The 57,352-nt window shown below is 56.2% G+C and carries 52 protein-coding genes and 2 pseudogenes (2 of these 54 running past the window's edge); 17 read left to right on the top strand and 37 right to left on the bottom strand.

Going from position 1 to position 57,352, the window contains the following annotated elements:
- A protein-coding gene (locus ACWKWE_RS01365; protein ID WP_483849376.1) for an ABC transporter permease crosses the window boundary here: on the top strand, nt 1-1,289 show its 3' portion. It extends 1,222 nt beyond the left edge of the window; only the last 1,289 of its 2,511 coding nucleotides appear in the window; the start codon falls outside the window, past its left edge; the stop codon is at nt 1,287-1,289.
- Nucleotides 1,290-1,353: 64 nt separating this feature from the next.
- Here ACWKWE_RS01365 and ACWKWE_RS01360 read toward each other — a convergent pair whose 3' ends face one another.
- The 4 genes from ACWKWE_RS01360 to ACWKWE_RS01345 are packed head-to-tail and all read right to left on the bottom strand — an operon-like array spanning nt 1,354 to nt 4,603.
- Nucleotides 1,354-1,698 (bottom strand): RidA family protein, encoded by a 345-nt coding sequence (locus tag ACWKWE_RS01360; RefSeq protein ID WP_483849375.1) that lies wholly within the window; start codon nt 1,696-1,698, stop codon nt 1,354-1,356.
- On the bottom strand, nt 1,688-3,205 hold the full coding sequence (locus ACWKWE_RS01355) for an FAD-dependent oxidoreductase (protein ID WP_483849374.1): 1,518 nt from the start codon (nt 3,203-3,205) through the stop codon (nt 1,688-1,690). Before ACWKWE_RS01355 ends, ACWKWE_RS01360 begins: the two co-directional genes overlap by 11 nt.
- Nucleotides 3,202-3,507, bottom strand: a complete 306-nt coding sequence (locus tag ACWKWE_RS01350) for a (2Fe-2S)-binding protein (RefSeq protein ID WP_483849373.1) — start codon at nt 3,505-3,507, stop codon at nt 3,202-3,204. Before ACWKWE_RS01350 ends, ACWKWE_RS01355 begins: the two co-directional genes overlap by 4 nt.
- Nucleotides 3,497-4,603: an NAD(P)/FAD-dependent oxidoreductase gene (locus ACWKWE_RS01345; RefSeq protein ID WP_483849372.1), complete on the bottom strand. Its 1,107-nt coding sequence runs from the start codon at nt 4,601-4,603 to the stop codon at nt 3,497-3,499. The genes ACWKWE_RS01350 and ACWKWE_RS01345 overlap by 11 nt, the downstream gene beginning before the upstream one ends.
- Nucleotides 4,604-4,725: 122 nt before the next feature.
- On the opposite strand from ACWKWE_RS01345, the gene ACWKWE_RS01340 reads away from it, so the two are divergent.
- Nucleotides 4,726-5,637: a LysR family transcriptional regulator gene (locus ACWKWE_RS01340; RefSeq protein ID WP_483849371.1), complete on the top strand. Its 912-nt coding sequence runs from the start codon at nt 4,726-4,728 to the stop codon at nt 5,635-5,637.
- Here ACWKWE_RS01340 and ACWKWE_RS01335 read toward each other — a convergent pair.
- From ACWKWE_RS01335 to ACWKWE_RS01300, 8 genes are all read right to left on the bottom strand, one after another.
- Nucleotides 5,631-6,557: a 2-hydroxyacid dehydrogenase gene (locus tag ACWKWE_RS01335; RefSeq protein ID WP_483849370.1), complete on the bottom strand. Its 927-nt coding sequence runs from the start codon at nt 6,555-6,557 to the stop codon at nt 5,631-5,633. The two genes, ACWKWE_RS01340 and ACWKWE_RS01335, sit on opposite strands and share 7 nt — an antisense overlap.
- A 5-nt stretch (nt 6,558-6,562) precedes the next feature.
- The gene (locus ACWKWE_RS01330; RefSeq protein WP_166595458.1) at nt 6,563-6,916 is read right to left on the bottom strand and encodes a cupin domain-containing protein; all 354 of its coding nucleotides are present in this window, start codon (nt 6,914-6,916) and stop codon (nt 6,563-6,565) included.
- A 52-nt stretch (nt 6,917-6,968) separates the two neighbouring features.
- Nucleotides 6,969-8,069 carry an NAD(P)/FAD-dependent oxidoreductase gene (locus tag ACWKWE_RS01325; RefSeq protein WP_483849369.1) on the bottom strand — a complete coding sequence of 367 codons (1,101 nt, stop codon included), beginning with the start codon at nt 8,067-8,069 and terminating at the stop codon, nt 6,969-6,971.
- A gap of 66 nt (nt 8,070-8,135) precedes the next feature.
- The gene (locus tag ACWKWE_RS01320; protein WP_483849368.1) at nt 8,136-8,840 is read right to left on the bottom strand and encodes an ABC transporter permease; all 705 of its coding nucleotides are present in this window, start codon (nt 8,838-8,840) and stop codon (nt 8,136-8,138) included.
- Nucleotides 8,840-9,553 carry an ABC transporter permease subunit gene (locus tag ACWKWE_RS01315; RefSeq protein ID WP_166595455.1) on the bottom strand — a complete coding sequence of 238 codons (714 nt, stop codon included), beginning with the start codon at nt 9,551-9,553 and terminating at the stop codon, nt 8,840-8,842. The genes ACWKWE_RS01320 and ACWKWE_RS01315 overlap by 1 nt, the downstream gene beginning before the upstream one ends.
- A gap of 74 nt (nt 9,554-9,627) precedes the next feature.
- Nucleotides 9,628-10,437: a transporter substrate-binding domain-containing protein gene (locus ACWKWE_RS01310; protein WP_166595454.1), complete on the bottom strand. Its 810-nt coding sequence runs from the start codon at nt 10,435-10,437 to the stop codon at nt 9,628-9,630.
- Between the two features lie 41 nt (nt 10,438-10,478).
- Nucleotides 10,479-11,255, bottom strand: a complete 777-nt coding sequence (locus ACWKWE_RS01305; protein ID WP_483849367.1) for an amino acid ABC transporter ATP-binding protein — start codon at nt 11,253-11,255, stop codon at nt 10,479-10,481.
- 151 nt (nt 11,256-11,406) lie between these two features.
- A complete protein-coding gene (locus ACWKWE_RS01300; protein ID WP_483849366.1) occupies nt 11,407-11,934 on the bottom strand; it encodes a hypothetical protein in 528 nt (175 codons plus the stop codon).
- A 132-nt stretch (nt 11,935-12,066) separates the two neighbouring features.
- Here ACWKWE_RS01300 and ACWKWE_RS01295 point away from each other — a divergent pair, with 132 nt between their 5' ends.
- A complete protein-coding gene (locus ACWKWE_RS01295; RefSeq protein WP_483849365.1) occupies nt 12,067-12,966 on the top strand; it encodes an AraC family transcriptional regulator in 900 nt (299 codons plus the stop codon).
- 17 nt (nt 12,967-12,983) lie between these two features.
- Here the strand turns inward: ACWKWE_RS01295 and ACWKWE_RS01290 are convergent, their stop codons facing one another.
- The gene (locus ACWKWE_RS01290) at nt 12,984-13,949 is read right to left on the bottom strand and encodes an oxidoreductase (RefSeq protein WP_483849364.1); all 966 of its coding nucleotides are present in this window, start codon (nt 13,947-13,949) and stop codon (nt 12,984-12,986) included.
- 85 nt (nt 13,950-14,034) lie between these two features.
- Here ACWKWE_RS01290 and ACWKWE_RS01285 point away from each other — a divergent pair, with 85 nt between their 5' ends.
- A complete protein-coding gene (locus ACWKWE_RS01285) occupies nt 14,035-14,970 on the top strand; it encodes an AraC family transcriptional regulator (RefSeq protein ID WP_483849363.1) in 936 nt (311 codons plus the stop codon).
- A gap of 410 nt (nt 14,971-15,380) precedes the next feature.
- Here the strand turns inward: ACWKWE_RS01285 and greB are convergent.
- From greB to ACWKWE_RS01220, 13 genes and pseudogenes are all read right to left on the bottom strand, one after another.
- Nucleotides 15,381-15,719 (bottom strand): annotated as a pseudogene (greB, locus tag ACWKWE_RS01280) (transcription elongation factor GreB); the annotation flags it as partial.
- Between the two features lie 376 nt (nt 15,720-16,095).
- A complete protein-coding gene (gene fliD / locus ACWKWE_RS01275) occupies nt 16,096-17,523 on the bottom strand; it encodes a flagellar filament capping protein FliD (protein WP_483849362.1) in 1,428 nt (475 codons plus the stop codon).
- A 271-nt stretch (nt 17,524-17,794) separates the two neighbouring features.
- Complete coding sequence (locus ACWKWE_RS01270) at nt 17,795-18,658, bottom strand: methyl-accepting chemotaxis protein (RefSeq protein WP_483849964.1); 864 nt, start codon at nt 18,656-18,658, stop codon at nt 17,795-17,797.
- Nucleotides 18,653-19,405: pseudogene (locus ACWKWE_RS01265) on the bottom strand (MCP four helix bundle domain-containing protein); the annotation flags it as partial. The pseudogene ACWKWE_RS01265 and the gene ACWKWE_RS01270, both read right to left, overlap by 6 nt.
- A gap of 123 nt (nt 19,406-19,528) precedes the next feature.
- Nucleotides 19,529-20,722, bottom strand: a complete 1,194-nt coding sequence (locus ACWKWE_RS01260) for a styrene monooxygenase/indole monooxygenase family protein (protein WP_483849361.1) — start codon at nt 20,720-20,722, stop codon at nt 19,529-19,531.
- A 210-nt stretch (nt 20,723-20,932) separates the two neighbouring features.
- Nucleotides 20,933-21,565, bottom strand: coding sequence for a LysE family translocator (locus ACWKWE_RS01255; RefSeq protein WP_483849360.1), 633 nt, complete (start codon nt 21,563-21,565; stop codon nt 20,933-20,935).
- 72 nt (nt 21,566-21,637) lie between these two features.
- On the bottom strand, nt 21,638-22,693 hold the full coding sequence (locus tag ACWKWE_RS01250; RefSeq protein ID WP_483849359.1) for a 2-dehydropantoate 2-reductase N-terminal domain-containing protein: 1,056 nt from the start codon (nt 22,691-22,693) through the stop codon (nt 21,638-21,640).
- Between the two features lie 80 nt (nt 22,694-22,773).
- Nucleotides 22,774-23,784 carry a zinc-dependent alcohol dehydrogenase family protein gene (locus ACWKWE_RS01245; RefSeq protein WP_483849358.1) on the bottom strand — a complete coding sequence of 337 codons (1,011 nt, stop codon included), beginning with the start codon at nt 23,782-23,784 and terminating at the stop codon, nt 22,774-22,776.
- A 74-nt stretch (nt 23,785-23,858) separates the two neighbouring features.
- The gene (locus tag ACWKWE_RS01240; protein ID WP_483849357.1) at nt 23,859-24,875 is read right to left on the bottom strand and encodes a zinc-dependent alcohol dehydrogenase family protein; all 1,017 of its coding nucleotides are present in this window, start codon (nt 24,873-24,875) and stop codon (nt 23,859-23,861) included.
- A gap of 108 nt (nt 24,876-24,983) precedes the next feature.
- The gene (locus ACWKWE_RS01235; RefSeq protein ID WP_483849356.1) at nt 24,984-25,883 is read right to left on the bottom strand and encodes a LysR family transcriptional regulator; all 900 of its coding nucleotides are present in this window, start codon (nt 25,881-25,883) and stop codon (nt 24,984-24,986) included.
- A 117-nt stretch (nt 25,884-26,000) separates the two neighbouring features.
- Nucleotides 26,001-26,921, bottom strand: a complete 921-nt coding sequence (locus ACWKWE_RS01230; protein ID WP_483849355.1) for an AraC family transcriptional regulator — start codon at nt 26,919-26,921, stop codon at nt 26,001-26,003.
- Nucleotides 26,922-27,121: 200 nt separating this feature from the next.
- Nucleotides 27,122-27,586 carry a GlcG/HbpS family heme-binding protein gene (locus ACWKWE_RS01225; protein ID WP_483849354.1) on the bottom strand — a complete coding sequence of 155 codons (465 nt, stop codon included), beginning with the start codon at nt 27,584-27,586 and terminating at the stop codon, nt 27,122-27,124.
- Nucleotides 27,587-27,665: 79 nt separating this feature from the next.
- Nucleotides 27,666-28,433, bottom strand: a complete 768-nt coding sequence (locus ACWKWE_RS01220; RefSeq protein WP_483849353.1) for an SDR family NAD(P)-dependent oxidoreductase — start codon at nt 28,431-28,433, stop codon at nt 27,666-27,668.
- A 466-nt stretch (nt 28,434-28,899) separates the two neighbouring features.
- On the opposite strand from ACWKWE_RS01220, the gene ACWKWE_RS01215 reads away from it, so the two are divergent.
- Nucleotides 28,900-29,742, top strand: a complete 843-nt coding sequence (locus ACWKWE_RS01215; protein WP_483849352.1) for an alpha/beta fold hydrolase — start codon at nt 28,900-28,902, stop codon at nt 29,740-29,742.
- An 85-nt stretch (nt 29,743-29,827) separates the two neighbouring features.
- Here ACWKWE_RS01215 and ACWKWE_RS01210 read toward each other — a convergent pair whose 3' ends face one another.
- The 4 genes from ACWKWE_RS01210 to ACWKWE_RS01195 form a co-directional block, all read right to left on the bottom strand.
- The gene (locus tag ACWKWE_RS01210) at nt 29,828-30,586 is read right to left on the bottom strand and encodes an SDR family oxidoreductase (RefSeq protein ID WP_483849351.1); all 759 of its coding nucleotides are present in this window, start codon (nt 30,584-30,586) and stop codon (nt 29,828-29,830) included.
- Between the two features lie 173 nt (nt 30,587-30,759).
- A complete protein-coding gene (locus ACWKWE_RS01205; RefSeq protein ID WP_483849350.1) occupies nt 30,760-31,932 on the bottom strand; it encodes an acyl-CoA dehydrogenase family protein in 1,173 nt (390 codons plus the stop codon).
- Between the two features lie 140 nt (nt 31,933-32,072).
- Entirely contained in the window at nt 32,073-32,819 is a 747-nt protein-coding gene (locus ACWKWE_RS01200; protein ID WP_483849349.1) for an SDR family NAD(P)-dependent oxidoreductase, read from the bottom strand.
- A gap of 220 nt (nt 32,820-33,039) precedes the next feature.
- Entirely contained in the window at nt 33,040-33,987 is a 948-nt protein-coding gene (locus ACWKWE_RS01195; RefSeq protein ID WP_483849348.1) for an AraC family transcriptional regulator, read from the bottom strand.
- A 264-nt stretch (nt 33,988-34,251) separates the two neighbouring features.
- Between ACWKWE_RS01195 and ACWKWE_RS01190 the strand changes: the two genes are divergently transcribed.
- Nucleotides 34,252-34,890, top strand: a complete 639-nt coding sequence (locus ACWKWE_RS01190) for a hypothetical protein (RefSeq protein ID WP_483849347.1) — start codon at nt 34,252-34,254, stop codon at nt 34,888-34,890.
- Between the two features lie 371 nt (nt 34,891-35,261).
- Nucleotides 35,262-36,296, top strand: coding sequence for an aldo/keto reductase (locus ACWKWE_RS01185; RefSeq protein ID WP_483849346.1), 1,035 nt, complete (start codon nt 35,262-35,264; stop codon nt 36,294-36,296).
- An 860-nt stretch (nt 36,297-37,156) separates the two neighbouring features.
- On the opposite strand, the gene ACWKWE_RS01180 is transcribed toward ACWKWE_RS01185, so the two are convergent.
- The 5 genes from ACWKWE_RS01180 to ACWKWE_RS01160 all read right to left on the bottom strand — a co-directional run bounded on the left by ACWKWE_RS01180 (nt 37,157) and on the right by ACWKWE_RS01160 (nt 42,072).
- Complete coding sequence (locus ACWKWE_RS01180; protein ID WP_483849345.1) at nt 37,157-37,993, bottom strand: SDR family oxidoreductase; 837 nt, start codon at nt 37,991-37,993, stop codon at nt 37,157-37,159.
- 209 nt (nt 37,994-38,202) lie between these two features.
- Nucleotides 38,203-39,066, bottom strand: a complete 864-nt coding sequence (locus ACWKWE_RS01175) for an NAD(P)H-binding protein (protein WP_483849344.1) — start codon at nt 39,064-39,066, stop codon at nt 38,203-38,205.
- Nucleotides 39,067-39,115: 49 nt separating this feature from the next.
- Nucleotides 39,116-39,718, bottom strand: a complete 603-nt coding sequence (locus tag ACWKWE_RS01170; protein WP_483849343.1) for a hypothetical protein — start codon at nt 39,716-39,718, stop codon at nt 39,116-39,118.
- 39 nt (nt 39,719-39,757) lie between these two features.
- Nucleotides 39,758-41,299 carry an MFS transporter gene (locus ACWKWE_RS01165; protein ID WP_483849342.1) on the bottom strand — a complete coding sequence of 514 codons (1,542 nt, stop codon included), beginning with the start codon at nt 41,297-41,299 and terminating at the stop codon, nt 39,758-39,760.
- 53 nt (nt 41,300-41,352) lie between these two features.
- Nucleotides 41,353-42,072, bottom strand: coding sequence for a PH domain-containing protein (locus ACWKWE_RS01160; protein ID WP_483849341.1), 720 nt, complete (start codon nt 42,070-42,072; stop codon nt 41,353-41,355).
- A 378-nt stretch (nt 42,073-42,450) separates the two neighbouring features.
- On the opposite strand from ACWKWE_RS01160, the gene ACWKWE_RS01155 reads away from it, so the two are divergent.
- The 4 genes from ACWKWE_RS01155 to ACWKWE_RS01140 all read left to right on the top strand — a co-directional run bounded on the left by ACWKWE_RS01155 (nt 42,451) and on the right by ACWKWE_RS01140 (nt 45,995).
- A complete protein-coding gene (locus ACWKWE_RS01155) occupies nt 42,451-43,368 on the top strand; it encodes an NmrA family NAD(P)-binding protein (RefSeq protein ID WP_483849340.1) in 918 nt (305 codons plus the stop codon).
- 75 nt (nt 43,369-43,443) lie between these two features.
- Nucleotides 43,444-44,211 carry an SDR family NAD(P)-dependent oxidoreductase gene (locus ACWKWE_RS01150; protein ID WP_483849339.1) on the top strand — a complete coding sequence of 256 codons (768 nt, stop codon included), beginning with the start codon at nt 43,444-43,446 and terminating at the stop codon, nt 44,209-44,211.
- Between the two features lie 67 nt (nt 44,212-44,278).
- Nucleotides 44,279-45,046: an enoyl-CoA hydratase/isomerase family protein gene (locus ACWKWE_RS01145; protein ID WP_483849338.1), complete on the top strand. Its 768-nt coding sequence runs from the start codon at nt 44,279-44,281 to the stop codon at nt 45,044-45,046.
- Between the two features lie 46 nt (nt 45,047-45,092).
- Nucleotides 45,093-45,995: an alpha/beta hydrolase gene (locus ACWKWE_RS01140; RefSeq protein ID WP_483849337.1), complete on the top strand. Its 903-nt coding sequence runs from the start codon at nt 45,093-45,095 to the stop codon at nt 45,993-45,995.
- 152 nt (nt 45,996-46,147) lie between these two features.
- On the opposite strand, the gene ACWKWE_RS01135 is transcribed toward ACWKWE_RS01140, so the two are convergent.
- Both ACWKWE_RS01135 and ACWKWE_RS01130 read right to left on the bottom strand, forming a co-directional pair.
- Complete coding sequence (locus ACWKWE_RS01135) at nt 46,148-46,738, bottom strand: DUF4145 domain-containing protein (protein WP_483849336.1); 591 nt, start codon at nt 46,736-46,738, stop codon at nt 46,148-46,150.
- Between the two features lie 156 nt (nt 46,739-46,894).
- A complete protein-coding gene (locus tag ACWKWE_RS01130) occupies nt 46,895-47,806 on the bottom strand; it encodes a LysR family transcriptional regulator (protein WP_483849963.1) in 912 nt (303 codons plus the stop codon).
- A gap of 194 nt (nt 47,807-48,000) precedes the next feature.
- On the opposite strand from ACWKWE_RS01130, the gene ACWKWE_RS01125 reads away from it, so the two are divergent.
- From ACWKWE_RS01125 to gmtX, 6 genes are all read left to right on the top strand, one after another.
- The gene (locus ACWKWE_RS01125; RefSeq protein WP_483849335.1) at nt 48,001-49,542 is read left to right on the top strand and encodes an MFS transporter; all 1,542 of its coding nucleotides are present in this window, start codon (nt 48,001-48,003) and stop codon (nt 49,540-49,542) included.
- A 14-nt stretch (nt 49,543-49,556) separates the two neighbouring features.
- Nucleotides 49,557-50,828, top strand: a complete 1,272-nt coding sequence (locus ACWKWE_RS01120) for an efflux RND transporter periplasmic adaptor subunit (protein ID WP_483849334.1) — start codon at nt 49,557-49,559, stop codon at nt 50,826-50,828.
- 16 nt (nt 50,829-50,844) lie between these two features.
- Entirely contained in the window at nt 50,845-54,024 is a 3,180-nt protein-coding gene (locus tag ACWKWE_RS01115) for an efflux RND transporter permease subunit (RefSeq protein WP_483849333.1), read from the top strand.
- Nucleotides 54,025-54,032: 8 nt separating this feature from the next.
- Nucleotides 54,033-55,421: an efflux transporter outer membrane subunit gene (locus ACWKWE_RS01110; protein ID WP_483849332.1), complete on the top strand. Its 1,389-nt coding sequence runs from the start codon at nt 54,033-54,035 to the stop codon at nt 55,419-55,421.
- Nucleotides 55,422-55,491: 70 nt separating this feature from the next.
- Nucleotides 55,492-57,099, top strand: coding sequence for a LysR family transcriptional regulator (locus ACWKWE_RS01105; protein ID WP_483849331.1), 1,608 nt, complete (start codon nt 55,492-55,494; stop codon nt 57,097-57,099).
- Nucleotides 57,056-57,352: the 5' portion of a gamma-mobile-trio protein GmtX gene (gene gmtX, locus ACWKWE_RS01100; protein ID WP_483849330.1), read on the top strand. Its footprint extends 177 nt past the window's final position; the window shows 297 of its 474 coding nt (coding positions 1-297); the start codon lies at nt 57,056-57,058; its stop codon lies off the right edge, out of view. The genes ACWKWE_RS01105 and gmtX overlap by 44 nt, the downstream gene beginning before the upstream one ends.

Raw genomic sequence — 57,352 nt, 5'->3', positions numbered from 1 at the left:
TGGGCCTGATCATGTGGCGCCTGAGCCTCGATCTGGTACTGACTTTCGCCCTGCTCGGCGGTGGGCTGATCGCCGCGGCGATCCTCGGCGGTGTGCTGTTGCTGGCGCTGCAAAGCCTGCGTCGCTTGCTGGCCAATGCCTCGCTGCCGTGGCGGCTGGGATTGGGCCAGCTGCTGCGTCACCCGATGGCGGCGGCCGGTCAATCCCTCGCGTTCGGTCTGATCCTGCTGTCGATGGGGCTGATTGCGCTGCTGCGCGGCGAATTGCTCGACACGTGGCAAAACCAATTGCCCAAGGACGCGCCGAACTATTTCGCGCTGAACATCCTGCCCACCGAGCGCGACAACTTCGCCCAGCGCATGAGCCAGCTCTCGACCCACAGCGCGCCGCTGTACCCGATGATTCCGGGGCGACTGATGAGCATAAACGGCGAGCCGGTGAGCAAGTTCGTGACCAAAGACTCGCGCGGCGAAAATGCCACCCAGCGCGACCTCAACCTGACGTGGTCGGCGCATTTGCCGGAAGGCAACAGCATCACCGAAGGCCAGTGGTGGGGCGATCAGCTCCCTGCTGCCGACGTCGTTCCCGGCGTGTCGGTGGAGGCGAAACTGGCCAAGAGCCTGAACATGAAACTCGGCGACACCCTGAGTTTCGTCATCGGTGGGGCCACCCACGAGGTGAAAGTCACCAGCCTGCGGGACATCAACTGGGACACCTTCCAGCCGAATTTCTTCGTGATCTTCCAGCCCGGCACGTTGGAGGACGTCCCGACCACCTACCTGACCAGCTTCTACCTCGCCCCTGGCCACGACCAGCAGATTGTCGAGCTGTCCCGCGCCTTTCCGGCGGTGACGATCCTGCAAGTGGAAGCGTTGCTGGAGCAACTGCGCAGCATCCTCGATCAGGTCACGCTGGCGGTGCAGTACGTGCTGCTGTTCGTGTTGGCGGCGGGTCTGTCGGTGCTGTTCTCGGGGTTGCAGGCCACGCTGGACGAGCGCATTCGCCAAGGCGCGCTGCTGAGGGCGCTGGGCGCCAATCGCGCGTTGCTGATCAAGGCGCGGCGCATCGAGTTCGGACTGTTGGGTGCAGTCAGCGGAGTATTGGCCGCCTTGGGGTGTGAACTGGTGAGTTTCGTGCTGTATCGCTACGCGTTCAGCCTTGAATGGTCGCCGCATCCGTGGCTGCTGCTGTTGCCGCTGATTGGCGCCCTGCTGGTCGGCGGCGCGGGCGTGTTCGGCACCCGGCGTGCGCTGAATGCCAGCCCGTTGACGGTGTTGCGCGAGGGTTAAATCCCCCTCGTGGATCGCAGGCTGATGAGGGTCAATCATGTCCCGCTTCGGTCTGCTTCCACCCTCAGATCGCCGCCGTGATCACCACTTCGATCAAGGCATTTCCGCCCAGATCAGCGACCCCGACCGTCGCCCGTGCGGGCAAATCCTGCCCCTCGACCCAGCCCTTCCATACCGTGTCCATGGCCGGTTTCTGCGTGAGGTCCGTGACGAAGATCGTCGCGCTGAGCAAACGTGTGTTGTCTGTGCCCGCCTGCGCCAGGTAACCATCGATCTTGCTCAGCACCTGACGGGCCTGGCCTTCCATGTCGAGGCTTTCGTCATCGGCGGTCACGCCTCCAAGGTAGACGACGCCGTTGTGTTCGACAACGCGGTGCATGATCGGGGTTTGCAGGTGTCTAGTGGTCATTCAGGGTTTCTCGTTCGAGGTAGGAAGGTGTGTCGGATTTTTCCGGCCAGAGGCCAGTGACCGCGTGGGTGTCGTTCTCGGTATGAGACAGCGCGGCGATTTCCCCCAGCCGCAGGGGTTTGATCGGCGGGCGCAGGCGGTAAGTGCCGACATCAGCGGGCCCGGCGCTCCACTCGTCGGCGAGCAGCTCGACCACCGTTGGCCCACACAGACGCCCCTGACACGGCCCCATGCCGCAGCGGGTGAAAACTTTCAGTTGATTGGGGCCAGTGAGTCCACGACGGGCGGCATCACGAATGGCGCCCGCCGTGACTTCTTCGCAGCGACAGACCAGGGTCGAATCGTCCTGTGGCACTAAAAACGAGCGCATCGGCAGGTAAGCGGCGTCGATGAAATGCCGACCGCGTTGCCAGCGTCCGCAAAGGTCCAGGCTGTGTTGGCGTCGTTGTTCGAGAGACCGAGCATCAACCCGTGTCGAATCGAGCAACACCGCCAACGCCACTGCACGCCCCGCTTCCGCCGACGCCAGCGCGCCCGCGATTCCAGCGCCGTCCCCCGCAATGAAAATATCGGGTAGCGAGCTGCAACCCTGTGCATCGATCCGCGGCTGGAACGCCCGAATCGCCCCGTTCCACATCAGCGCACACCCGGCCGAATTCGCCAGCGCCGTGTCGGGTATCACGCCTTGATGCAGCAACACCACGTCAGCCGCCAGCGTATCTGCTGTCTTCGCGGTCTGGTAACGAATGCCCGTGGCGCGGTCTTCTCCAATGATGTCCAACCGCGTCACGCCACCGATCACCCGCAGATGACGCCGCGCCCGAGCCAGCAACGCCAAGCCCTTCAAGGCATAGGGAGAAAACACGAACTCGGGCAAGTAGCGCCATGCCGAACGCAGCCCAGCCCCGGTGTCGAGCAACGCGACGACGTTCGCCCCGGCGTCATGCAGCTGCACCGCCAGTTGATAGAGCAGCGGTCCGCACCCCGCCAGCACCACCCGCCCCGCGGGCACCAACCCCGACGTTTTCAACGCGATTTGCGCGGCGCCAGCCGTCATGACACCCGGCAACGTCCAGCCCGGCAGGGGCATCGGGCGCTCCAATGCGCCAGTGGCCAGGATCACTTTTCTCGCCTGTATGTGCCGGGCCACGCCACCCAATGACACTCCCACCCGCGCATACGGTTCATCGGCTTCCGGGTTGGCGCTGTCGAGGCTCCAGACACGGCAGCGCGCCGCGTAGGTTAAAGGGCTGCGCAGGAACCCCTCGGCGATCGGCTGGCCCGCCCAGTACGCCTCCCCCAGATACCCCCGACGGGCGGGCGTGTTGCGGGTGATGGCTCGATAGATCTGTCCACCGGGCGCCGGGTTTTCGTCCAGCACCAGCACCGACACACCCTCGGCGGCGAGCAGCGTGGCAGCGCTCATGCCCGCCGGACCCGCCCCCACGACGATCACGTCATAAAACCCGGCAAGGTCCTTCGCGTGTTCCACCGACACCGCACTCATGAACGCACCGCTCCCGTCACAGGTCGAGCGCCACGTTGTCGGGCGACCACCATGCCTTCTCGCACCTCGACTTGACAGCCCTGACGACTGGGCACCCCATCGATCACCACCAGGCATTCGAAGCACGCGCCCATCAGGCAATACGGCGCACGGGGCTTGCCGCGGACGACGCTGTCGCGGCAGCTTTCGATACCGGAGGCGAGCAATGCCAGCGCGACGCTTTCGCCCTGTTCAGCGGTGAGGGTTCGGCCTTCGAATTCAAAGGACAGGGCCTGCGTAATCGGCACGAGTCTACGAAACATGGAACCTCCGCGAATGAAAAGGCAGCAAGGTGTCGTCCAGCGCTCCCGCTGCAATCTGCGGGGCGATCTGCAGCGCATGCAGCGCGGTCAGGGTCACACCGGAATGGCACAGCATCAGGAACGCGCCGGGATAGGCAGATGACTGTTCGTAAAGCGGCATGCCGTCCGGCGTCTTGACCCGAAACCCGGTCCAGATGCGGACGACGTTCAGGTCGCGGATGATCGGGAAAATCTGTGCAGCCCGTTCGGCGAGCACCGCGCTGATGCCGTGATTCAACGCCATCGCGCCGGTGTGGGTTTCCTGGCTCTCGCCGATCAACACACTGCCCTCGCCGGTCTGGCGCAACGAGCCCGCGACCGAATCGAAAAACCGCTGACACTTTTCAGTGACGATGACTTGCCCCTTGGAGCGCACCAGCGGCGCCGACATCCCCAGCATCGGCGCAAGACGCGCGTTGTCCAGCCCCGCCGCCAGCACAACCTTGCGCGCCCGAATCACTCCCCAGGTGCCGATCATGTTGAAGCCTTGGCTCAACGGTTCCACGCGCTCGACTGGATGATGCGCGCGGTATTCGGCACCACGCTGGGTCATGCCCACGTGCAAGGCGTTGAACAGCCGAAGCGAATTGACGTGACCGTCGTATCGGCAAAACGACGCGCCGACGACCTCCGGGCCGAGGTGTGGCAAGCGGGCGTGCAGCTCGTCGCGATCCAGCATCTCGTAGTCCCCAAGACCGCCTTGGGTCTGGGCTGCGATGGTCGCCATGTTCGCGCTCAGCTGTGCCAACTCCCGCTCGGACAAGGCGAAGTTGTAGCCGCCCGGCTGCTGCAATTGCAGGTCAATGCCGGTTTCCTGTCGCAGCGTTTTGGCGAGGGCCGGCCACTGCAACGCCGCGTCCCGGGACCACAGCGCATAAGCCGGTTGGTCCAGGCCCTTGTCGCTGACCCACACCAGACCGAGGTTGGCCCGCGAGGCACGGGGATCGAGGTCGCCGCCGTCCAGTACGAGCACGTCATGGCCCAGCCCCGCCAGCCCCCAGGCGAGCGCGGCGCCCATGAGGCCGCCGCCGATGATGACTATTTCGCGTTCTTCCACACCGCTTCCCGTTTGAATTCACTGCACCGAACGTGCGGTTGCGCTTAATGTGCGATTCGCCGAGCATGCGGTCAAATGCCGAAAAACGCCTCGTGCATAAGCCAATATGATGGAGCCGTTGGATGAATTTCAGACAGGTCGAAGCCTTTCGGGCGGTGATGACCACGGGCAGCATGACTGCTGCCGCCGAACTGATGTCGGTGACGCAACCGGCGGTCAGCCGGCTGATCCGCGATTTCGAGGCCGCCACTCGCTTGCTGCTGTTCGAACGCCACGGCAACCAGATCATTCCGACCCAGGCGGCGTTCACCTTGATCAAGGAAGTCACCCGCTCGTTTGTCGGGCTGGACCGGCTGACCCAAGTGGCCGCCGACATTGGCCGTCACTCCGCAGGCTCGCTGCGCATCTCGGCCATGCCTGCGTTAGCCAGTGGCATCCTGCCGCGTTTCGTCGCGCAATTTGTGCTCGACAAGCCGAACCTGTACGTCGCGGTCACGGGCCTCGGTTCGCCGCAAGTCATCGAAACCGTCGCGTCCGGGCAGGCGGATCTGGGTTACGCCGACGGCCCCATCGACCGCTCCGGCTTTGACGTGGCGATGCAGCCGATTGCCGCCGTCGTGGCATTGCCCGACGGGCATCCGCTGGCGCAGAAACGGGTGATCTACCCTGCTGATCTCGCCGGGGAAAAGATGATTGCGCTGGAGCCGGGCAGCCTGTTCGCCATGCGCGTCGAAGTGGCGCTGGCGGGCGTGCCGCGCACCGTCACGCTCGAAGCGTTGCTGTCTCACACCGCGCTGATCATGGTCGCGGCGGGGGCCGGGATCACTATTCTGGACCCCACCGCCACCCTCGATTTTCTCGACAAAGGCATCACCATCCGCCCATTCGGCGTCTTCATCGACGCCAGTTTTGCCGAGCTTCGTCAGTCGGGGCGCAACCGTTCGGCCATCGTTGACCTGTTCCGCAAACAGTTCATGGACTGGCACAACGACCTGATCGCACAGACCGGGCTGGACCTGTCGCCGCCTCAGTAACCTTTGCGTCGGTCAACCAGGCCGGTCAGTGGCAGACCGGCCCGGTGCTGGCCGATCACCTCCAGCACGGTGGCCACGGCGGTTTCGGGCCGGGTCATGCTGGCGACGTGGGGCGTGATGACGATGCGCGGGTCGTGCCAGAACGGGTGGTCTTCAGGCAGCGGCTCGGGGTCGCAAACGTCCAGCACGGCAGCACGCAACTGCCCTTCCTCCAGCGCCGTCAGCAGGTCGTCGTTGACCAACTGCGCGCCTCGGCCCACGTTCACCAGCGCGGCGCCTTCGGGCAATTGCGCGAACAGCTGACGATTGAGCAAGCCTCGCGTCTGATCGGTCAGCGGCAGCAGGCACACAAGAATGTCGGTGCGCGCCAGAAATGCCGACAACTGCGCTTCCCCGGCGAACACCTCGACGCCCTCGATCTCGCCTCCAGAGCGACTCCAGCCTGCAAGCGGAAAGCCGAACGGCTGCAACTGTCGCAACGCCTGACGCCCCAGCATGCCCAACCCCAGCACCCCGACACGGCGCCGGAACGCGGGCACATTGCGCTGGTCCTGCCAGACCTTCTGCCGCTGTCGCTCAAGGTACACAGGCCAGTCCCGATGCAATGCCAGGACCGCCAGCGTGACGTATTCGGCCATGTCCTGAGCGATGCCCGGCTCGGTCATGCGCACCACCGGCACATGCTCGGGGATGCCCGTGCCTTCCAGTTGATCGACCCCGGCGCCCACCGAAACCAACAGTTCCAGGTTGGGAAAGCGTTCCATCAGCCGGTCAGGCGGCTCCCACACCGCGAGGTAGCGCACCTCGTGGGCAGGGCCGGTTTCAGGCCAGACATAAAACGGCATGTCCGGCGCGAGCTGTCGAAACAGCGCGCGCCATTCTTCGCCGCGTTCCGGCTCGGCCTTGTAGACAAAACTCATGGTCGTCAATCCAGTTGGACCCAGACTTTGCGGGTGGTTTCGAGCACACGCCAGATGCCTTTGAAGCCCGGGCGCATGATAAAGGTGTCTCCGGCCTGAATGCGTTTGACCGGCTGGCCTTCTTCCACCAGTTCGGAGACGCCCGACAGGATCGCACAATATTCCCAGCTCTCGCCCTTGATCGACCAGTAGGCACCGGGGGTCACTTCCCACACGCCTGTCCGGACCCGGCCGTCCGCGCTTTTTTCGATGTCCCACGTGGTGAATATCGGGTTGCCCTCGACCAGTCGGTCCGGCAATGGCTCGCCTTTGCGGCCTTCGCCGAGGTCGGAAAAATTGAAATGGGTCAGATAGCTCATGGTCGGTGCCCTGTCGGTTGAATGGATTGAAATTCGGGTATTGAAAACGCCATCACAGCTCACCGGCGGCCCAGCGGGTCAGCGCATCGGCAGGCAGCTCTCCGTCGATGCAGGCCAGCACGCGCTCGCCCATCAACGAAGAAAACTTGAACATCTGGCCGTCGCAATTGGTCACCACCACGGCCTGGCCATCCTGTTGCACGCGAAATTTGGCGGTGGCGTCCTTGACGTAATACCCCACCGCCATGCGCAGGGGGCGGTACTCGGCGGCGTCGCGCAGGTAAGGGGCGAAATGGGCGATGACGTCGTAGCCTTCGCTCACGTCGGCCTTGAACCCGGTCAGCTCCGGCGAGCCCGCGCGGCGATGCAGGCCCGAACCGAACTTCAGGCCGGTCCCGCCTGCGGGGGCCAGCGCGTAGTTGTCGCCGACGCCCAGATCCGTGAGGCAAGGACCGCTGGCCCAATGAACCTGTTGCTCCGGTGGGGCCTGGACGTAACAGACCGCCTGGCGCCAGATCGGCAGGTCGTCGATCTGCGGCATCAGGCCCGGCAACCAGGCACCGGCCGCCACGATTACCGCATCGCCCTGCACGACTTCGCCGTCGTCAAGGGTCACGCGGCTGGCGACAGTGTTGACGTGCATGACTTTGCAGTGGGATTGAAGCGTTGCGCCGTGGGTTCGCACCCAGGCCAACAGGCTGTCCACGATGCGATCGGCGAACAGCACGCCGCCGTCGGCCTGATACAAGCCTTGCGCCGAGGCCGGGAGCATCAGTTGCGGGCAGAGCCGCTCGGCCGCGTCGCTGCTCATCACTTCATGGGGGATGCCCAGACGCCGGAAGGTCGGCAGCGTCAGTTGAATCTCGTCATTCGCTTCCATCGACACGCCGAAGGTGCCGGTGGCCACGAAGTGCCGTTCACCGATGTCTTGCCAGAGCCGCTCCCAGGCACCGAACGCCTCGCCCACCATCCGCGTGTAGCCCTCGGCGTCGCCGTATTGGTAGCGGATCATCCGGTGCTGGTCGTAGGAGGCCGCTTGCGGATTGGGCAAGGCTCCCTGCTCCAGAACCGTGACGCGATGCCCGCGTTTCAGTGCGGCACGCGCGCAGGAAAGCCCGACGGCGCCAGCGCCGACGACAATGATGTGTTTCATGAACCGACCCTTGAGCAGAGCGCGACAGGCGTCGCGCGCACTAATGACATCCCGCGGACGCGGGAATCAGATCCGAATTTTGCGGGTGGCTTTCACGCCGCCCGACAGGTACTGCTCGAACTGGCGCACCAGCAGCATCGCCACCAGGTTGATCACCAGGTAAAACACCGAGGCGATGACGAAGATCTCGATGATGGCGAAGGTTTCGCTCATCAGCCGTTTCGCATAGCCTGTGATTTCCAGCACCGTGATGGTCGAGGCCAGGCTCGACTCCTTCACGATGATCGCAATCTCGTTGCCGTATGCGGGGAGTGCCTGACGCAAGGCCAGCGGAAAGCGCACTCGCAGGAAGGTCACCCACTTCGACATGCCACACGCCTGCGCCGCTTCCACCAGACCGTGGGGAACTGACTGAAACCCTCCGCGAAAGATTTCCGAGGTGTAGGCCACCGTGTTGAGCACCACGGTCAGCACCGCGCAGTTGAGGCTGCTGCCGACCACCCACCACAGCACGGGGGTGTGCCGCACGAACTCCAGTTGCCCGAACCCGTAATAGAGAATGAACAACTGTACGAGCAGCGGCGTGCCGCGAAAAAAACCGCTGAACGCCGAACAACACGCCACGACCCAAGGGCGGCCCGACAGGCGCAACAGCGCCAGCAACACCCCGAACGGCAACCCCACCAGCACCCCGAAGAGGCCGATGAGCAACGTCACCTGCGCCCCTTTGAGCAGAAAGGGAATGGCCTCTTGCAGCAAGTCCATGTCCATCAACGCGCCCCCCGAAATCCGCGGTTCAGGTGCACTTCACACACCCGAAACAGTCGCTGGCTGAGCCAGGTGATCAACAGAAACACCAGCCCGGCGATGAGGTAGAACGCCAGCGGACTGCGGGATATACCCGCCGCCAGCGCGGCCGTGCGCATCAATTCCCCCAAGCCCACCACCGACACCAGCGAGGTGTCCTTGATGGTCATCTGCCAGACGTTGTTGAGGCCCGACAACGCACTCCTGAGCATCAACGGCAGGACGATCCGCAAGTAGATCGCCTTGCGCGGCATGGCCAATGACTTCGACGCTTCAATCAGCCCTTCCGGAATCGTCGCCAGCGCCCCGCGCAACACTTCCACCGAATACGCGCTGGAAATGATGCTGATCGCCAACACCCCCATCAGAAACGGATAGGCGTTGCGCAACGCCGACTGAAAACCGAAGAACGCGCCGATCTGATCCACCACCTGCACCGAGCCGAAGAAGATCAGGTAAATGATCAACAACCCCGGAATGCTGCGCACCAGCATCGTGTAGGCCTCGACCAGACGGCCCAACAGGTACACCTCACGCCAGCGGACGATGGCCAGCGGCAGTGCGACGATCAGGCCCACACACATGCCCAGCAGGCCCAACCCCAGTGTCACGGCACTGCCCTTGAGCAGGGAAACCGCCCAGCCCTGCTCGAATAAAAACCGCCATACGTCCGTCATTGACCACCCGACTCATTCAATACTGCGCGAACGCTGCCCATGCCTCAGACGCGTGAAGCGTCGCCCTTGGCGTTCTACTGTTTGCAGGGGATGGCGTAGTCTTCGTCGAACCATTTTTTGCTGATCGCGGTGAGCTGGCCTTTCTTCGACAGGTCGCACAATGCGCTGTCGACCTTGGCTTGCAAGGCGCTGTTGCCCTTGCGGATGCCGACGCCCATGCCATAACCGAGCACCGTCGGATCATCCGCCTGGCGCACGGCCACTTTCACCCGCGTGAACTTCGCGCCGCCGGGGGTTTTGAAGAAGTCAGTCCAGGTCGGCGAATCGCTGTAGGCGGAATCGATCCGGCCCGCTTCCAGGTCGGCCAGCATCTGCGTCGTGGCGTCGTAGGTTTTCACCTCGGACTTGGGCAGGTGCTTCTGCACGTATTTGGCGTAGGTGGTGCCGTTGACCACGCCCACGGTCTTGCCGTCGAGCTGCTTCTCGATCTCGGTGATCGACCCCAGCGAGGCAATCGGCGAGTCCTTGGCGATCACGTAGTACTGCGGCACGCCACCGTAGGGAATCGAGTAATCGATCTGTTTCTTGCGCGCTTCGGTGATGCCCAGGCCCGAGACGATCACGTCGAAACGGTCGGTGCTCAGGGAGGGAATCAGCGTGCTGAACGACTGCACGACAAAACGGCATTTGACCTTCATTTCACTGCACACGGCATTGGCGATGTCGGCGTCATAGCCGGTCACGTTGCCGTTGACGTCGGCCATGCTGTACGGCGGGGCATCGCCCTCGGTGCCGACCGTCAAGGTATCTTCCGCTGCGTTGACACCGGAGGTGAGGCCGATCAACGCAGAGCCACAAACGAACGCGAGCAAAGTCTTCTTCATCGAGAGATACCTAAGATCATTTCAGTGGCGGCAGCAGCGATTCAAGGGTGTGACAGGAAAGCCCTGACACGTTCGGACGTGGAGTGATTGAAGACCTCTTCGGGGGTGCCGTCGTCCTCGATGCCCCCTTTGTGCAAAAAAACGATCCGCCTGGACACTTCGCGGGCGAACCGCATCTCGTGGGTGACCAGCAAGATTGTGTTGCCCTCTTCCGCCAACTCGCGGATGACCCTCAGCACTTCGCCCACCAGTTCGGGGTCGAGTGCAGACGTCGGTTCATCGAACAGCATGATGCGCGGCTGCATGGCCAACACCCGCGCAATGGCGACCCGTTGCTGCTGGCCGCCGGACAAGGCCGAAGGAAACGCCGCAGCTTTCTCGGCCATGCCGACGCGGGTCAGCACCTGCATCGCACGGTCGCGGGCTTCGTCGCGGCGCAGCTTCTTCACCCAGATCAGCGCTTCGGTGACGTTCTCCAGCACCGTGCGGTGCGGCCAGAGGTTGAAGCTCTGAAACACCATGCCCAGTTCGGCGCGAAAATCGTCCACCAGACGCGGGTTGCTGAGGTGCACGCTGCCGTTGCTGCGGGTCTCGATGTGCAGCCCGCGGCCGTTAACTTCGATGGCGCCCGAGGTGGGCATTTCCAGAAAGTTGAGGCAGCGCAGAAACGTGCTTTTGCCGGAGCCCGAGGAGCCAATCAGGGAAATGACTTCGCCTTGGCGGACCTTCAGGTCGATGCCCTTGAGCACCGCCACGTCGGCAAATTGCTTGTGCAGGGCATCGACTCTGAGCACTACGGGTGATGGCTGCGCGTTCAAATCGAGGCTCCAGTGTCAGCCGAAGTGGCCGGTGGTCGTGGCCTCAATTTGGAACGTGGCGACCATACTGTCAAATGAGAGAAATATCGCCGTGCATAACCAAATGTTATTCACCGGGCGCAGGGGGTACGCCCGGTGTGTCGCGATGCGATCAGAGCACCTTGGTGGCGCCCGCTGGGGTGGCCTGAGCAGCCTGGGCATTACGCTTGCCTTCCCGGCGCAGATGAATCATCTGCCCGACGACGCCCACTACCAGCGCGAGGGCGATAAACCCCAGCGCGCCTTTCAGCAGCGGCGACTCGGGGTCGGTGACGATCGGATGGCCGTCCGGCACACGGCGCAAGGTTTCGGAGACGCTGGGGACCATGAGGAAAAACGCGGTCAGACTCAGCAGGACCGTTTCCAGGTACACCCGCGCCCGGCCCAGTGCGCTGACGAAGCCGACGCCGTACCCCGCGAACAGCAACACCAGCGTGATTGCGCCAATCACCGGACTGACGGGTTGTTTCGCCACGAGGAACACCGTGCTGCCGCCGAGCAACATGAAGAGGAAGTACGCCAGGCCTGGTCCTGACCTCGGCACGATGCGCCCGTGCTTGATGAACATGTACGCCGCCAACGGAATGGCGGGCAGGCTGCCGAGGGTGTGTACCCAGCCGAGGGGAGAAATGCCGAACATGGGGTGCGTCCTGTTTTATTGGATGATGTGCACAACGGCTCGACACCGAAAGACGACGAGAGCGTTTCGGTTTGTCGGCGCTGAAGCGTTATGATTCGGCGTTCAGGTTATTGAAGGCGTGGTCGAACGAACATGACGGATTTACTGGGAAATTTGATCATTCTTCCGGAAATGCAACTGGAGGGGTTGGCGGCGGGTGACTTGCTGTCTCAGGTATTGGCGCAGATTCGCCTCACCGGGGATCGGGTCTATTCGTCCAGCGTGGCGCAGGGAGAGCATCTGGATCTGGATGAAAAAAGTGCCCACGTCTGCGTGCTGCAAACCGGGCAGTTGCACATCGAGGGGACGGATCGACAGGCCATCGTCGTCGAACAGGGCGACATTCTGCTGCTGCCCCATGATCCGTCGCCGTTGACCATCACGGCAACGAACGGCCCCGCGACGCTGGTCATTTGCCGGTTCTGGTTCGACGCGGGCAGCTTTCAGGCGATGCTGTTCGCCATGCCCTGGCTGATTCACATCCGCCACGCTGACGCCGCGCCGTGGTCGGAAGGCATCCTGCATTTCATGCTGCTGGAGGCCAACGACACTCAACCGGGCGGCGCACTGATGATCTCGCGCCTGATCGACCTGGTGGTCATTCGCATCCTGCGCACCTGGGTTCAACAAGGCCTGGCGTCGGGCTGGCTCGGCGGATTGTCGGATGAACGCATCGCCCGCGCCCTTCGCGCGATTCACGAAAAACCCGGCCAACAGTGGCGCATCGACGTGCTCGCCGATGTGGCCGGTATGTCGCGCTCCAGTTTCTGCGACCGCTTCACCGCGCTGGTGGGCCGCTCACCGCTGCGTTATCAGAACGAATGGCGGCTGACGCTGGCCAAGACCATGCTGGCCCGACACGACAGCCGCATCGGGGAAATCGGCTTCGCCATCGGCTACGAATCCGAAGCCGCGTTCAGCCGGGCGTACAAGGCGTTCTTCGGCCGCACGCCTCGGGATGACAGTGGCCGAGGGGCGTCGGAATCGCGGTGAGGTACGCGTGTCGGGCGTCAGAGCGTCACGCCTGTCCACTGCTCCGACACGTGCCACAAGCGCTCCGCGAGTTCGGGATCGGCCGCCCATTGCGCAACGCCTTTGCGGCCTGACGCGGGATCGTTCACCGGGGCAATGTTGCAGTCTTCGCAATACACACCCCCCTTGCCGTCCAGCAGTGGACTGGTCGCGCACCACAGTCCGGTCGCCGCGCCCTGTTCAAGGGTTTTGAGGCCGCGTTCAGGGGCGATTTTCTGCTGACCGTTTTCATCGAACACGTCAAATGCGTCGATCTCGGCGCGGCTCAAATGGCGCCCGAGGTCGGTCAGAATCTGGCCCGGATGCAGCGAAAACGCGCGAATGCCAAGGTCACGACCGCGAGTATCCAGCGCCAGGGCGAACAGCGCGTTGGCGGTTTTTGACTGGCCGTAGGCGACCCACTTGTCATACGGGCGACGGTTGAAATCGATGTCCTCGAAATCGATGCCCGCGATCTGATGGCCTCGGGATGAAACGGACACCACCCGCGCCGAACCTGCTGCCCTCAACACCGGCCAGAGGCCGCAGGTCAGGCGGAAGTGGCCGAGGTGATTGGTGGCGAACTGGCTTTCATGGCCGTCGGCGTCCCGGACAGGAGGCGATGCCATGACGCCCGCGCAGTTGATCAGCAGAGAAAGCGGGTGGCCCTGCTGGACGATGCGCTCGCAGAAGGTCCGAATGTACGCCGGGGCCATCAGGTCCATGGGCTGAACGCTGACACCCGTGATGCCCGCCAATGCAGCGTGGGCACGTTCGACGTCTCTGGCAGGCACGATGACCTGCGCCCCGGCGTTCGCGAGACTTTTCGTGGTGATCAAGCCCAGGCCGGAATACCCGCCGGTAACGATGGCAAGGCGCCCGCTCAGGTTGATGCCTGTCATCACGTCGTCGGCAGTGCTCGCGGCGTTGAACGGTGAAGGGAGCGGTTGTTGAAGGGTCGTCATGGGTATGTTCTCGTTGTGTATCGGAGCGTTCAATTCTTCTTTAAGCTGCCGGGACGAACCAGTTCATATCATCCGGTTTTCTGTCGTGATCATCCAAAGCCCTGTATCCGATCCTCTCTCCGACATCCTTTCCCTGGCGGGCCTGCGCGCCGCGTGTTCGGTGCGGCTGCAAGCCGGTGGCGAATGGGCGTTGCGCTTCCGGCCCATCGAGCTGAAATTCAACGTGGTGCGTCGGGGCGAATGCTGGCTGTGCCTGCCGGATCAGCCGCCCCGCCGCTTGCAGGCGGGGGATTGTTTTGTGGTGTCCCGCACGCCGTTCGTGCTGGCGAGCGCCCCCGAACTTGAAGCCGTGAATGCGTCCGAGGTTTTCGGGCCGTCGGGTGCGTCGGCGAGTTTTGGCGTCGGGGATGAGGTGGAGCTGTTAGGTGGCAGCGTCTCGCTGGTCAGCCCCGGTGCGAGCGACTTGCTGGCGCTGTTGCCACCGGCTATCGTCATCCGCGCCGAGTCGGGGGGAGCATCTTCGTTCGCCTGGCTGCTGGATGAACTGGACCGGGAGTGGCAATCGGCGCTAGCCGGGGCGTACACGATGTGCAACGACCTGCTGCGGCTGATCTTCGTTCACGCGCTGCGCCATCACATCAGCACCGCCGATGTCGCTGATCTGGCCTGGCTCGCAGGGTTGCGTGAACCGGCCGTTGCCAACGTCATGCGCGCGATCCACAACGCCCCGGACAAATCCTGGAAACTGGCCGAGATGGCCGACATCGCCTGCCTTTCGCGGTCGAGCTTCGCGGCCCTGTTCAAGGCCCGGGTCGGCCAGCCTCCCGTGGAATACGCCACCCGCTGGCGCATGCGCGTGGCCGCTGCACGATTGGCCGCTGGCACCGGAAGTGTCGCCACCGTTGCGGCGTCCTTGGGTTACCTTTCCGACGCGGCATTCGGGGTGGCGTTTCGGCGAGTGCATGGGAAATCGCCGGGCCAGTATCGGCGGGAGGTTTTGCAGGCTGAGCGCCGAGATTGAACCTGGTGGAGCCAGGCCCAGAACTCACCGGCGACACTAAGTCCTGTGGGAGCGAATTCATTCGCGAAAAGGGGGGCAGACGCTGGAGATGTATCGACTGGACCGTTCCCTTCGCGAATGAATTCGCTCCCACAGTTGAGTCCGCGTTAGATCTCAAGCTTCGCGACGACCCTGACCTCTGTGGGAGCGAATTTATTCGCGACAAATGGGCCAGGCGATGGAGATGTACAGCCTGTACTGCCCCCTTCGCGAATGAATTCGCTCCCACAGTTGAGCCGGAGCCAGGCCCAGAACTTCCCGGCGACACTGACTCCTGTGGGAGCGAATTCATTCGCGAAGGTGGGTCAGGCGATGAAGAGCCGCGGCCGCACCCGTTATCGAGCTGCAGTCGGTCAGAAGGGTTCGCAGCTTTATCCCTCCGCGCCGTACCTGATCCCGCTCACATACCAGATCGCCTCGCCACTCGGCGTCTGAACCGTGACCTCATCCCCCTCTTCCTTCTTCAACAACGCGCGGGCCATGGGCGCGTCGATGGAGATGTAATCGAGGCGCCCGTAGATCTCGTCATGCCCGACGATGCGAAAGCGTTTGGCTTCACCGTCGTCGTTCTCGATCTCGACCCACGCGCCGAAGAACACCCGCCCTTCCTGTTCCGGCGAATAGTCCACGACCTTGACGTCTTCCAGCCGCTTGCGCAGGTAGCGCACGCGGCGGTCGATCTCGCGCAGCAGCTTTTTGTTGTACTGGTATTAGGGCCCTAGCTATAAATATACTATTCAAGCTTGGGTGAGCCTCCCATCTATGTAGAAGGCCACGCTACTATGGAGGAGCTCAGTCGGTGAACATTCAACAGTTTTTAGGGTAGAGGTGACCCAGATATTTCTCAAAACTTGCCTGATCCTCTCACTGATCTCAGGGCATGAGCAAAAAAAACGCGGCACGCCGCGCGGAAAAGGGATTCTAAAAAAATCTTATTAAAACAGATAGAAAAGCTCACACTCAATTAGTCAAAATGCGCTCACCGGTCTCCCATGGCCTGCGAACTTTCGACCCTCGCAATCCGGGTCAACGAAACTGAATGCCAAATAGATTATATTTACAGATAAGTCAAAAAAGCGTAGTTCCTTAACCACGTTTTTGTGCATTCAGCGAATCAAAGAAGCTGGTTACATTCAAGGCGGAAGCCTTAAGCTGCGCAACCAAAGAGTCCATTGCGTTGTACTTTGCAGTCAGGGTTTTAGTGAGTTCGGTCACATGCAGATCGAGGTTCAGTTGCTGACGGTCAAGGTCTCGTTGCTGTTTGTTAAGACTAGTCTCTCGAGTGTCGAACATACCACCCGTTTGTGAATATGGAGTTAGCGCCGCATTCATTTTAGCGAGTAGACCGGTAGACATATCGTCCCCGCTGAAAAGCTTTTGTATTTGTCCTGCTAATCCTTTGTCACTCAGCGCCGCAGAAAACTTATTATCATCGAAACTCAAAGTGCCATTCGACTGACTAGTGGTGACGCCCAATTGAGCCAGCACGGTTATTCCGCCCGATGCGTTGGGGCTGACCAACTCGTTACGCATGGCAGCAAGTATGGAACGAGGCAGCGAGTCCCCTGTCAGGCCAGCGGGAACAACGGTGGCCCCTGTGACTGGGTCGGGTTTATCGCTGATTGTCGCCTTACTTACTTTAGTGACAGCGTTCACTACATTGTTATAGCTGTCCACAAACGCTTGTAAAGAACCCTTCAGTCCATCTTTGTTAGTAGACACATCTATTGTTGCGGTACCTTTTTCAAGAAGCGTAAAACTAAGCCCCCCCAAAGATTTATCCACCACGTTGCTTGCACTGTGTATTTCAAATCCATTGATGTTTAACCGCGCATCACCTGGAGGATCGCCCATGTACCCCGATGACCCCGGAATCGTGGGATCTAACTTGGTCCCATTCGCAATCGTAAAACCGGTTAAGTCACTGCTAGTAGTGATTTCTGAATTCGCCCCCGTCAGTGTTGACCCAAGAATAAGACGTGAACCATTGGAGTCACTGATTATATTGGCGCTAATTTTAGTGTTTTTGGTTTCGGCGTTGATTTGCTTCGCCACTGACATAAGCGTTGCACCTGCGGCAAAAGTATAGTCCTTGGCGTTTCCATTCTGAACTATGGTCACGTGGCCTGCGGGAAGCGGGCTATCCGCTCCGCCAGCTATCGCCGCAGAGGCAACTGAGGACGAAGTTGCAACCTGCGATATTTCGACCGAATAATGACCGGGCACCGCTAGGTTATCCGATTCAACGGTTAGCTTTGACTCATTTGACGATTTAGCGGCATAGCCACTAAATACAGGATTATCTTTATTCCCTAGGGTTTTCAGGGTGGCTTGAAAAGCAGATATAGCTGATTGAAGCACTCCTATGCTAGAGAGCTTTGCAGTTACTAGCTTAGTCTGGCTGGTGATTTGTGTCTGTTTGGCTAATTTATCCGCGCTAACTAGAGCGTTAACAATATCACCTATTGCCAGGCCTGATCCCAATCCAGTGGAGGGCGTAATAGGGCTTGCCATTTGATTTTCCTTTCATCTGATACTTACGCATAAAACGCCAACGACGCGTTATTGAACCCAATGACGAAATTAAGCTGGACACGCACTGCAGACTAGATAGCGAAAATAGGATGGGGTTATGGCTCCTGCACAACAATCGCGATCCTCCTGCCTGGAAAGCAGTTGTCTCTCCATAGCCTCATGTCTGCTCGTGAAAGTCGGAGCGTAGCTTCCCTAACCGGAAACCGTCAGGCTGAGCGACTTTGGCTACGCTGATTTTCTAATTCAGTTTCTAAATCACAAAACGCGCTACTACAGTGTTTAACCCAACGGCTAGGCGAGATAGCTCATTGCTGGCAGCGCTGCTCTGGTTGGCACCCGCGGCTGATTGGGTGGATAGGTCACGAATGGTTGTAAGGCTACGATCGACCTCTCGTGAGACCTGCGCTTGCTCTTCCGATGCGCTGGCAATCACCAGATTTCTCCCGTTGATTTCAGCGATCGATCCGGCGATATGCTCCAGCGCCTCACCCGCGGCATGCGCCAACAGCAACGTTGAGTGGGTGTTGGCAGTGCTCATTGTCATTGATTGAACGGCTTGGTTAGTACCCGTCTGAATACCAGCAACCATGCTCTCAATTTCTTCAGTGGACTGAGCAGTACGATGGGCGAGTGCGCGCACCTCATCAGCGACCACTGCGAATCCTCGGCCGGCTTCACCAGCACGGGCCGCTTCAATCGCCGCGTTCAAGGCCAGTAAGTTGGTTTGCTCCGCTATTGATCGGATTACATCGAGGACACGACCGATATCACGCCCCTGGGCTGCTAATCCTGCAATCAACGTAGATGTTGCCTGCACATCGCGACTCATCGACTGAATAGCATCCACGGTTTTCACGACCTGATCGCGTCCCCGCGATGCAATTTCGCTAGAATGCCTGGAAGCCTCCGAGGTAGAGACTGCATTCCGAGCCACTTCTTCAACGGCTGCAGTCATTTCATTAACCGCTGTCGCTGCCTGCTCGATTTCTTCATTCTGTTTTTGGAGACCCCGGGACGACTCTTCAGTAACTGCGCTGAGCTCCTCGGCAGCCGAGGCCAGTTGCGTAGCAGAGCCCGATATCTGTTCAATCGTATTTTTTAAACTTTGCTGCATTGACGACAGAGCTCCCAGTAATTTTGCAGGCTCATCCTTTCCATCTACCTGAATAGGCTTGGTTAGGTCGCCGCCAGAGATTTCTCCTGCCGCTGCGACAGCCCTCGCGAGAGGGGTTACGATACTGCGCGTGAGTATCCAAGCCAGCACAACGGTCAGAATCACAGCTAGAACCGCCGTGCCAATAATCGCTAAGTTCGCACTTCGGTATTGGTCACCCGAAGCTCTAGAGGAATCGCTCGCTCCGCTCTGGTTTATCTCAATGAGGCGCTGAAGATGTTCAGCCATGGACTCGGCCGTGTCAGCCAGATGAGTGTTCAAGAGCACCTTCAGCTCGTCAGTAGCACCTTTATGTGACAGGTCAACGGCTTGGTTCTGCACCGTTAGGTACGTTTCCAATGCGCTATTAAACCTGGCGTAAATTTCTCGTTCTTCTGCCTCGGCAGGAGTCGCCGCATACCCCAGCTTTGCTTCCTGCAGTTTGGTTACGAGTATGGGGATTGATTTGTAAGCTTCGTCCAATTCGTGGAAGTCTCGATTGATCAAGAGTCCTGACATAGTGACGCGCAATCGAAGTAGATTCTCATTTACATCTCCAAGGAACACCACACTCGGGAGCATGTTGGTCTCCATATCTACGGTCGCTTGGCGGATCACGGTCATTCGATTCAAGGCGAATGCGCCCAATACGATCACCAGCGCTGCAATGAATGCGAAGCCTAAAAAAGCTCGTGGTGCGATGCTCATATTTCGGATGTTCATAAACAGCTCTCTATGTGCGATTCAGAGCGTCCATGCTGTTGTGATATCCCAATACCGTGCCGCATGTTCCAGGAAGGAAACTGGAAGGGCGCATGCGTGCGACGGACATCAGTCTTGAATCAAATTTAATAGTTGATCAGGGTAAGCAAATCCATTGGCAACCTGCGAAGCGATTTTCGAGTCGTACTGGGCCACTTGAAGAAGTTCAACCAGCGCCTGCTCGGGCTCTCGAAGAAGCATGTTGCTCAACGTCGTTGGCGCTTCTGCCTGCCCCCAGAACTTCCTGAAGACGGAGTTCATCCATGCATCGTCGAACCGTGCCCCGGCCTGCTCTGCGATTGCCTTGCGATAGAGCGCCGCGCATTTCGTAGCATTGTTCGCCCCTTGCCCAGCTATAGGGTCATTAAGGACGATGGCGTCAGCCATTCCTAGAATCGCCCGCCCTGAAGGAAGTCGACCGATCGGATTACGCACGATCGGAGCAAACCGACCAGTCAACGTGCCGCGTGCATCCGTCAGAACAGCTTTTTTTAATCTCTCCGCCTCCCAAGGAAGAAATGTCCTTATGAGGTCAATGGAATGGCGAAGATGCTGATCCGGCGACCCGATCTGTTCCCAACTATCAAAAGGACCTCCTATGTGTCCTTCGAATGTGATGACCTCGCAGGGCCCGCTCACGCTCAATGCCGGGAAATTTATGTACTCACCAACTCCCGGAATTATTGTATAGCTTGCTCCGTTAGGCCGATCGTTAGTTGCACCGTTAAGGTATGTTAAAGCGAGTGCACGCTGTGGTGTATTGAAAGCTGATAATGTGTCATTGCGTGTAAATAAACGAGAAATCTCACCCTTCCCGGTCGCAACTATCACCAAGGCAGATTCTCGCGCATATTTCTCCAGTTCAAAAAGCCCAACATGTTTTATGTCAAGAGCCCCACCTCTATTGGCAAATTCTTCAGCCCAGCGTGACACCTTCAAACGCTGGTCAACGCTCCGTGCAGGATGGATAAAATCGGCCGTCCAATCGATCTCCTTTTGCGCGTTACCCCCCCCACAAACTGCGACATTAATATCTTTGATCTCGGGGGCGGTATCCTCCCAAAAAGAAACTCCGGCCTCGCGCTCTAGGTCGAGTGCTGGCTTAAACATAATTTGCCCTGACATCACTCTACCAGTGCTGATATCCGTCGGAGCACGATCCTGAACCAGTCTGACATCCCAACCATCAGTTTGTAACCCCAGGGCGAGTAGGGTTCCCGCTTGACCTCCTCCAACAATAGTAATCGCACGTTCGCTCGTCATACTGTGTTTCCTTGGTTTGGGTTACTCTGAAGTCATTAGCTAGATAGCCCACGATCATCCCAGAACGCACCATATAAACATGCACACGAGGCTCCAATATATTATCGGTATCCTAGCTAGTTTTTGTGGAGCAAAGAAAGGTGGCGACCATTTGAAACTCAGTCGACCGAGAGATGGTTAGTCGATCAAGAAGTTAATAAATTATCCAATCTATTGCTTTATAGCACTCGCCAGCAGACGTAATCCTAGCAATCCCATTACCAATCCAGCGAGGCGATCAATCCACCGCTTGGATCGTAGATAAACAGACCTAGGCCGCTGAGAAGAAAACCCAACAGCGACAAGTGCGTACCACCCAGCCTCGATTAAAAAAATGCAAAGCAGTAATACCGCGAAGGCCCACAATGGAGGTTGCGGAGGAAGAAAGGCAGCGAAAATACTCCCATACACGATGGCAGCTTTAGGATTGCTGAGCTGAGTAGCGACGGCAAAAGAGAACGTCCTCCTTATATCACACTTCACATCAACATCAGTCTTTGGAATAGCGAGTGGGCGGCTTGCGTGGCGCCACAACTGGGTTGCGATCCCTATGAGATAGAGGCCGCCACCAAGTTTGAGCAAGAGATAAAGCCACTGTGCTTGCATTATCAACGTCTGGAGCCCTAGCAAACCTAGCGTCCCATAAGTCAAACCACCCACGCCCATTCCTACTGCTGCAGCCACAGCACTTCTTCGCGATTGGGCAACAGCGGTACGAGTGACGAACAAGAAGCTTGGCCCAGGACTCATCGCTCCGATTGCGATCGCGCCGAGAATGCTTATTAAAGAAACAGCAATATCCATCATCTACCTCCTTTACCCTCTGAGTGAATAGCAATGTTATCCGCTGCCAATATATAAATCCTGCACAGCCGACTATATGCTTACGCTCTGTTGGAAATTGCCAACCTTCAGTGCTGTTTGTCGTTTAAGCAATTCTCGCGTAGCAGGCATTGTCAGGCCTTCCGCTTCTCCCAGAAAGATACAATCGCTGAGAATCTGCAAGTCCTGCCGGTTCACTTTTCCTCCATGGTGATATTTATTAAATGCCTGTAAATCCAGCGGCATCATGTCGCGCTCCCAGTCACACCAAAATTTTAGTATGCTTGCGGCCGACGTTTGCTCGATTGCGTTTAATCCAGCCGCTCCAAAGGCGGACAGGGATTGGATCTCAATCGTGGCTTGTGTGGCGAGTAACCACAGCTCCGAGTTTACATCCATATCCAGCGGGCTTGGCCAGCCGGCGATGTCGAACGCAGCCAATTGCACAAAAAATGAGGTGACTAAAACTTCCTTTTTCTCGGCACTCTCAATGATGCACGTCGACACTTTGCTAGCACTGTAAAGTTCGGCAAAAGCCTGGGCCGCCTCTCGGGCGCGATCATCTACAGAAAAACCAAACGGCCAGCAGTGCCTATATGCGAAGTCAGCCTGACCCAGCAGCTCACTATCGGTCGTAAGATGAGCAGGGAAGCTCACTGCGGTGGGCGCATAGCACTGAATTCCCAAAGAGCCGCTGACAACTTGCTCAGGCATTAAGCCCGATTCGCGAATAAACCAAGGTCGAAGGGACACCCCAATGGTACCGAGAATTATTTTCGTGCGAAGTGTTTTAAACAGCCGGCCCAGCAAGCGGACCAATTCAACACCATGAGTGTCCTTGAGTGAAGCACCATCAAGAGTAATCACGATAAAATCATAACGTTGATTACTTAAAGCTGCCGGATCAGGAAGCACAGTGTAATTCGTGTAATTCTTAAGCCTATTGTCATCATAGCTATACAAAACTTGGGGCCGACTCAGCGCGACTACTCGGTGCGGTCTGACAAGAAATGTGACATCCGCACCGGCTATCCCGAGGTGATAGCCGGTGGCAATACCCATAGCCCCTGCTCCTATGATAAGGACTCGAACCTGGTTTGTATCAGTCATGATTCTCTATACCCCCCGAATGTGACGGACCGCTGAGCACTGCAAGTCGCGGAACTACACAGTGCTCAGCATCACCGCTATTAGTCGATCGATATAATTACTTTTCCGAACAGATCGGCAGAGCGCTGCTCCTCGTAGGCGAGCTTTGCATCGTTAAAGCTGAACGTTTGATGTACAACCGGCTTCAACCCTACTGCATCAACGAATGCGACAAGTTCTACCAAGCCATCTCGGCCACCGACTGGCATACCGTGAATAGTCAGTCCTTTACCCAGTAACGCATATTCATTGACTGGTTCGCCCTCACCCTGAGAGATCATCCCAATGGTGACCACGTTTCCTCCATGTTTAAGAGCAGCCATCGATTGGTTAAGTGCGCCAACGCCCGCACTGTTGATAACTTTGTTCACTCCGCCGCTGAGCTGATAAACCGTATTTCCCCAGTCTGGATCAGTTCGATAATTCACCACTTCGCTTGCGCCCAGCTCCAGTAGACGCTCACGTTTTTGCTCGCTTCCGGTGGTCACAATTGCCTCAATGCCTAGGTGACGACAGATTGACAAGGCGAACAGCGACACCCCTCCCGTGCCCAAAATCAGCACCTTGTCGCATGGCCGTGCGGGGCTGAGCTTTTGCAGCGCAGTCCACGCGGTGTGAGCCGCACAAGGCAAGGTAGCAGCTTCGATACTGGTGAGACTCGCCGGTTTGCGAACCAAACGGGATGCCGACAAAACAACGTATTCAGCCAGAACACCATGCTCATTCGCAGAGCCCAACCCCATTCCAACATCAGGGTGTGGAGGCCACGTTGGGAAATCGCGCATATACACGGTGATGACCGCATCTCCGGTATTCCATTCTGTTACGCCCGCGCCGACAGCATCGATGACACCGGCGCCATCTGCCACGGGGATCAGATCCAGATCAGTTCGCCATAGGGAGTTGGTCATCACCAAATAATCCCGATAGTTCAGGGCTGCGGCTTCAATGCGAACTCGAACCTGTCCAGGTCCAGGCTCAGGTTTCTGAGCGTCTTCAATAATCAGGGCGTCGGCGTCATACCCGCCAGACTTGAGAATCCAACGTTTCATTATACTTTCCTCACGCAGCGATATTAAGTAGACCTACTCCTTAAGATGAGCAAGTCTTGAGGGAGGCAAAAGCTTCACTCTTCGGAAATATTAATTACAACCTTGCCGAAAATGTCCGAGGACAATTGAGCTTTATAGGCCAATTTTACATTTGAGAACTCGAACGTTTTATAGATGACAGGTTTGATATTATGTCTTTCTATAAATTCGATCATATCGTTTTGCAGCTCACGACTTCCCACGGGCACGCCACGAAGGCTAATACCTTTCGCTAAGAAGGACGCAGGCTCAATCACGTCGCCAAACGTCATCAATCCCACAACAGCAACGTCACCGCCAAAAGCCGCAGCTTTGATGGACTGATTCAATGAACCGAAACCAGCTGTATTAACAACTTTATCGATGCCGCCCGTTGCGCTAAATACCGTATCCCCCCAGTTGGAATCGGCGTGGTAATCGAAAGTCGATGTCACTCCAAGTGCCTCCAGTTTGCTGATTTTGTCTGCACGACTGGTGGTAGCGAAAACCTCTGCGCCCTGTGCCTTTGCGAACGACGCTGCGAACAAAGAAACGCTGCCGGTACCGAGGGTGAGAACTTTCTGGCCTTTTTTAGGAGGGTAAGCATGTTGCAGCGCGGTCCAAGCCGTCAGTGCAGCGCAAGGTAGCGTAGAGGCTTCCGATAAACTCAGATTTCGAGGTGCACGAACAACACGCTCGCTGGACAGCACGACATATTGCGCCAGAACGCCATTTTCGCTTAGTGACCCCAGCCCCAGTCCCATATCTTGGTTAGGAGGCCAGGTCAGAAAGTCTCGCAAATAAACCGTAACCACACGGTCACCTGCCGCCCACTGGGTCACTCCTTCGCCAACGGCATCAATAACCCCAGCGGCGTCGCCGACGGGAATGACGTCATCCTGAGTGCGCCAGCTTTCCCCGGCATTTTCTACGACAAAATGATCTCGATAATTCAGAGACGCTGCACACACGCGAACCCGAACCTCTCCCGGGCCTGGTTCCGGTAATTCCACTTCTTGCTCGATAAGACCATCGAGCGTTACTGAACCCGCTTTCAAAATCCAGCGTTTCATAACGGCTCACCTCAGCTGCTGAATGTGAGGCTGAATTTAGACTGGCAGGTAGTGATGGACTAGATACGCGAAAACGGATGGACTTGTGTGCCTCACTCAACAGTCTGCTCAGTTTTGCCCGTCGTAGCGAAGAACATCGATGACAGCGCGCATGGCTGGCCGGACCTGATGGCGACTCGGAAAATAAAGAAAGCTGCCATCGTGTGCCACCGCCCACTCTGGCAATACCTCGACGAGCGCGCCGCTGGCTAGATGGTTCGCAGCTTGTTCTCGCAACACATAACTGAGACCCACGCCTGTCAGCGTCGCATCGATCAGCAGATTCATGTCGCTGGTAATGAATGTCGCAGGAACTGTTACTTCAAATCTGCGTGCCCCTTTCTGGAACTCCCAACGCAACAACGACCCAGACGAACTCATCCGATAACGCAAGCACTGATGCTGTAGGAGATCATCCGGCTTTTTGATCGCCCGGGACGATTTGAGATATGAAGGCGTACAGACGACGGCAGTGTGGTAATCCGGGCTAATACGTACCGCAATCATATCTTTTGCCAATTGTTCACCGTTACGGATACCGGCGTCATAACCGGCAGCAACGATATCAACCAACCCTTCGTCACTGATGACGTCCAAAACGATGCCTGGATGCCGTTGCCTCAAAAGCGCCAACTTGGGAATGATCCAAAGTAACGCAGCACTGCGGTGCGTGTTGACTCGGACATAACCACTTGGGCCATGATGCTCCTCAACGAGATCCTGAAGGCCATCACCAATCTCATCCAATGCCGGCTGGAGGCGCGCTAACAATCGCGCCCCTGCTGCGGTTGGGGCGACGCTTCGCGTTGTGCGGTTGAGCAGCTTCGCATTTAGGCGATCTTCCAGCAGACGCATCGCATGGCTGAGGGTGGAGGTTGAGAGCCCCAGGCGGGCGGCAGCCTTGGTAAAGCTTTTCTCTTCGGCGATTATGGCAAAGGACATTAAATCAGCCAGGTCTTCACGTCTCATATTGCTGCTATGCCCTTGAGGAGTTACCCAATATCCGGTCTGCCGAGCCAACGCATGAAACTGTCATGTATCGCGAGCTTCGGTCGCTGCGACGCTCATTCACGTCACAGCGCCGCATTAACGTTGACGTTTCACTGACTGTATATCTGTCCTGGGTGGCGCGCCGAATGTGCGTTTATATTCTCGATTAAATTGATGCACGCTTTCATAACCTACGTGGTAGGCCGCCGTTGCAGTGTCTATATCCTCCGACAGTAAAAGCCGTCTTGCTTCGTGTAGGCGAAGATTTTTCTGAAATTGCAATGGGCTCATTGAAGTCAGCGTCCGAAAACGATGGTGCAGGCTTGACTCCGCCATTCCACAGAGTTCGGCCAGTTCAGCGATTCGCAAGGGGGCGGCGTAGTGCTGGTTCAACCAGTCCACTGCCTTTGTAGCTCTGTTGCCCTGAGTGCCAAGCAACGCGGTTTGCTGTACTCGCTTACCCGCCGGGCCAGTTAACAAATAATACAGCAGTTCGCGCTTGGCCAGATTCTCCAAATAGGCGGTCGAGGAGGTAGCTACGGCGAGGTTCACCAATCGCTCCATGACCTCGAACAAGGCGCGATCGGCGGGACCAAATGCCTGCGCAGTGCCGCCTTGAGGGTAATCATCATGGATGGCAATCTCAGCGATGACGCTTCTGATCATCGTCATATCCAGATTGAGGAGCAATGAAACGTATGGACGCTCCTCGCTCGCTGCTACCACTTCTGTCACTGTCGGTACTCCCACCGAGGTGAGGAAAAACAGCGACTCATCGTAGTAATGGATCGTCTTGCCCAGAAATATGTTCTTGCGGCCCTGCATGATCATGGCAAGCGACGGCTCGTAGACAAATGAGGTCGCAGGAACCGGAGCCGTACGCTGTATCAAAGTGAGCCCGGCTACCGATGTGCCACGCTCCTCTTTATCTCCAAGATAATTGATGATGGTGGCTGAAATTCGGGATCGAACAGCCTCTGTGTCCCCATTACATTGCGAAGCCTCGTCAATTGGCATCTTCGTGTCTCCGAAGGCATTCAAAACCTGTACAACCGGTACATTGCCGAGTGCGAACGGAATAGGCAAATGTTGAGGTCTCGGAGGTGCTCATGAAGACAGATGCACGAAACTGATGTTGCTAGAAAAAGGCTGAACAGTCTTTACGCCAACCCATGAAAATGAGACTTTTTCGACGTACTCACGTCCGATTTGGACTGCTACTGATGCGAAATAGAAGACCAGCCGGCATCCGTTACTGGAGCTAGAAAGCGTCCAGCGGTTAGTACGGATTTGTAAGCGTTCAGTGCAGCTGTTGCGATGGCGTGATCCGCCTCGGTGGATCCGCCACTGACTCCAATCGCCCCAACGACATCGTCACCCGATTTGATCGTCACGCCACCTGGCAGACGCAATGCTTCAGGTACGGCATGCCTGCGAACGCACACGTTGTCCGGATCGCGCTCACCGGTGATGCAGATATCTGCTGCCAGGCTGTTCAGCGCCTTGTCCATTGATAAATTGGCACCCACAGAGCTATCACCGTCAAACCGAACGAACGCGATTAACTGCCCTGTAACGTCTACCACTGAGATATTGCAGGGCGAACCCAATTGATATGCTTTCGTTTCGGCTGCGAAAATGAGTTGCCGCGCGGCCGCCAGTGTCAGAGATTGTAAGGCCAAAAGAGAAATTCCTGAGTTATGGGTTGCACGGCCTCGTTAGTTGAGCCGAGCAACGCCATTTATCCTGTACGCTAAGCGCTCAGACACGATTGCCTGCAACGGTGTATCCGCCGTCTACAAGCAGCGTTTGCCCGGTCACAAATCCCGATTGGTTTGAGCAAAACCACACAGCGGCTTGCGCAATCTCATCAGCAGTTGCCATTCGATTCATTGGAGTGTGGCTAATGAGCGAGGTGAGCAATTCGTCTGTTGCGCTTCCGGATGTCATAGGCGTATCGACGACGCCCGGAGCAACGTTGTTCACCCGAATCCCGTGATCCGAACATTCAAAAACGAGGGATTTGGTCAGAGAATCGAGCGCTGCCTTCGTCATCGAGTAAAGCCCCGACCCACGCAGCGCGCCCTGGCTCAACCACGACGAGGTATTAACAATCGCGCCACCTAAACCCTGGCGCTTCATTTGCGCAATCTCTTCGCGTACACAAAGCCATGTGCCTCGCAGGTTGACGCCGATGACATGGTCAAAATCCTCAACCTCAACGGCGTCAATTGCATCCCATCGCCCGATCGCTCCGGCATTATTGAATGCTGCATCCAGCTTGCCGAAACGAGCGACGGTTTTTCGAATCATTTCCTTGACCTGCATGGGGTCGCTGATGTCGGTTGCCACACCCATGGCGCTGCCGCCGAGTGCCTCAATTTCTCTGACGACAGCGTCGACTTCCGACGCCCTCCGAGCGGCAATTGCGACGCGGGCGCCACGCTGTGCAAACATCAAAGCCGCAGCTTTGCCAATTCCGGAATTGCCACCTGTGACGAGAACGACTTTATGTTCAAAATCTTTCATGTTGCCTCCGATAACGTTGTGCATGTCTGCAAGAGGAAATGGCATTTACGGGGAAATTTCGTCGCGATGGCCGCCTCTATTGGACGGAGTGTTCGCCACTGCCTTCATCGCTTGTGTTTATTCATCGCTTATGGAGCTGGTCGCTCTATGCGCCGACTATGCTGAACCATCGACGACATCCTTAATGGACACGGCGGTCGACTGTATGGCCCTCAGCGACTTGCGAGGTAGCCTATTTCTGCTCGCTCACTGCCTGATCGTCTTGCTGAGGGGAGTCACCTGGTTTTGTTCGCACAGTTCCCATATCTCTGGTCGGATAAATAGGCAATAACAAGGAAGTATTGGGCTGAGAAGACGAAGTCTCATGCCGTAATGTGGTGCGCACCTATTCAAAGGCAAATCCGCGGCACCTCACTTTCAAGGTGGCAGGCGAACGAATTTTCTCAACTGACCTCAAGGAATCGCCATGTTCCGAAATCTCGTTTTTGCAGCGCTATGCTTATCCGTGTCGATGGGCGCAAGCGCCCTTGAACGCTGGGAAACGCTCCCCAAAACACCTCCACCGATAACAGGTACAAAGGCAGGATACGCTGCCGTCAATGGCGTAAAAATCTACTACGCAATCAGCGGTCATGGATCACCAGTACTGCTTCTGCACGGTGGATTATCGAATTCGGACTACTGGGGCAATCAAGTAAAGGCGTTGGCAGCCAAGCACACTGTTATTACGCTTGACAGTCGCGGCCACGGCCGCAGCTCACGAAATGCGCAGCCGTTTGGATACGACCTCATGGCTGATGATGTAGTTGGGGTATTAGATACGTTGAAAATACCCCGCGCGGACGTCGTTGGATGGAGCGATGGTGCAATCGTCGGACTGGACCTCGCGATGCGTTACCCGCAACGAACGGGCAAGGTATTTGCGTTTGCGCCCAACACGTTGACATCCGGGGTCAAAGATCACGTCGAGGAGAACCCGACATTTGCCGCATTTATCACGCGTGCTGGGAATGAATATATCCGCCTCTCCCCCACGCCAAAGGATTATGAGTCCTTTGTAGAGCAGATCAGTCACATGTGGGCGAGCCAACCTAACTGGAGCGATGATGACCTTAAAAGAATCACTTCGTCCGTTCTGATCGTTGATGGAGACCATGACGAGGCTATCAAACGGGACCACCTTGAACATATTGCTGCCACCATACCGAAAGCTGGCTTGCTCATTTTGCCTGACGTGAGTCACTTCGCATTTTTGCAGGACCCTGCGTTTTTCAGCGCTGCGGTGTCCCACTTCTTGGCCGATCAATAACTCCGGCGCCCTCATCTCGTGGATTGCCTCGAACCCCACGAGCATGAGGGTCGGTGCCTCGCCTCAGCAAAGACTGGGCCGGAACTCAGTTCTGGTCAGTGGGACGAATCACGATTTCGTTGATAGCCACCCGGCGCGGACTGGTAACAATAAACAGTGCAGCATTAGCCACATCCTCGGCATGCAATTGCTCAACCTCTCCAAACATTGAGGTAAACCCTTCCCACTGACCTGATTTTTTTTCAAATAATTCCGTGGCAGTGGCGCCTGGTTCGATGACCGAGAATCGCACAGATTGTTTGGTAAACTCTTGCCGCCAAGCTTCTGTCGCTGCCGTCACCGCGAATTTCGTTGCGTTGTAAATGGCTACCTGTGCGGCGGCAACCCGTCCCGCCACAGACGAAATATTGATGACATCCACCACCGACCGGGTACTGGTCGCGACACCTTCAACGAGGTGAGGCAGGGCTGCCTTGGTGATGTACACCAAACCACGAAAATTGATGTCGATCATCTGATCCCACTCTTCGAGAGGAGACTCGACCGATGGTCCGTTGAGCATCAACCCTGCAGCATTGACCAGCGTGTCGAGCCTTCCATACTCGGCTATCGTTCGTTCGACGACGTGAGCAGCTTCCGAGCTAGATGTCAGGTCCGCTGGAATGCCGATGGCAGTGCCGCCTACATCCCGAATCTTGCTCGCCAGCGCATCAAGCCGGTCAGCACGCCGTCCGATCAGTGCAACTCTTGCACCAGCGTCTGCGAGCATTAATGCAATTGCTTGACCTATGCCGCTCGTAGCACCTGTCACGATGGCCACTGTGTCGACTAGTTTGTGTGTCATATCGTCATAACCTCACGCCGCCATGCGACGTCTATCAAGAGTGAATAATCAGACCAGCGCACATGCTGTGTCTGATAAATCAATGATGGCGTCGGGCTCACCTGTAGTGTGACCCTGATCCTGCTCGATGTTTGCCCAGAACTATGAGGTGTTGGACTGAAGAAGCGACGGGTTCAGAACGTCGATGTATCAACGGGCAATTTGAGTAAATGCCGAGCTGCTACATCGTAGGTACTCTCGCTAACCATGATGTGCTTTGCAGCGACCTGGATGTCTCTTAGACGGCGTTGGAAAGTAGAATCGCTATAGATAGCGGTACTTCCTGCTGCTTCAAACATTGAAACAGTTACCCGCTTGGCGATATTCACGGCGTAATTAATCGCCAGCCTTAAAGAAACTCGATGCCCGAGATCGACTTTGTCGTCTATTGCTGCACGCCACGCTGCAACAATTTCCTGATGAAACAGTGTTCGGGCGGCAAGAAGTGATACCTGTGCTTCTACGATCGCTATTCTTATCGATGAGCGTTCCGCCAGTGGTCTTGTCCGGGATGAGGATTGTTGGGCCGTTACAACCGTCTTCGCCTCATTCAATGCCGCTTCCGCAATGCCAAGGGCTACCGCGCCAATGCCGATGGAAAGCATGCTGAACATGGGGAAATTGAATATGACCTCCTTTCTATGCCTTGCATCCTTAATCGTAACGACTCGGTCTAGCGGGACAAAAGCTTCGCGCACACTGAAACGAGTAGACCCTGTACCTTGTAAACCCATCACATGCCATGTGTCGTGGAACGAGACCTGCTCTTTGGCAAACAATACATGCTTGATTTCGCTCGTCTTCATCTCTGCCCCCAAGACACTCTGCGAACGATCATCGATGACACAGCCTGCGGCTATCCAGTCGGCGTTCTGAGAGCCAGATCCCCAATCCCATTCGCCCGAGACCAGATACCCTGAGACACCGTTTCTAACTTGATGAGTGGCGACTCCCTGCGGTGCGAATGCGCCTGCCAGGATGACCCTATCGCTTGCGAGTATGCTCTGAATTTTTTGATTTCCACCGCAGGCAAAGGCGAACGCTGTGCTAGTGGCTATGAAGCTACACCAAGCGGCGGAGGCATCACCTGTTGCGAGGATTTCCACGGCCTTGGCGTATGTCAACGGGCTCGCCGCCTGACCTCCATGCTCCTTTGGACTACACATGTTGTAAAAGCCGCCGTTAGCGAGGTCTTTCGCCAAATCGGTGGGCAATTTTCTGTTGCCTTCGACCTCAACTGCCCGGTCCGCTAGGACAGGAACGAAATCCAGCGCAAGTTGCAATAATCGATCATCTGCTTGGGACATTTGTAGATGCTCATTGAAAGATCTAGGCAAAGACATTGGCTAAGCGGCTGCTCGCGGTGCTTCTGCCTTGCCTCTAACTCAGACTCAGACTCAGTAAAGGAATGCGAGTCTGGCCCCGTGTGGCATTACGCAGAGGCTAGTTAGGGAAGGCTCCAGCCGCCGTCGATGACAAGCTCTGAGCCCGTGAGGTAACGCGCTTCATCAGAGGCCAGATAGATCGCACCATAAGCGATATCAATGGGCTTCCCTGGAACGCCCATAGGAACCAAGGCGAGAACCGCCGCGTTCTCTTCATCCGTCAGATTAGCCATGGCCGGTGTTTCAGTGTCGCCGGGATAGATCGAATTGACTCGCACTCCTTGGTTGGCATACTCCAAGGCGGTGGCTTTACTCAACATCCGGGTGCCGCCTTTTGAGGCGTGGTACGCGGTAAAGCCGTGAGTGGCTATGAGACCGTACAACGAGCTGATGTTGACTACTGACCCATTACGAGTTTTCAGCAGCTCTGGAATAGCCGCTTTCATTCCCAGAAATTGCCCAGTCAAGTTGACAGAAATTAATTTATTCCAGTCATGAAGTGATGTGTCCAGCAGGCCTGCATTGTTGAAAATAGCGGCGTTATTCACCAATGTGGTCAACTTGCCAAATTCAGCGATGGTGGCAGAAATAGCATCAGACCAGGAGTCCTCACTGGAGACATCCAGCCGCTGAAAGATCGCATGGCCGCCGGCGGCGCGAATCCTTTCGGCTACGTCTTTCCCCCCTTCAAGCACATCAGTGATCACAACATGAGCACCTTCTCCGGCAAAAGCCTCAGCGATGCCCTCTCCGATACCGCGTGCTGCGCCAGTGATGAGTGCTACTTTCCCATGGAGTCTACCGGTCATGACTTTTACCTCTCATTGATGATGACATTGAGGCTCAGTTATGACCGTCTCGCCGCATGCTGAGTGAGCCCTATCCTGTCAGGTTGTTGCCCATTCCTCTATTACTCGGCACTGACTGCAACGAGTGTGCTTGCGCCTTTCCGTCAACCCACTTATGGCCTTGACGGACTTTGAAATCGCTAAAGGAAATCCAATCCTCCGCGAAGACTGTCGTTGTACATTATTTATCCTGTCTCGCTACCGCAGCCAGACTTGAACTGACATCGCGCATGGGGGGGGCTCCAAAGCTCCGTTTGTACTCTCTGCTGAATTGAGTCGCGCTTTCATAACCGACACGCACGGCTGCTGTCGTCGCATCTACTGACTCGGTCAACAATATTCTGCGCGCCTCATGCAAACGAAGGTTCTTTTGAAATTGCAGCGGGCTCATAGCTGTCATGGCACGAAAATGATGATGGAGCGTGGAGACGCCCATGCCCGCTAGCGACGCCAGCTCTTCGATCTTAACGGGTCGCATGTAATTTTCACGCAACCACGCGATAGCCTTAGCTATCCGATTACTCTGGGTGCCCGCAATGATCGTTTCTCTGAAACGCAGGCCAGCTGAACTCACAAGAATCCGATAGATGATCTCCCGCTGTATCAATGGCCCGACATGCGTCAAATCCTGAGGACTTTCGGTGAGCTTGATAAGCCTTGCCACCGCATCGAAAAGCTCCACCGTGGCGGGCCCCGTTGCCATTGCTATGCCAGTGATTGGGCCATTGACTCCACTTGAGTCCAGATCCGCCATTACCTGGCGCGCTGTTGGCAGATCAAGCCTCATCAACAGCGAGATATAAGATGCTTCCGGCGTCGCGTCTAGTACCTCGGTCACGGTGGGAAGATTAACTGCGGTAAGCAAAAATCTGGATTCGTTATAGAGATAGGTCGTCACTCCCAGACGTACCCGTTTACGGCCACGAATGATCATGGAAATGCTGGGCTCGTATATGTAGGAGGCGGGTAGCGTAGGCTCCGAAATCTTCGCGAAACTCAAACCCGGAAGGGATGTCATGCGCTCGGTATCATCCCCTAGATATTCCTCAATGCGCTTCGCAAGCTGCTCACGTATCGGCGCAGTCTCAACTCGCCTGATGTCGTCGGCCTCGTTCAGTTCAAAAATCATGATGGCTCGAATGTCCTGCGCGGTCAGCGCCGAGCCGCATGCGCAGCTTGGCTTCGGTTGTTAACGCGCATCACTGTAAGCGTCTATAGACGCCGTACGGCAGCCCAATCCAATTGCGTGATTGCCTAATCCTCTAACTCTTGGTCTTAACTCATGGAGTAGCTTTTACCGCTTATGGCCAACTGAGAGAAACAGGCAATCATTCGGGAGTATCGGGCTGACATCCCCACCGCTTTTGATCTTAAGCTCGATGGTCGAGTCACGATGAAGCGCTCACTGATCGTTGAAGCTGGCGTTGAAACTCGGCAGTCCCGAGCAAACGCATTACTCGTCGTCAAGAACGGTACATCAAACCTATGCACCTTCATCTCGGACGAAGGCCGATCGAACACCTCAACCAACTCAAGGAATTTGATGATGATGCGTTTTGCAATAGCGGTGATTTGTGCCTCTTTTACTTACAGCTGCCTTGCCGACCTGAAAGAGCAATCTACAGCGCAAATGTGTACGTTGTTAAATGACACGCAGCTGCGCGCGGGTGAATGGATAACCCGACAGGACGGCAGCGAAGGTTGCGCAAGTGGCGCCAGACTCGTGAAAGAAGCCGCAGGTGAAATCAACAGAATCTCGTACGCTGCTGAAGGTTCAGAGGGGAAATCCAGTCGCGTGAAATTAGTGTTGAACGTGCTTTCCCCGTCTACTGACGACGCAGCAAAAAGGGAGCTGATCCGGGCCAGCAAGCGGCTATCTGTCCGCGTACTGGGCATGTCCATTCCCCATTCTTTTGACGAAGCTATTATGAAAGGCACGCCTATCGTTCTGGAGGTTGGCAGCGGCAAAACGGTCCTCACTCGAACAGCCGCAAATAACCAGAGCTATGTACTGACTGTCGTCATGGAGTGATAAACCCGTTGACGGTAGTGGAGGCTCAGCTTATCCGGCCGCTTATCTATTCCTATCTGGCTACGGCTGCCTGGATAGGCGTGCTTAAGCTGGTGCAATCCTATAGAGGTTTTAGCGAGTCAATGCACAGTAGCGGAAATACATTAAGCTGCTTCCATTCGAGCAAGAGTGTACGCCGTTAGATAGACGAGTCGACGCTGCACAGTCGTCGACTTTGGCTTGAAAGCCTGAAGTGGGTAAGCGAGTCCTCCGCCGATATCACGGGTCTGCAATAGCATTATCGGCAGTCGCCGAGCGTTAATACGGTATAGGCCAACAACCATGGTACCCACCGACGCACCGTTCATCCATGCTCGCTTTAGGAGCGTCCCATGCAATACAACACACTTGGCCGCACTGGCCTTCGCGTCTCCCGGTTGTCGCTCGGCACCATGACATTTGGTGACGGGACTGGCATGTGGGGAAGAATCGCTGGAGTTGATCGTAAAACCGCTGTCGACCTGATCGCAGCCGCTATCGACCAGGGTGTCAACCTAGTCGATACCGCCGACGCCTACTCTGAAGGGCAGTCTGAAGTGATGCTGGGGCAGGCGCTCTCCGAGCTGGGCGTTGATGAGACACGCATGCTGGTGGCCACCAAAGTTAGGTTACGGACTGGCTCTGGGCAGAATGATGTTGGGCTGGGCCGTTCGCATATCATGCGTTCGGTGGAGACAAGCCTGCGACGTCTCAAGCGCGATCACATCGACCTGTTCCAGCTACATGATAGAGATGCACTCGTGCCGTTGGACGAAACCCTGCGAGCCTTGGACGATCTGGTCACTCAAGGCAAAGTCCGACATATTGGCGCGTGTAATTTCAGTGCTGCGGATCTGGAGCGCGCAGCGGGTATTTGCAACCATTCAGATCGGGTAAGGTTCGCCAGCAATCAGGTGTATTACTCTCTAGCAGCGCGCGACATCGAACACGAGATAGTGCCCATCGCTCTGGCCAATAGCGTTGGCCTGATCATCTGGAGCCCGTTAGCTGGCGGCTATCTCAGTGGAAAATATTCCCAACGAAAAGACGAGAGCAGCGTGACCGCTCCCGGACGACGAACGAATCTGAACTTTCCTCCCATCGACCCCGCGAAGGCCTCCCCCATCGTAGACGCATTGCATAACATCGCCGAAACGGTCGGCGCTCAACCTGCGCAGGTTGCACTGGCCTGGACGCTGGGTCGGACGGGAATCTCATCAGTCACCATTGGCGCCCGATCAACGGAACAGCTTCTTGCTAATTTAGGATCGGTTGATTTAGCACTTCCTTGCGAACTGACACAGCAGTTGACCGATATCTCAGCGCCGGAGAAACCCTACCCGTACTGGATGCAGTCGCTCCACGACACCGATCGGTTCGTTCCATGATTCGCATGATGCGCCGATCAAACTTACCTGCATGACGTGAACCGGTGTCGTATCCACCGTTGCGCGTGGTTGGATCAAGCGGGGTGAAGGCATCTTGCTTGGTGCTTAGGGCACTTAGGCGGCGAGGTTTTTGAGAGGAAGTTCGGCGTGTTTTTTAACATTGAAAGCGCTAAGCAGTCAGCGACATAGCGCCCCTGCGCGCGCATTACTATGCCGCAGACTTCTGGCCAGTGGTTGGACCGGAGCAAATCGTTAAGACGACGTCGATTTGCACTGTTGGAGATTATTCTCCGCTGTATTGAAGTGAAGACGAAATCCTCCACCCTGCGTCTGTCCTCAATTTTCAGGCTTTGTGGACCAGGTGATTCAAGGCAATGGTAGGAGTGCCCCGGCTACTGTCATTGCGGTAGTAGGCGCCGGCATGGTGAACACATATCGAAGCTGAGACAACCGAGATCTCGGAGGCTACTCCATACTCGGCGAGCGTCCGCTATGGGTCGATTCCTGCCGGTCAACACGCACCCGTTGCGCTGGTCAGATCCGATGCAAACAACTGGGCAAGTCGAATGCAAATGGGTGGTCAAGTCCATGCAATTACGCACTCAACCGCTAGTTTTGAGAATCAAAACTGTCGCATGTGGATTAAAGCAGTCGCACATCGCTGATGATCACGGAACGCGATGTGCGGAACGCATGCGGTTTTCAATGAAAAATTCGGTCGCCTCTGGCTTCCGAGTAATGTTGCGGCTGCATGAGATTGTCTCTGTTGAAAGGCGCACGCCATAAATGCAATCTTGCGGTACGATGGGACGGTTGCACAGTGCGCAAGTATCGCGTCGCGATGAGTTAGCACATTGAAGTCAGGCGATAACATCGGTCGAGTAGGCCAGTTCTTTCTGGGCGGTCAATGCAGTCAACCGCTCCTGAAGCTGGCGGTGAATACCATCAAACGCATCGCGGCCTAGTGTAATTCGGCGCGGCGCAGGGTCCTGCTCGACGCTCGCGATCATGATGTCGACCATTCGGTCCGGATCACCTGGCGACTGACTGCTCGGATCCTCGAATAAGCGCCGTGGGTTGCGCGCCGGCGATATGTCGTAGGCATCAATCCTGGGCGGCAACTCCGCGCTTCGATGCCGAAAGTCTGTTCTAGCCGCGCCAGGTTCGACTATGGTACAGCCAATGCCGAAGGGTGCGACCTCCTGACTTACCGAATCGACGAACCCTTCGATCCCCCACTTGCTCGCATGATATAGCGAGCTTCCGGGGAAAGCCGCCTGTCCGTGCATCGATGACAGCTGGATAATTCTCCCACCGCCCTGCTGACGAAGATGAGGCAGCGCTGATCGAATCAGTTGGATGCAGCCGATTAGATTCGTGTTGATTTGATGAAGGACCTGATCGTCCGATACCTCCTCTGCCGCCCCGAACAGCCCGTATCCGGCATTGCTCACGATAATGTCTATCGTCCCAAAGGCGTCGAACGCGCCATCGACGACTGATCGAATGGAGGTAAAGTCGGTCATGTCGAGTTCGGCACTGCGGAAACGATCTGGATAAGTGCTTGCAAGATTTTCGACCGCTTCGATTTTCCGCACGGTACCGAAAACACGGTCACCCCGGTTGAGCAACTTTTCAACCATGAGTCGGCCGAAGCCGCTGTTTACGCCGGTAATAAGCCAATTTTTCTGAGCCATGTATTCAACGCCTGATAGGGGCCACGACCGTACAATCCGGCGTGCTCGCCCTTTGATTTAATTAGGTCACGCGTAAAGCAGCTTGATTGATTCGCAGAGCTATCGTTGTTACCTGCTCCTGCATCTATGCATCGTTGGAGATCATGCGTCCCACACATCTCCGGCCAAGGGTAGAAGCCATGCAGCCTTCGCTGGATCCGGTTTTGTCATCAAACGAATTTTGAAGCGTTCTCGTTGGCCCACACTTCAAAGCTTTGAGCTGGCCGACCCAGCACACTGTCGATGGTGAGAGTGGTTATCTCAGGTTCGGTTGTTCGCCTTGTCCAATATCCCAACACGCCATCGACGATCGGCGCCGGCATGCCGCTTTTCAACATGTGCTCCCTCGCTGTTTGGGTTGGCAGTTCTACCAGAGTCAGAGACTTATCCAGTGCTGCCCCAATGGCTGCCAATTCATCGGCTGGTGTGATGGCTGCCGGGCCGGTGATAAGCAGGCGTTGGCCAATGTACGAAGGGTCGATCAGCACTTTGGTAATCACAGCCGCTATGTCGCCGTCATGAATCACTGACAGACGCGCGCTTGTGAGCGGCCAGTAAACCGTATCGCCGCCTTGCACTTGATCTGTCCAGAACATCAGCGTGTTGGAGGCAAAACTTGTAGGTCGAACCATCGTCCATTTCTCGATGGACTCTTCAATCATCTGCTCAACCGCGTAATGGGTGGCGCTGATGGGATTGCTCGTCCTGTCCGCAGGATCTCCTGCCCCAGCGGTCGACAGGTAGACAATTCTCGTCCCATGTCGGGCAATAGCATCGACAACCGGTCGAGTTTGCTCTGCCGTCAAAAAAGGCAACAGCAGGAAAACGCAATCGACGCCGATCAGCGCGGTTTCAAAGGCTGCAATATCGGTTAGGTCACCCTCCATTGCCTCTATATAGTCAGGTAAATCTGCGGCGTTTGCGTTACGTGAAAAAGCGCGAACGCTCACCGACGCGTCCAATTCGCTTAGTACGCGCCCGCCGATTTTTCCGGTTGCGCCCGTAATCAGAATCCGTGGAGATTGTTGTTGCATGGAGTGCGTCCTTAAGTGCGTTTTTATAGTGCGGGCATCGAGCGAATGGTCATACCTGCTCAATCAAAAACGTCGCGAAGCCAGGCTGATTTCGAGGAGCGGTGCTGATAGGTTGATACAGTCCGGCCGCAGTTTGCTGTAACGCAATGGCCGGCTGTATCGGGTCGAAATCATTCAATGAGTCGTGCTTTTGATCTGCCTTCAGCTTGAGACTGACCTGCTCGTCGATCTTGGCCTTCTCATCAGAAGGCAAATGTTTGTAATCCTCCTGCGTCATGCCCATGTTGTTCAGAACATTTGCCCTGATACGTTCCTCAGGTGACATCTTGAGAAAGTCTTTCAGCAGTTCAGCCGTGCTGGTGGTTTTGGCCTTGTTTTCCTCGGACGGGGGCACCACCGGCGCGTCAATTCCTTGTTTGTTGCCAGTATTGGCGTCTGACTGAGCCATTAGAGCAACCGTGCCGTCAGCGAGTGTTTGCACGAAGAGTTTCACGGTTTTGTCGGGTAGTCCTTCCATCTTCCCTGGCCCTGCAACAGAAACTGGCAAGGATACGAAGTTAGACGGAGGACTCTTCGATGCTGAAGCATCGCTTGATGACGCACTTTTTTTGAACGCCGGATAATGACTGCTGGTGCTTCCTATCTTGTTCATTGCGAGTTCTCCAATTTCTCAAAACAGTCTTGGCCGTTTTTAGTGACGGATTTTGGGAATGCGCACCGTCAGGTAGCTGAACAAAGCGCCGGCGAGTCCAAGAATGCCGGTCACCGCTACGATGAGGTGAAAGCCTTGGTAGACCGCGGCTTTGGATGCAATCAGAACGGTGTCCTGGAGTGCGAGCGGGACGGCTGCAGTAGCGCCTGCGAAATCGCCCTTGACGACAAGGTTCACCACTTGGTCTGTGAATGATTGGCCGGCAGTCAACTGCATGAATGAGCCAGCAACCTTGTGCGAGAGGATCGCACCCAAGCCTGCGAAACCGATTGCCACGCCCATTTGCCGCGAAGTGCTGTTGATCCCGGCTGCCATCCCGCTGCGCTCCGCTGGCACCAGGCTCAATGCAACGTTGGTCATTTCCCCGTTGATGAGGCCTGCGCCGCAACCAGAGATAATCGCTCCGATCCCGAATGCGAGCCATGAGGATTCCTGCGTCGGTAATAGCATCAACAGCGAACCGACACCTACCAGGAATTGGCCGGTTGCGAGCAATGCCCTTGAAGACATGCGCGGTGCGAGCCAACCGCCGACAGGGCCCATTACGAACAGCGGAACGGCAAACGGAAGAACTGCGGCGCCGGCTTGAAAAGGGGTGTAGCCGAGGACGCTTTGGTAGTACATCGGGAAATATAGAAATGGCCCCCAGAACGCCACCGATAACACGATCGGCGTCATGCACGAGGCGCCGAGAAAGGTAGCGCTCTTGAAAAGCGATAGGTCCAGCATCGGATAGTGATGCTTCAATTCGATGATGACGAAGGTGATTAGCAGACTGAGCGCGACTGCGAAGCAGGTCAGGATCTCCGGACTTCCCCAACCCTCAGTATTGCCATTGATGATTGCGTAGAAGAAGCAGAAACAGAACAGCGTGAACGTCGTTACGCCGCCCCAATCCACGCCTTTTGCATTGTTATCTTTGTGCTCGCTGATGATGTGAACCGTGAGAGCCAGTAGCACGAGTATGACGGGCACATTGATTAGAAATGCCCATCGCCATCCCAACGTGCTGATTACGACGCCTCCCAGAAATGGACCCAGTGCGGCACCTATCCCAACAACTGCGCCGAACACACCGAAGGCCTTAGCACGCTCGGCTCCTTTAAACTCATGAACGAGCAGGGGCAGTGACGCTGAGAACATCAACGCTGCCCCGAGGCCCAGCACTACTCGAGATAGGTTCAGCATCAGTGGCGAAATTGCTAATCCCGAGGCTAGGGAGCTGAGCCCAAATATCACCATGCCTGTCAAAAATATCCGCCGACGGCCAAATAGATCTGCAAGTGACCCGCATGCCAAGACGAGCGATGCAAACGTCAGCGTGTAGCCATTGATGACCCATTGCAGGTCAACGAAGGTTGCTCCCAGGTTACTTTGAATGTCGTGCAGAGCTACAGCGACGATCGTGTAATCCAGTGGTAGTAGGAACGTTGAAACGCTAATAACGATGAGTGTTATGAGCTTGCGAAGCTGAGCATGTGAGTCGGCTAACTTTTCTGAAGGCGTGGCAAATCCGTTCATGACTTTTCTTCTGTCAATGCGCAGGGATTGATCTATTTCCGTACTGCAGGGAGCTAGCGGATCTGGATAGAGTGAAAGTCGATGGCTACGGCGGTTCGTTCCAGTACCGGTTTACCATTCGGCGCTCGGGCATAAACCCTACGTTTTGTCGGCACGATCAGCCCGCCGAAAACTTCTGGCTCTAGCGCATAGTTGGCCGCAGGCAAGCCACCGAGGACGTCAGCGTTGTAGTCATGCCGGACCAGAATCCCGGATTTGTCGAAGTAGAACGTTTGCTGCCGGTTGTGGCTGTGGATTGACTCAGGGAACGTCACCTTCAGGCGCCTCCACGTCTCGCCCTCTTCATCCCACGGCTCGATTTCTTCGCTCTCGAAACCGATAAGGCTGAAAAGGAAAGGGGTGGTGAGGTAGGTCCACATCGCATAGCCGCTGAAATAGATCAGGTCCAGATCGTCCCACTGGGTCTGTGCGGTGTGGTCCTGAAAGTGCGAGCGTGGAGCTGGTCGGCTGGCAAGCACTGTTCCTTGATCACTCCTGATCGAGACTTCATCAGGGGTGTAGAGGCTGTACTGCCCCGGCTGTTTAAAAGGGGTGTAGCGGACATGTTGATGGCGACGAACCACTTGCACCATCACATGATCGAGAACTCCAGCTTGGCCTTTAACGGCCCATAGCCCACCGCCGATGGATACGTCCGCTGTGATTTGCTCTATCGCGGTCCATCGTTCAATTCCTCCATGGGCGGCTATCGCCAACTCAAGAAGCTCATTCATGGCATTCACCTCGTGAAATCTTGATTGCCAGGTAGAGGTGGAGCAACAAGCCCCGTGCCCCTGGCGTTTCCTGAAGGGTAATCACGGGGGGCTTTGAGCAAAAACGGAAAAAATTCCGTTCACAACGGAATCAACCGCTCGAATCAATTTTCATTTTTTCCTACGAGATCGCTTTCACGGAATGCATCGGGGGGTTCTAGCGCGTGCAGTGCGTGGATTCGATCATTTCATTCCGTTATGTGCGGACGTTTTACCGTTTTTCTTCAGGCGATGGCGAGGCCTAGTCTTTTTTCAACGGCCCCCGGAATTACTTTAACCGGGTGGCCTCCTGAGAGCGGCGATTACATCGCCCGCTCATAACAGCAGAGGAAAGAGATCATGACCGGCAACAGCGCTACACCGAATATTCCAACCGTACTGGTTCTGGGCTCAACCGGCCAAGTAGGCGGGCTCATTGTTAAAGACTTTGAAGCCCAGTCCGGCCGCGTCAACCTTCGCGTGACCTCACGTCGCCAAGCTGAAGTGGACAAACTGCGCGCTGAAGGCAAAGACGCCGTCTTGCTGGACCTCGATAACCCTCGCACCTTTGGCCCAGCGCTGCATGGTGTGGACCGCTTGTTCCTGCTGAACGGGTACTCCGTCGAAATGCTGGTGCACAGTAAGACGTTGATTGATGCAGCGAAAAAAGCAGGCGTTGAGCACATCGTTCACCTTGGTACCTACGGTGAGTGGGATACCACCGATCCTCACTTTGCGTGGCACCAACTCGTCGAGCGCTACATCGAGGCAAGCGGCATCTCCTGGACACATCTGCATCCAAATATGTTCATGGAGAACCTGGTGACCTTCATGGCGCCACGCAATGGCCTGGTTACCTCTTACTGGGGGGAGGCACGCATGGGATGGATCGCGCTCGCGGATGTTGCCGCTGTCGCAGCAACAGTCCTCAGCGAAGGCCCGACCAAACATCACGGTAAAGACTATTGGCTGAGCACCGACGTGCTGACTCCTGAGCAGACCGCTGCGGCTCTGTCGAAAGTCACCGGGCAGACCATCAAGGCCGAAATCAAATTGCCGGACGATTTCCAGGCTCTGATCGATGCCGGTGAGATACCTATGGAGAAATGGTACGCGGCAGGTGCTGTCGAGTTCTTGTATCAGGTCTACGACGGTCGGATGGGTTACATCGGCACTGCGCGTAATGACCTTCCTTACATCACTGGCAAGACGCCTACCTCGCTCGAGCAGTGGGCAACAGACAACCTCAGCCGTCTCCAAGCCTGCCTCGACGCCTAACTGAGCCAAGACTGTTCCGCAGAGTGGTTCGGTACTGCGGGACAGATCACTTAACAGCTTTTTGGAGAACGGATCATGAGCACTATTCCAAACAAGACCTCGTTACAGGGCAAGGTTGCATTGGTGACCGGCGCTGCCAGCGGAATCGGCCGTGCTACCGCCGTGCTGCTGGCTCAGCGTGGAGCCAAAGTTGTCGTGGCTGACCGTGATGAAGTAGGCGGCGCGGAGACAGTGGCCCTCATCGGTGACAAGGCAAAATTCATTCATGTCGATGTCGCCAATGAACAGTCAATTCAGAGTTTGGTAGATAAGACTTTGGCGACCTTTGGGCGGCTCGATATCGCCCACAACAATGCCGGGATTGCTATCGGAGGCACCCGTTTCGCAGAGGTGCAAACAGCCGCTTGGGACAAAATCCTGGACGTCAATCTGAGTGGCATGTTCTTCGCCATGCGAGCGCAGATTCAGGCGATGCTGGAAACCGGCGGCGGCTCCATCATCAACATGTCGTCGGTAGCAGGGCTAGTCGCTCAGGTTGGGCAGGTTGGGTACATCACGTCCAAGCACGCGGTTATCGGGATGACCAAAGCGGCCGCTGTGGAGTATTCGGGGCAGGGTATTCGGGTCAACGCCTTGCTGCCGGGCACCGTTAACACTCCGATGGTCCAGAGCATCATCGCCAGCAATCCTGGCTGGGTTGAAAAGCTTACTGCCAACCAGCCTATTCAACGCCTTGGTGAGCCTGATGAGATTGCTGAGGCCGTCGCATGGCTTGCTTCCGATGCAGCATCCTTCGTCACCGGTGCCTCTCTGGCAATCGATGGCGGATTCCTCGCTCTCTGAGCTTCGATGGTGGCCGGCGGACCGCCGGCCGCCATTTTCCACCCTCTTAGCAACAAGGAGCGGAATCATGGCTACGCCCTCTTACTTCACCCAATACCCAAATTTTGCATTAGAACGAGCCGAAGACGGCGTACTGATCGTTCGCCTGCATACCGATGGCGGCCCATTGTTGTTCACCGGGCAGACCCATCGAGACTTCCCTCAGCTCCTAGAGGACATTGCTCTGGACCATGACAACAAGGTCATGGTGCTCACCGGCACCGGCGAGTCTTTCATGGAAAAACTCGACGGCGAAAGTCTGGGGGAAATTTTCAAACCCGAGCACTGGGAACGAACCATTCGCACTGAAGGCATAAAGGTCCTTCAGCGGCTGGTGGACCTGCCGATCCCAATTGTCGCTGTGGCAAACGGGCCCGCGACGTTGCACACCGAATACCTTTTGTTGGCCGATATCCATATCGCGTCCGAAACTGCGACTTACGGCGACCCGGCTCATCCAGAATTCGGTCTGAATGCCGGCGACGGTGTGCAGGTGGTCTGGGAAGAAATCGTGGGTACTGCCCGGGCCAAATGGCTGCTGTGGACTGGGAGCATCATCAGCGCACGAACCGCCGAGCAGTGGGGCGTGGTCAGTGAGGTGTTAGCAGCAGACAAAGTGTTGGATCGCGGCATCGAAATCGCTCGCGGACTGGCGGCCACCCCAAGCCTTTACCGAACCCTTCAGAAGCAAACTCTGAATCAGCGGCTGCGTCGGCGCATCACGCAAGACGTCCCGTATGGCATGGCTTTAGAAGCCATGGCTGCAGCGGATCTCGCCTATCGGGCCAACGCCTGACTCCTTTCTCAAGTAGTACCGCAATGCCCCTTCCGGAGGCACAAATATGATTGATCGAATTGATGTGAGTTTCTCTGCCACAGATGGCGTCAAACTCGCTGCCTGGGTGTTCAAGCCCCAAGCAGCTGCTGGACAAAAATTTCCGGCTGTCACCATGACCCATGGATTCAGTGCAACTCGGTATCACGGCATCGAACCTCTGGCGCGGGCGATTGCTGAGGCAGGCTTCGTGGTGCTGTTGCATGATCATCGCAACTTTGGGGACAGCGGCGGCTCCCCGCGTCATGACATCGACCCGTGGCGGCAAATCGATGATTGGCGTCAGGCCATTAGCTTTCTGGAAACGCTGGAATATGTGGACACTGCCCGCATAGGGCTATGGGGTTCGAGCTACTCAGGTGGTCACGCGTTGGTCTTGGGCGCCACCGACCGCAGGGTACGCGCGGTTGTGTCTCAAGTGCCCACGATCGATGGCTACGCTTCGAGCCTGCGTCGCGTGCCTCCCCCTGCGATTGAAGCCATGGAGGAGATGTTCAATGAAGATCTCCGGGGTCAGCTACGAGGCGAACCGCCGCGCAAACAGCGACTGGTGGACCTTGATCCGAGAGTGCCCGCGCTTTACCGAACAGCCGATACCGCAGATTTCCTGCTCCAGCCAGTGCCGGAAGGAATCTGGGAAAACACGATAACGGTCCAATCTGGACGGCGCGCCCGGATGTATGAGCCGGGCCGTTGGATCGACAGGATATCTCCAACGCCACTGCTTATGATCGTGGGTACACATGACACCACAACTCCAACGGACTTGGCCTTGGCTGCCTATGAGCGGGCTCTTCAGCCTAAGTCTCTGGTGCTGATGCCTGGTGGGCACTACACCCCTTACCTTGAAGGGTTTGACTTGGCTTCAAAATCTGCGATTGATTGGTTTAATCAGCATCTTTTGAGCTGATACACCGATGCCCGCGAGCTACTGAGGTCCCATAAGTGAAGCACGGAGGGTTTCGTAAAGCACCAGTTTAAACTGGTGCTTAATCATCCGTCGGTGCTGTTTTAGTTTTTCGCAATCCTGGAATATATTCTAAGCTTCTGCGGATCTCTGGTTTAGCTAGCATCCTTGGCGCGACGCGCCTTCATTTGCTGAAATTTTGGACGCATATAGTAGAGGGTTTCAAGAATCGCCTGTAGGAAGTCCAGCGCTTCGCTCGCGTCTTTGCGGTCGATGGGCTCTTCGGACGCATGAGCTCCATAGTTTCTAATGACACGGAGTTCATTTGCCCAATCATGGATTTCTTGACTGATCGCGCCATTTTTGTACATGGATTGGAGCCCGGAAAACATCGACTTAGCTTTAGGATCATAATCCTTAGTTACGGCTTCAAGTGCTCTGCCAACCATGACTACGCAGGCAATCCATGCTTTCGAACTTTCACATCTCACAGCTTCTTCATAGGATGCGCGAACAACGTTAGGTAGGAGGAAGCCAATATGACGATCATGCGCGGGGTACAATCGGTAGTACGCGTCATTCTCAAATCCATCACCTACGTCTTCTCTCACGAACACTGCTGGGTTGTCACAGGTCTCGCATCTAGCGAAGGTGAATTCTTCCGGTGGAGCCTCCTCAGGTAGTAAGTGCACTTGAATAGGAATGAAATTCGTGTGCTCTTCACATCGGGTACAGATGTAGATCATTTGGCTATCCTCATACTCTATACGACATAGCTGCTTTTTTAATGAATCTGAATAGTTTGTATGTAAATTGAATGCAGGCATTATTGTGCAATGCCGCTGGCGACATGGAAAGAAATCTGACTGCCCATCGGCGCCACCCAATTTATCAATCAGTAATTATGTTTTGAAGCTCTTGCTGATCGATTCATTAACGATCGCCATGTCCTGCTCCAGTCGCTCACTAATGAAGTCCACGAATACCCGGATCTTCTGCGACAGTTGCCGACTCGACGGCCAGACCATGCTCAGAGGATCAGGGGGGATCAGATAGTCGGTCAGAATCGCTTTGAGCGATCCATCGGCCAATGGCTCGCGCGCAAGGAAGTCGGGGATCGTGCCTACACCAGTGTTGTTGATCAGAGCACTGCGCACCATTTCCATGTTGTTGCAGATCAGGACGTTTTTCGTCCGAAGCTCTGCGTCGCCAACCTTGCGCTCAAGCGGCCAGTCCTGAAGTTTTCCACTCTTGAAGTAGCGAAAGCGCACACCTGAGTGATCATCAAGATCGCGGGGTACCTGCGGTGTGCCGTGCTTCGCTAAATACGCCGGAGAGGCGCACAGAATAAGCTGTACGGTCGGCAGCGAGCGTCGCATTAGACGTGAATCAGGGAGCCCCCCGCTACGGATAGCGATGTCCACCCCCTCGTCAACCAAGTCGACCATTTGGTCGCTGAAATCGATGTCCAGCTCGATATCGGGATACTTCGACATGAACGCCAAAAATCCATCCTGAAACAGGTGATAGCTGGCGATCGGCAGGCTGATTCTCAAACGCCCCCGTGGCGTCTCAGTGGACCGGGCCAGCGCGGCTTGCGCATCGTCGAGATCATCCAGAATCCGGCGGCAGCGCTCCTGAAACATCCGCCCCTCATCAGTGAGACTGAGGCTTCTTGTCGTCCGTTGAAAAAGACGTACGCCCAGTTGTTCCTCCAGGCGAGTGACCCCCTTTCCCACAGCCGACGCGGATAGCCCTAGCGACCGACCTGCCGCAACGAAGCTGCCGAGCTCGGCAGTCCTAACAAAAGGCATCAGTCCACTCAGTCGATCCATAAATTCCGCCTATTCGATCGTTTCGTTCCGTTATGAGCGGAACTATTACCGTTTTTGTGTTGATTAGCGTCGCTTTAAGATCCTCGCATGTTCTATCGACGTCGGCAATCGCATTGCGCCATAGGTGCTTGGCGATGGCCGCAAATGTACATCCGATTTCGAGGATCCGGCTCATGGAAACTTCAAAAGATTCAAGATCAATCCAGAGAACGCTCGTTCTGTTGGCAGTGTGTATTGCGGCTATCACCATGCCGTTCAATTTCACTGCTGCCGCCGTCGCGCTGCCTGCAATCGGGCGAGCGTTCGGCGGTACCCCTATGGAAATCAACTGGGTCACCAACGCTTTCATGCTCACGTTTGGCAGCTTCCTGATGGTCGCGGGGGCGATGGCTGATAGTTTTGGGCGCAAGAAAATTTTCATCTCAGGCGTCGCCGCCTTTGCTCTGTCCTCAGCTGCGTTGACGTTTGCGCCAACCATGATGGCCTTTGACATCTTGCGTGCGGCTCAGGGCATCGGCGCTGCCGCAGCCTTCTCTGGTGGGATGTCTGCACTGGCCCAGGTGTTTGATGGCCCGGCACGCATCCGCGCCTTCAGCTTCGTTGGCAGCAGTTTCGGCATCGGCCTGGCATTTGGTCCTATCGCCTCAGGCTTGATGATTGAGGCGTTCGGTTGGCACGTGATCTTCCTGCTGATCACCGTACTGGCTGCCATCGCCTTCACACTGGCGGCACGTTTCATGCCCGAATCCCGCAATCCAGAAGCAGCAGGTATCGATTGGCCAGGCGCCATAACCTTCACTTGGGCCCTTGGTATCTTCACCTTCGGCATCCTCAAAGTGCCAGAGACTGGCTGGGGTGACCCTGTAGTCCTGGGTCTTTTCGCAGTGGCTCTGGTTTCGTTCATCGGCTTCGTGATGGTCGAAAACCGCATGGCTCAGCCGATGCTTGATCTCACACTGTTCCGCTTCCCTCGGTTTGTAGGCGTGCAGTTGCTTGCTGCAGCTCCCGCATACGCGTTCGTAGTGCTGCTGTTGCTGCTGCCGATCCGGTTTGTCGGTATCGAAGGCATGAGTGAGATTGAAGCTGGCCGTCTGATGATCGCGTTGTCTGCGCCGCTTTTGATCCTGCCAATTGTGGCCGGTTACCTGACCCGTTGGTTCTCCCCATCCACGCTATGCGGAACAGGTTTGTTGGTCTCTGCTGCCGGGCTGTTCTGGCTGAGTAATGTACCTGTCGGCAGTGCACCGATCGATTTGGCACTCCCGATGCTCGTGATTGGTGTCGGCATCAGCCTGCCTTGGGGGTTGATGGACGGCCTGGCAGTAAGCGTCGTCCCGAAAGAGCGCGCTGGCATGGCCACCGGTATTTTCAGTACCACGCGAGTAGCGGGTGAAGGTGTTGCAGTCGCTGTCGTCACCGCGTTGCTGACTGCATTCACGGCAGGTCATCTGGTTGGGTTTGCCCCAGATTCATCTGCAGATGTCATCGCCGCTGCGCAACACCTGGTTACCGGTGACATGACAAGCGCCGCGCACTTCCTTCCGTTGGCTGGACAGTCTGCTTTGGCTCATGGCTACAGCGCAGCGTTCAGCACCCTGTTGTGGGTCCTTACCTCAATCACCGTCATCACCGCAGGCGTGGTCTTCCTGTTCCTGGATAGGGGCTCGGTCGACTCTGACGCTGACTTCGATCCTGCGCTCGATCAGGCAGCCTGACCAAGGAGTTCATCATGAAAAATCTGATTTCTACTTCGTCCGGGCTTCGCCGGATTAAACCTGATGCCAAACATCTGCAGTTCGCACTGGGTGCTCTCACAGCTGTGATCCTCAGCGCTTGTGGGGCAAAGCCTGAAGGCGGCGCTGCGCCTGCGCCCGTCAAAGTGAGCGTTGCCAAAGTTCTTGAGCAGCCTGTGAACGAATGGGACGAGGTAACTGCCCGCCTTGAAGCGCCTGAGACCGTCGAGGTACGTCCACGGGTCTCAGGCCAGATTGATGAAGTCGCTTTCACTGAGGGCGGAATGGTGAAGAAGGGGGATCTGCTGTTCCAGATTGACCCTCGCCCTTTCCAGGCCGAAGTACGCCGTCTGGAAGCTCAACTGCAACAGGCGCGCGCCGCGTCTGTTCGAAGTGACAACGAGGCTCAGCGCGGAGAACGTCTGCGGACCAATAACGCCATTTCTGCAGAGCTGGCTGATTCGCGGTCTACCGCTGCGCAAGAGGCAAAGGCAGGTGTTGCAGCCATCCAGGCTCAACTTGATCTGGCGAAACTGAACCTGAGCTTTACCCGCGTCACTTCGCCAATCACAGGCCGAGTGAGTCGGGCGGAAATCACCGCCGGCAACATCGTCACCGCTGATGTCACGCCTCTGACCAGCGTCGTTTCGAACGACAAGGTCTACGCGTACTTCGATGCTGACGAGCGCGTGTTCCTCAAGTACAGCCAGTTGGCTCGCGACGGTAAACGAGGCGCGACCACACCTGTGTACATGGGCTTGTCCAACGAAACCGACAACCCTCATCAGGGGCAGATGAATTTCGTCGACAACCAGGTTGATCCCAAGACAGGGACCATCCGTGGTCGCGCTGTTTTCGACAACAGTAAAGGTGAATACACGCCTGGCCTGTATGCCCGTTTGAAGCTGGTCGGAAGCGGTACGTATTCCGCAGTGTTGATCACCGACGACGCCGTTGGCACAGATCTAGGCAAGAAATTCGTACTGGCGATCGGGCAAGACGGGAAACCAGCATACCGAGCAGTGGAGCTGGGTCCGAAAGTCGAAGGGCTTCGGATCGTTCGTAGCGGCCTGAGCAAGGACGACACCATCATTGTGAAAGGCCTGCAACGCGTGCGTCCAGGCCAGCAAGTCCAGACCGAAACACTGCCCATGGCGAGCGATGAAACTCTGTCCGCTCTTCTCAAACAGCGCCAGGCCCTTGAGGCCAGCAATCTGCCGCAAGTAACGCCCAAACCCGGCGTGAAAGTTGTCAGCGCGCAGCGCTAGTGACGAGGCCACTACCATGAACTTCTCTCAGTTCTTTATTTCGCGCCCCATCTTCGCTGCGGTGCTGTCGCTGCTGATCCTGATCGGTGGCGCCATCTCGCTCTTTCAACTGCCGATCAGTGAGTACCCGGAAGTCGTACCGCCGACGGTGGTTGTGAAGGCCAACTTTCCTGGAGCCAACCCCAAGGTGATCGGGGAAACCGTTGCCGCTCCGTTGGAGCAAGCCATCACCGGCGTGGAGAACATGCTGTACATGTCCTCCCAGGCTACGGCCGACGGCAAGCTCACCCTGACCATCACCTTTGCTCTAGGCACCGATCTGGATAACGCGACGGTTCAAGTACAGAACCGCGTCACGCGAACAGAGCCCAAGCTGCCGGAAGAAGTGACCCGTATCGGCATTACCGTCGACAAGGCATCCCCTGACCTGACGATGGTGGTCCACCTCACATCGCCTGATAAGCGCTATGACATGCTCTACCTGTCCAACTACGCGATCCTGAATGTGAAGGACGAGTTGGCCAAGCTGAACGGCATCGGTGATGTGCAGTTGTTTGGTATGGGGGATTACTCCCTTCGCGTTTGGCTCGATCCCAACAAGGTGGCATCGCGCAACCTGACAGCAATCGATGTCGTCAACGCTATTCGTGAGCAGAACCGTCAAGTCGCCGCCGGCCAACTCGGTGCACCGCCATCCCCTACCGCGACCAGCTTCCAGATGTCGATCAACGCGCAAGGGCGTCTGGTCAGCGAAGAGGAGTTCGAGAACATTGTCGTGCGTGTCGGGAAGAATGGTGAAATCACACGCGTCAAAGACATCGCCAGAGTCGAACTGGGTTCTAACCAATACGCTCTGCGTTCTCTGCTGAACAAGCAGCCCGCTGTGGCTCTGCCGATCTTCCAGCGGCCCGGCTCCAATGCCATCGATATCTCCAATGGCGTGCGGGCAAAAATGGATGAGCTGAAGAAAGCCTTTCCCGAAGGAATGGACTACAGCATCGTTTACGACCCAACCATCTTCGTGCGTGGATCGATCGAAGCGGTAGTGCATACCCTGTTCGAAGCCTTGGCACTCGTTGTTCTGGTAGTGATCGTCTTCCTGCAGACCTGGCGTGCGTCGATCATCCCGCTGGTGGCGGTACCGGTCTCGCTCATCGGCACCTTTGCCGTTATGCACCTGCTGGGGTTCTCGCTCAATGCCTTGTCGCTGTTCGGGCTGGTATTGGCAATCGGTATCGTGGTCGACGACGCCATCGTGGTGGTGGAAAACGTTGAGCGCAATATCGGCTTGGGGCTCACCCCGGTCGAAGCCACGAAGAAGGCTATGAGCGAGGTGACGGGCCCGATCATCGCGACCGCATTGGTGCTGTGTGCGGTGTTCGTGCCAGCTGGCTTCATTTCCGGATTGACCGGGCAGTTCTACAAACAGTTCGCGTTGACCATTGCGATCTCAACCGTGATCTCGGCGTTCAACTCTCTGACTCTTTCTCCTGCATTGTCGGCCGTACTGCTTAAGGCTCACGACGCTCCGAAAGATGGTTTTTCCAAAGTCCTGGACAAGCTATTTGGCGGCTGGCTGTTCAGCCCATTCAACCGTTTCTTTGAAAAGGCCAGTCACGGCTACGTTGGCACGGTTGGACGCGTCATTCGGGGGAGCGGAATCGCACTGTTCCTGTACGCCGGGCTGATCGGACTGACCTACGTTGGCTTCACTCAGACGCCAACAGGATTTGTGCCGGCGCAAGACAAGCAATATCTGATGGCCTTTGCCCAGTTGCCAGACGCGTCGAGTCTGGATCGGACCGAAGACGTCATCCGCCGGATGTCCGATATCGCCATGAAGCAGCCAGGCGTAGAGAGCGCTGTGGCATTCCCCGGCTTGTCTATCAACGGGTTCACCAACAGCCCCAACTCTGGCGTGATTGCCGTGACCTTGAAACCGTTCGAGGAGCGCAGTGATCCGAGCCGCTCAGCCAGCGCGATTGCCGCAGCGCTGAACGGAAAGTTCACGGAGATTCAGGACGCACAAATGGCGATCTTCCCGCCGCCGCCTGTGCAAGGTCTGGGAACGATTGGTGGTTTCCGTCTGCAGATCGAAGACCGCAGCAACCTGGGGTATGACGAGCTGTACAAGCAGACCCAGAACATCATCGCCAAGAGCCACGACATTCCAGCGTTGGCGGGGCTATTCACCAGCTACACCGTGAACGTACCGCAGGTCGATGCCTCGATAGACCGGGAGAAAGCCAAGACTCACGGCGTAGCGGTTTCCGACATCTTCGACACGTTGCAGATCTACATGGGCTCGCTGTACGCCAACGACTTCAACCGGTTTGGTCGTACCTATCAGGTCAACGTTCAGGCTGACCAGCAGTTCCGTCAGGACTCCAGCCAGATCGGTCAGTTGAAGGTGCGCAACAATTTGGGCGATATGGTTCCACTGTCGACCTTCGTGAAGGTGACCGACACAGCAGGTCCCGATCGCGTGATGCATTACAACGGCTTCATCACGGCCGAAATCAACGGCGCACCTGGTCCGGGTTACAGCTCAGGGCAGGCACAAGCTGCGATTGAGAAATTGCTCAAGGATGAATTGCCCAATGGCATGACCTACGAGTGGACGGACCTGACCTATCAGCAAATTCTTTCCGGCGACACGGCGCTGTTGGTGTTCCCGCTCTGCGTTCTGCTGGCTTTCCTGGTTCTGGCCGCATTGTACGAAAGCTGGAGCCTGCCGATGGCCGTGATTCTGATCGTGCCGATGACACTGCTTTCGGCCATCGCCGGGGTGATCATTTCGGGTGGTGACAACAACATCTTTACCCAAATTGGCCTGATCGTGCTGGTAGGTCTGGCGTGCAAAAACGCGATCCTTATCGTCGAGTTCGCTAAGGACAAGCAAGAAGAAGGTATGTCGCCACTCGATGCGGTGTTGGAGGCTTGCCGTCTGCGTTTGCGCCCAATCTTGATGACCTCGATCGCCTTCATCATGGGTGTGGTGCCGCTTGTAATCTCCAGTGGTCCGGGTGCCGAAATGCGTCATGCCATGGGCGTCGCAGTGTTCTCGGGAATGCTCGGGGTCACCTTCTTCGGGCTGCTGCTGACACCTGTTTTCTATGTGCTGATTCGAAACTACGTCGAGCGTAAAGAGGCACGCAAAGCCGGCCGCGCTCTCAAGTTGGAGGCACAGCAATGAACGCCCTAATGAAGTTGTTCCTGCCTAACCTCCTGGTTTTGGCATTGGCGGCCTGCGCGGTCGGCCCGGATTACAAAACTCCGGATACTGCGCCGGCCAATATTCAGGCCGCTTCGCAGTCCCAGTACGATCGTAACCGTACCGAGACGCTCTGGTGGCAGCAGTTTGAAGATCCGCCCCTTAACAAGCTGGTGGCTGAATCGCTGCAAGGCAACCGGGAGCTGCGGGTCGCTTTTGCCAGACTAAAAGCTGCACGCGCCATCCGGGATGACGTCAGCAACGACGCGATGCCAGTCGTGACTAGTCGTGCGAGCAGTGAGATCGGTCGCGCGCAAGTTCCTGGCCAAGCGGATCATCGTGTCAACCAGGAACGCTACGACCTGGGCTTGGACATGGCGTGGGAAATCGATCTTTTCGGTCGTATCCAGCGCGAACTCGAAGCCAGCGACGCCGATTCGCAAGTGGCCGAGGCCAATCTTTACCAACTGCAAGTCACGATGATTGCAGAACTGGTCGATGCCTATGGTCAGCTTCGGGGTGCGCAGCTTCGAGAAGACATCGCCAGGGCGAACCTCAAAAATCAGCAGGAGTCGCGAGGCGTAACCGTTCAACTGCGTGACGCCGGTGTCGGCAATGAGCTTGACGTAGTCCGCTCGGACGCGCGACTGGCCGCAGTGGAAGCGTCGCTTCCTCAGTTGCAGGCGGAGCAAGCGCGTCAGCGCAATCGGATTGCCACGTTGCTGGGCGAACGGCCTGACGCGCTGGCTGTTGACCTAAGCCCCGCCAATCTACACGCGATCTCCAAAGCACTTCCCATTGGTGATCCTACCAAGTTGCTTAAGAACCGTCCTGATGTCGTCAGCGCTGAACGTCAGTTAGCCGCTCAAACCGCTCGTATCGGCGTCGCAACGGCTGATTTATTTCCTCGCGTAAGCCTCAGCGGATTCCTTGGCTTCACCGCTGCGCGAGGGTCACAACTCGGCGCGGGCGCGGCTCAAGCATGGGGACTGGGACCAAGTATTACGTGGGCAGCATTTGACTTGGGCAGCGTGAGAGCACGTATCCGCGGTAGGAATGCTGATGCTGAAGGCGCCTTGGCGAATTATGAGCAGCAAGTCCTGCTGGCTCTGGAAGAGACCGAGAACGCGTTCAGCGACTACGACAAGCGTCAGCAACGGTTGATCTCGCTGGTTCGGCAGAGCGAATCAAGCCGGGCGGCCGCCAACCTGGCAGGCATCCAGTATCGAGAAGGGACTGTGGACTTCCTGATTTTGCTGGACGCCGAGCGTGAGCGCCTCGCCGCAGAGGACTCTCAAGCCCAGGCGGAGGTAGACCTCTATCGCGGATTGGTCGCGATTTATAAAGCGCTTGGTGGCGGCTGGCAACCGCAGGCTTGAGACGAGGGACTCGTTGCTCGTACGCGTCTTTGATGTCGCGTACGGGCAACTCGTCGCGAAGGCGCCCCACATGAATAGAAACGACCTACGCAAGATCGACCTGAAGCTACTGCTCGTTTTTGAAATGCTCATGATCGAGCGCAGCTCCACCAAGGCGGCTAAAAAGCTATTCATAACCCAATCAGCCGTGAGTTCTGCGCTTGCGAGGTTACGCATCCTGTACGGCGATCCACTGTTCACGATGGAAGACCGCAAAATGGTCCCCACCCCAAGGGCACTGGAGATTGCCGCCTTGCTGGCCCCAGCACTGAATTCCATAGCCAATGCCGTCAAGAAACCCAAAGCCTTAGGGAAGGAGGCAACGTCCGATGTTTATTACGATGAGGGTCGCAAGAAACTGACCTTGTCAAACATGAACCAGGAACTGGTCGATTTGCCTTTAGCAACGCTGACAGGCGCCGGAGAAAAATTGCACTGTTATTCGTCCATATACACGCCTCACAGTATGAGGGTTAGCCTTATCACGGCGTACGTCCATGAGTTCGGGCTACCTCTCGAAATCACAATGAAGATTGCTGGACACATTTCTGTCGTTATGAATTTGTATTATGTGAGGATCGGCAGCGTTGAACTTCAGCGTCGTTTTTCTGAGGGTGAGAAACGTGCACTCCAGAACCAAGCGTTAATCGCACAGAGCATGATCGAACAGGGTCGAATAGATAAGGTTAAAGGTCAGCTAGTTGCGAATAACCAAGAAGCGCTTGAACTAATCTATAGGGAAAAATCTCCCGGCAGCTACTTGTTTCGAGATTACGGATTTTGTCCATATGCTGGAGCTAGGTGTAGTGATGGAGGGTCGTTCGGCAAAGGCGATATCTGGCTACCGGTCCCAGGCGGTTACTTAGGCAGTCAAAACTGTCTAAGGTGTCGCCACTTCGTAACTGGGCCAGCATTCATAGGAGGACTTCTTGCTTTAGGCAACGAGATATCATTGGAGGTAAACCTTCAGTTCGAGAAATATGACGAACTTCAAACTAAAGCTGAAGAGCTTAGGATGGAAATCGACGAACGTGATGAGCACGAGTATGAATTAAGCAAATCAGGTGACGTCTTTGAAGGTAGAGGACTCGGCCTAGAACTTAAGCATCGTAAACTCTTGGCGGAGGCTGAGAGCGCAGCCAAAAAACTTGATGTCCTGATGTGCGATTTACAGGCCAGCGCTAGCCTGATTAAACAAATCGAGCAAGTGACTCTCACGAAATCTGAACCAAAGCTTCAGGAGTCGCTTATGCTTATTGTGCAAGAGGGTCACGAACTCAAGCTAGCAATGGAGGAAACCACTCATTTCCACCAACTAAGTGAGGTATGCGAAAATGCTGAGATTTATGAATGCGCCTCAGCGAACTCTGCCCTCGCCGCAAGATCACAGCTACTGGACAAGATGTTGGAAAACAATAAATCCACGCAAAGAATGTTCAGATTAGACCAAAATCAGCAACTTTTAGTCGGTAATCAGATCGCAAGATTGTTGATATCGAGGCTCAGAACTTGGGACCGTATTGATTTGTTAATATGCGGCAAAATTAGGCTAACCGAACTGGTTGGACTCGAGACTATTTCATTAACTGAAATTAGTGAAGTTTTTAGAACTGAAGAAAAAACCCTACCTCAGGTCTAATATGATGACACCACATGAAACACTGGAGAGCCTGAAGCAAAACTGCAGCTTAAAAAAACAACGCACCCTAGATGCTATATATGAAGTTTGCAATGAGCTGCTATCTAAGGAGGAGAAAGACTTCTCATTTTCACGTATTGCGCGGCTCGGAATCGACCGAGGGGTCCCAAATGCTCAAAGCATGCGAAATAGCTCTGGGCAAGCATATCGAGTACTGATATCTGCATTTAAAGAGGCAGCGGCTCCAGCCCGT

Source organism: Pseudomonas salicis (assembly GCF_057128705.1).
Note: the sequence above shows the minus strand (reverse complement) of the source record. Positions and strands in the feature narration are given on the sequence as shown.

Excerpts from the sequence above, each read along its gene's own strand:
- ACWKWE_RS01150 (WP_483849339.1), top strand. The coding sequence starts at position 43,444 with ATGAGCACTATTCCAAACAAGACCTCGTTACAGGGCAAGGTTGCATTG.
- ACWKWE_RS01200 (WP_483849349.1), bottom strand. The coding sequence starts at position 32,819 with ATGACCGGTAGACTCCATGGGAAAGTAGCACTCATCACTGGCGCAGCA.
- ACWKWE_RS01115 (WP_483849333.1), top strand. The coding sequence starts at position 50,845 with ATGAACTTCTCTCAGTTCTTTATTTCGCGCCCCATCTTCGCTGCGGTG.
- ACWKWE_RS01220 (WP_483849353.1), bottom strand. The coding sequence starts at position 28,433 with ATGAAAGATTTTGAACATAAAGTCGTTCTCGTCACAGGTGGCAATTCC.
- fliD (WP_483849362.1), bottom strand. The coding sequence starts at position 17,523 with ATGGCAAGCCCTATTACGCCCTCCACTGGATTGGGATCAGGCCTGGCA.
- ACWKWE_RS01320 (WP_483849368.1), bottom strand. The coding sequence starts at position 8,840 with ATGGACATGGACTTGCTGCAAGAGGCCATTCCCTTTCTGCTCAAAGGG.
- ACWKWE_RS01230 (WP_483849355.1), bottom strand. The coding sequence starts at position 26,921 with ATGCCAATTGACGAGGCTTCGCAATGTAATGGGGACACAGAGGCTGTT.
- ACWKWE_RS01215 (WP_483849352.1), top strand. The coding sequence starts at position 28,900 with ATGTTCCGAAATCTCGTTTTTGCAGCGCTATGCTTATCCGTGTCGATG.
- ACWKWE_RS01160 (WP_483849341.1), bottom strand. The coding sequence starts at position 42,072 with ATGAATGAGCTTCTTGAGTTGGCGATAGCCGCCCATGGAGGAATTGAA.
- ACWKWE_RS01120 (WP_483849334.1), top strand. The coding sequence starts at position 49,557 with ATGAAAAATCTGATTTCTACTTCGTCCGGGCTTCGCCGGATTAAACCT.
- ACWKWE_RS01175 (WP_483849344.1), bottom strand. The coding sequence starts at position 39,066 with ATGCAACAACAATCTCCACGGATTCTGATTACGGGCGCAACCGGAAAA.
- ACWKWE_RS01350 (WP_483849373.1), bottom strand. The coding sequence starts at position 3,507 with ATGTTTCGTAGACTCGTGCCGATTACGCAGGCCCTGTCCTTTGAATTC.
- ACWKWE_RS01140 (WP_483849337.1), top strand. The coding sequence starts at position 45,093 with ATGATTGATCGAATTGATGTGAGTTTCTCTGCCACAGATGGCGTCAAA.
- ACWKWE_RS01300 (WP_483849366.1), bottom strand. The coding sequence starts at position 11,934 with ATGTTCGGCATTTCTCCCCTCGGCTGGGTACACACCCTCGGCAGCCTG.
- ACWKWE_RS01185 (WP_483849346.1), top strand. The coding sequence starts at position 35,262 with ATGCAATACAACACACTTGGCCGCACTGGCCTTCGCGTCTCCCGGTTG.
- ACWKWE_RS01310 (WP_166595454.1), bottom strand. The coding sequence starts at position 10,437 with ATGAAGAAGACTTTGCTCGCGTTCGTTTGTGGCTCTGCGTTGATCGGC.
- ACWKWE_RS01110 (WP_483849332.1), top strand. The coding sequence starts at position 54,033 with ATGAAGTTGTTCCTGCCTAACCTCCTGGTTTTGGCATTGGCGGCCTGC.
- ACWKWE_RS01145 (WP_483849338.1), top strand. The coding sequence starts at position 44,279 with ATGGCTACGCCCTCTTACTTCACCCAATACCCAAATTTTGCATTAGAA.
- ACWKWE_RS01290 (WP_483849364.1), bottom strand. The coding sequence starts at position 13,949 with ATGACGACCCTTCAACAACCGCTCCCTTCACCGTTCAACGCCGCGAGC.
- ACWKWE_RS01130 (WP_483849963.1), bottom strand. The coding sequence starts at position 47,806 with ATGCCTTTTGTTAGGACTGCCGAGCTCGGCAGCTTCGTTGCGGCAGGT.
- ACWKWE_RS01135 (WP_483849336.1), bottom strand. The coding sequence starts at position 46,738 with ATGATCTACATCTGTACCCGATGTGAAGAGCACACGAATTTCATTCCT.
- ACWKWE_RS01330 (WP_166595458.1), bottom strand. The coding sequence starts at position 6,916 with ATGAGCTATCTGACCCATTTCAATTTTTCCGACCTCGGCGAAGGCCGC.
- ACWKWE_RS01125 (WP_483849335.1), top strand. The coding sequence starts at position 48,001 with ATGGAAACTTCAAAAGATTCAAGATCAATCCAGAGAACGCTCGTTCTG.
- ACWKWE_RS01315 (WP_166595455.1), bottom strand. The coding sequence starts at position 9,553 with ATGACGGACGTATGGCGGTTTTTATTCGAGCAGGGCTGGGCGGTTTCC.
- ACWKWE_RS01260 (WP_483849361.1), bottom strand. The coding sequence starts at position 20,722 with ATGACGAGCGAACGTGCGATTACTATTGTTGGAGGAGGTCAAGCGGGA.
- ACWKWE_RS01170 (WP_483849343.1), bottom strand. The coding sequence starts at position 39,718 with ATGAACAAGATAGGAAGCACCAGCAGTCATTATCCGGCGTTCAAAAAA.
- ACWKWE_RS01190 (WP_483849347.1), top strand. The coding sequence starts at position 34,252 with ATGAAGCGCTCACTGATCGTTGAAGCTGGCGTTGAAACTCGGCAGTCC.
- ACWKWE_RS01210 (WP_483849351.1), bottom strand. The coding sequence starts at position 30,586 with ATGACACACAAACTAGTCGACACAGTGGCCATCGTGACAGGTGCTACG.
- ACWKWE_RS01255 (WP_483849360.1), bottom strand. The coding sequence starts at position 21,565 with ATGGATATTGCTGTTTCTTTAATAAGCATTCTCGGCGCGATCGCAATC.
- ACWKWE_RS01205 (WP_483849350.1), bottom strand. The coding sequence starts at position 31,932 with ATGTCCCAAGCAGATGATCGATTATTGCAACTTGCGCTGGATTTCGTT.
- ACWKWE_RS01270 (WP_483849964.1), bottom strand. The coding sequence starts at position 18,658 with ATGCAGCAAAGTTTAAAAAATACGATTGAACAGATATCGGGCTCTGCT.
- ACWKWE_RS01325 (WP_483849369.1), bottom strand. The coding sequence starts at position 8,069 with ATGAAACACATCATTGTCGTCGGCGCTGGCGCCGTCGGGCTTTCCTGC.
- ACWKWE_RS01235 (WP_483849356.1), bottom strand. The coding sequence starts at position 25,883 with ATGAGACGTGAAGACCTGGCTGATTTAATGTCCTTTGCCATAATCGCC.
- ACWKWE_RS01340 (WP_483849371.1), top strand. The coding sequence starts at position 4,726 with ATGAATTTCAGACAGGTCGAAGCCTTTCGGGCGGTGATGACCACGGGC.
- ACWKWE_RS01180 (WP_483849345.1), bottom strand. The coding sequence starts at position 37,993 with ATGGCTCAGAAAAATTGGCTTATTACCGGCGTAAACAGCGGCTTCGGC.
- ACWKWE_RS01165 (WP_483849342.1), bottom strand. The coding sequence starts at position 41,299 with ATGAACGGATTTGCCACGCCTTCAGAAAAGTTAGCCGACTCACATGCT.
- ACWKWE_RS01360 (WP_483849375.1), bottom strand. The coding sequence starts at position 1,698 with ATGACCACTAGACACCTGCAAACCCCGATCATGCACCGCGTTGTCGAA.
- ACWKWE_RS01105 (WP_483849331.1), top strand. The coding sequence starts at position 55,492 with ATGAATAGAAACGACCTACGCAAGATCGACCTGAAGCTACTGCTCGTT.
- ACWKWE_RS01295 (WP_483849365.1), top strand. The coding sequence starts at position 12,067 with ATGACGGATTTACTGGGAAATTTGATCATTCTTCCGGAAATGCAACTG.
- ACWKWE_RS01250 (WP_483849359.1), bottom strand. The coding sequence starts at position 22,693 with ATGACTGATACAAACCAGGTTCGAGTCCTTATCATAGGAGCAGGGGCT.
- ACWKWE_RS01195 (WP_483849348.1), bottom strand. The coding sequence starts at position 33,987 with ATGATTTTTGAACTGAACGAGGCCGACGACATCAGGCGAGTTGAGACT.
- ACWKWE_RS01355 (WP_483849374.1), bottom strand. The coding sequence starts at position 3,205 with ATGAGTGCGGTGTCGGTGGAACACGCGAAGGACCTTGCCGGGTTTTAT.
- ACWKWE_RS01240 (WP_483849357.1), bottom strand. The coding sequence starts at position 24,875 with ATGAAACGCTGGATTTTGAAAGCGGGTTCAGTAACGCTCGATGGTCTT.
- ACWKWE_RS01245 (WP_483849358.1), bottom strand. The coding sequence starts at position 23,784 with ATGAAACGTTGGATTCTCAAGTCTGGCGGGTATGACGCCGACGCCCTG.
- ACWKWE_RS01155 (WP_483849340.1), top strand. The coding sequence starts at position 42,451 with ATGACCGGCAACAGCGCTACACCGAATATTCCAACCGTACTGGTTCTG.
- ACWKWE_RS01335 (WP_483849370.1), bottom strand. The coding sequence starts at position 6,557 with ATGAGTTTTGTCTACAAGGCCGAGCCGGAACGCGGCGAAGAATGGCGC.